Consider the following 57,671-nt stretch of genomic DNA (forward strand, 5'->3'; position numbering starts at 1 on the left):
CATGGTTAAGAGCACCGACTGCATATTGGGGTTGTTCACTCGGAGCAGGAGGGTGGCTTATGCAACACTACTGGGAGCAGTTTGCATTTACAAATGATACATTATTTTTAAAAACAAGGGCACTACCAGCTATCGAACAAGTGGCTAAGTTTTATAGTGATTGGTTAATAGAGGATCCTAGAGATGGATATCTTGTGTCTGCTCCTTCTACTTCTCCAGAAAACCGTTTTTATAATAAAGATGGCAAGCCTGTTGCTAGTTGTATGGGATCTGCAATGGATCAACAAGTGATAGAAGAAGTGTTTGATCACTATTTGAAAGGATGTGAGATTCTGAAAATAAATTCTCCTTTGGTATCAAAAATTAAAGAACAGAGGGCAAGAATAAGATCTGGATTTGTTCTTGGTAGTGATGGACGTATTTTAGAATGGGATAGAGAGTATAAAGAGGTTGAACCAGGACATCGACATATGTCACAACTTTATGGCTTTCATCCTGGTACTGCTGTAAGTTATAGTAAGACCCCTAATTTGATGAAAGCTGTAGAGAAGACATTAAATTACCGAATCGATCATGGAGGTGCTGGGACAGGATGGAGTAGGGCATGGCTCATAAATTGCAGTGCCCGTCTATTAAATGGTGATATGGCCCAAAAACATATTGAGTATCTCTTTAAAAAGTCGATATATAAGAATCTTTTTGATGCACATCCTCCTTTTCAAATTGATGGAAATTTTGGTTATACTGCAGGGGTTGCTGAGATGCTCGTACAATCTTATGAAGAGGGAATAGTTCGTATTTTACCTGCACTGCCATCTTCGTGGGAAAATGGAGCTGTTAAAGGATTAAAAGCAAGAGGAGACATTGCTGTTGACATTCATTGGAAAGATGGAAAGGCTACACAAGTGGATCTTTTAAGTCCTTTTGATCAAAAAATACGTTTAATTGTGAATGGAAGAGAACTAGATGTAAAGCTGTTCAAAGATAAAATTTATCAATATCGATCAGATAAGTACTAAATTGCGATTGTCCCTATGGTAGTATAGGGACAAAATCTGCTGCTGTTTGATTTCTATGAATGTAGTGAGCTTGTATAAATAGATGAAAGTTGGATGTGTTAAATGTGGATATATACCCCATTTTTTTTCGTTGTCGCTACCGTCCTAGATTTAAGTTTTCATAATTGTTTTTGCTTCATTCGAATTTAATAATTTGGACAATACTGTTTATGTAAAAAAAAGCTCTTATTCCATTGATCTTTTTTATTGGTAGAGTTGTTTATAAAAAAAAGATTATAGACAACATTTAAAATAGATAAGCTATGAAGAAATGGAGCGTGAATTATATCTTTTCATTATTGCTCATTTTTATTCCTTTTATTGGATATTCACAATCTACACAGGTTGTTGTGAAACAGAGGGGTGATAAGAAGATAAATAGTACTGTATCCATCACTACAGAGACTGGTGAAGGAGTCCCTAAAGAGTCTGAATTTCAGAAGACAAAAGATCTATATATTAAGGTCGTTCCAGAAAAGGGAAATTTATTGTTTAAGTTTACAAAGAAGGATGTAGACTCACTAAAACAGTATCTTACAATTGTTCAAAACAAAAAATATTTTTGGCCTGTAAGGGCTAATGCTATTATTACGAGCTTTCCTACAAAAGAGCTAAAAGGAGCTTTAGTGATATATGATAAGTCAGACCTAGATATAACTAAGCCTTTTGTCTTTACCTATTTGAAGAATACCAGTAAAGCCGTGCAGATAAAAGAGAATTTATGGAGAGGCTATGATACGTTTTCTCAGCTTTATACAAAAGGGAAAGAGGAACTAAAAACGGATAAGTATAATGCATTGAAAAAACTTGCAGCATTTACCCCAAAGTCTCCTGAGTCAATGAAGTTCTCTTTCTCTCAAGATGCTGTAGGACTATATAATAAAACATTAGAAGGTGTTGTTAAATCGTTTGATGATCAGACTGCTGCGATTATGTCTTTAGATCCTACTGATAGATTTAATACTGAAAATAAGAAAAAAATAGCGAAACTCTCTACCGCGTGGAAATTGGAGGTGCCCAAATTTGTTCCTTTATTAGATAAGGACAATAAAGAGCAGGCTGAAATGCTTAATCAGGTAGTTGAAATCAATAAACGTTTTTCAACCTTTGCTAATGGATATGTTCTACAGGTTCTTTATGATTATGATTACAATGAATATAAATTTGAATTGTTTGTAAATACTATTTCGAAGATGTTGATTCATAGTACACCTGTTGACTATGTTAAAGGTTTAGAACCTATTGATTTGAAGGTGCTTGATAAGTTGAAAGCGGAAAAGAGTGATTTGGCAAAATTTGGATTTAGTGACGAATTTACAAAGCTGGTTGAGCTTATAAATACTAATATTAGATCGGGGAAATATGTTCTAGATTCAAATGTAGTAAGTAGGCTTCGCCTTCTAAAAGGTGAAGAGAAATATCCAAACTATGAGATTATTGATGCATTTAACTCTTTGGTACAAAAAGATATCAAGTCATTTAGTGTGAAATTGCATAAGGTAGCTGATGTGGCGACAACACACCATCTTGTTTATGAGTTGTCTGGCTGGATGGCTGCTCTTTATTACACTGATAAGAAAGTCGATGTTCAGGTAATTGGTTTAATTAACCAAGGGAAGGCATTGTTAGAACAAAATAATATTGTTAAAGCAGGTGATACTTTTGAGATGGCATTCAAGTTGAATCGTATTATGCCTATCACTCAATACTATATAGGACTAGCTTATTATTTGCAAGGGCAAGAATATACAGGGATAAAGTTTTTTAACAATTCATTAAAGATAGAGCCTTCTTTAACTATTCCATATGTGAAAGAACTAGAGTTTTACTCTCAGGAAGAGCAGTGGGAGGAGGGATTGGAAATGGCAAATAAAGCTTTAAAACAACACCCTAATAATTGGTATTTCTTGCATACAAAAGCTAAGATGTTATTTGAATTAAATAAGTACGAAGAGTCTAAAGCTTTGATAATAGGTGAAATGATTGAAATTAGACCTCAGCAGATTGGTCAGTATTTCTTAGCAGGAGATATCTATTTAAAACAAGATTCATTGGGTCAAGCTCGAACATGGTATGGCAAAGCTGGGGATATCGATCCTACGAATCTAAAATATGAAGAGAAGATGAGAGATTGGGAGGCTGCAAATAAAAAATCTAAAATGAAGTCTAAAACAGTCAAGAAAAAAAGTGTAAAGCCTAAAAATAAAAGTAAGTAGATATAATAAAAAACACTCCTTCAATCATTCAAGAAGGAGTGTTTTTTGTATTATATGAACTATTTGTTGATAAAAAGCGATAATTACGTGCTGCTTTTTATTTTTTATGACAAGGATTGATGGTGCTCCAACCTATTTTGGTTATTTTTACAATCTAAATTATAAGTCTTTGTTAAGGCTTGCTTTGTTAGATATATAATTATACTTCAATAATAGTTCCATTAATTTATTACATATGAAGAGTAGTGTTTTAGAACGTTTTCTGAGATATGTCGCAATGGATACCGAATCGGATCCAAATACAGGACTAACTCCAAGTACACCTGGTCAATATGAGTTTGCTTTGAAACTAAAAGAGGAACTTATTCAATTAGGTCTACAAGATGTTTCTTTAGATGACAATGGTTACCTAATGGCATGTCTACCAGCAAATACAGAAGAGGAAATCCCAACAATTGGGTTTATTGCGCATATGGACACCAGCCCTGATTTCAGTGGTAAAAATGTAAATCCTCGTATTGTTGCAGAGTATGATGGGAAAGATATCGTTCTAAATGCTGAAAAGAACATTATTCTTTCAACAGATCATTCTCCTGAATTAAAAGATTATGTTGGCCAAGATTTAATCGTAACAGATGGTACCACTCTTTTAGGTGCTGATGATAAGGCCGGATTATCAGAAATTCTGACAGCAATGGAGTACTTAATCCAGCATCCTGAAGTAAAACATGGAAGGGTAATGATTGGTTTCACACCAGATGAAGAGATTGGTGCTGGAGCTGATTACTTTGATGTAGAAAAGTTTGGTGCTGAGTTTGCTTATACTATTGATGGAGGACAAATAGGGGAGCTTGAATACGAGAATTTTAATGCTGCATCAGCTACTATTCAGTTTCATGGTATTTCTGTTCATCCTGGTTATGCTTACCATAAGATGATCAACTCTATGCGTATTTCCAATCAATTTATCTCTATGATTGCACGCTGTGAAACTCCTGAGCATACTACAGGTTATGAGGGATTTTACCATCTTATTGGCATGCAAGGATCTGTTGAGTTGACTACATTGAACTATATTATTCGTGATCATGATCGCCATAAGTTCGAGATCAAAAAGAAAGAGTTAGTACATTTGGTTCGTAAAATAAACTCTGAGTTTGGTGAGGGGTGTGCAACAATTGATATTAGCGATTCTTACTACAATATGCGTGAAAAGGTTGAGCCTGTGAAGTATATTGTGGATATGGCAGAGGAAGCAATGATTGAAGTAGGAGTGAAACCAATAAAGAAACCTATTAGAGGTGGAACTGATGGTGCACGATTGTCATTTATGGGACTTCCTTGTCCTAATATCTTTGGTGGTGGGCATAATTTTCATGGAAAATTTGAGTATATTCCAATTCAATCGATGGAGAAAGCTTGCGAAGTGATCTTAAAGATTATTGAGAAAACTCAAACACTTAAAAAGAAATAGAACATCATTATGGCAAATCAAATGAACAGAACTACACCAAATTTAAGTCCTGCAAAAAACACTGAACCAAAAGCTAATAAGGATCATAAACATCAAGTGAATTGTCCTTGTGGTGTTGATTTTCGTGCTTTAAGAATTTTCGAAGAGAAGGGGATTTTTCGTACTGAAATTGTACATAGAAAGGTGCATGAACTTCCAGAAGGAGATGTATTGATTCGTATACAGTACTCTTCTTTGAATTATAAAGATGTCCTTTCTATGAAAGGAAATAGAGGTGTTACACGACATTTTCCTCATACTCCTGGTATTGATGGAGCAGGAGTCGTTGAAGATTCGAGTGACGATCGTTTTAAAGTAGGTGATAAAGTTATTATTACTTCCTTTGATTTAGGAATGAACCATGATGGTGCACTTGCAGAGTATGTTTGTGTTCCTGCAGATTGGGTTGTGGCACTTCCTTCGCAGATGGACTTTAAAGCGGCTATGGCACTCGGTACAGCTGGTTTTACCGCTGGACTCTCAGTTTTACGCCTTTTAGAGGGGGGGCAAACACCAGAGATGGGTCCTGTTTTAGTTACAGGTGCTGCTGGAGGAGTTGGATCTGTTGCTTGTTTGATTCTTAATAAACTAGGATTTGATATTATTGCTGGAACATCCAATATTACGGATAGTAAAGATTTTATTACGAAACTCGATGTCGTTCGTCATATCGATAATAGCGTGATTGATGATCGATCAAAACGTGCACTATTACGACCAATGTGGGGTGGTGCTATTGATACTGTAGGCGGCAATGTTTTGGCAACCGCATTGAAATCATGTGTCTATGGTGGAAATGTAACTTGTTGTGGAAATGTATTCTCTGGAGATCTAGAAACATCTGTTTATCCTTTTATCTTGAACGGAATCTCTTTATTGGGAGTAGATTCTCAAAATACTCCAATGGAGAAACGTGTTCAGGTATGGAACTTGTTAGCTAATGAGTGGAAGTTAGATAACTTGTTTGATATTTGCAGTGAGATCTCACTTGAGGATGTCGTAGCTCATTCTCAAGCAATGATGCGTAAAAAAGGAAGAGGTCGCATTCTTGTGAAAATTTGATATCATTTATTATTAATATGATCATAGACATCTTCCTGCTTTCAAATGGAGGATGTCTATTTTATTTTTATAGCTTATGTTGTTTTCAGCCTTTAAGCATTTCCTAGAAACAAGAGAGATAGAGAGCAATTCTAAAGTCTTGTTGGCGGTTAGTGGAGGAGTCGATTCTATGGTAATGGCAGATCTTTTTCAAAGATCCAAACTTCCTTTCTCGATTGCTCACTGTAATTTTAAACTTCGAGCGGAAGAGTCTGAGAAGGATACAACCTTAGTTCATAACTATGCTCTAAGTCTTGATATTCCTTTCTACTGTGAGTATTTTGATACAACAGCATATGCCGAAGAAAATAACCTTTCTATAGAGATGGCTGCACGTAACCTTCGTTATGATTGGTTCTATCGTATTGCTGAAGAAGATGGGTTTGATTACATTGCCATTGCTCACCATCGAGATGATTCTCTAGAGACTTTTATTCTAAATTGGACAAGAGGAGCTGGAATAAAAGGTCTGACTGGAATAGACGAAATGAATCATAAAATACTTAGGCCTCTTATTGAGGTGAGTAGGGATGATATTATTGAGTATGCTGACATCTATAATATTCCTTTCCGCCATGATGCTTCTAACGATTCGGAAGTGTATCTTAGAAATATAGTTCGTCACTCCATTCTACCTCAGATAGATCGTTTAAATGATAAGGCTAGAGCGAAGATGAATCAATCTATAAGCTACTTAAAACAGGTGGAGAATATCTATCGTGATTCTATTGCGCAAGCAAAAGAACGCGTAGTTTATCGTAATGATGACGAAAGTATATGTATCGATAAAGAGGCTCTACTTGATTTTATTGAACCAGAACAGTTGCTTTATGAAATTATATACCCTTTAGGTTTTAATTCTAAGCAAGTAGGTCAAGTGATGCATTCCGTGCAATATTCAATATCAGGAAAAACATTCTTATCCCAATGTTACAAGCTTGTAAATGATAGAGATAAACTTCTTATCTATTCTAACCAAGATTTAAATCAAGATATTGAGTTTCAATTTTCTATAGATTGCTTGTCATCAACCCTACCGATCCCGATGGAGATAGAAGTAAAAGAATGGACTCGAACATGTGACATTGTGCGAAATCCTAAAATTGCTTACATCGATTTAGATAAGATCTCAGAACCATTGGTGTTAAGGCATTGGAAGAGAGGAGATAAGTTCCGTCCTTTAGGTATGAGAGGATTTAAGAAGGTTTCTGACTATTTTATTGATCGAAAATGGAATATTCAACAGAAAGAGTCTGCATGGATATTATGCTCAGGGGATGAAATTATATGGATTGTAGGAGAGAGGTTAGATGATCGATTTAAAGTACATAAAGCAACAATAAAAGCACTGATTATTAGATTATAATAGGTAGGAGTGTGTTTGTTATCCAAAGCATACACCTACCTCTTTTTCAATCTTCTCAAGAGCACTGTAGTTGTATTTAGACTTCATTAACTCATTAAATAGATCTTGAGCCTTCTCTTTTAGTTGTGGATCTTTGTATTGATTTGGAGTGCATTTTTTAATCAGTTTCTGATACAGAGGTAGGCATTTTGAAAGATCATGATTAAAAGACTCTAGAGAATCATTTGGTCTACTCTTTTTTTTTAGCTCCTCTTTCATTTTGCTGTTCTTGTCCATTATGTGAACACATATTATTGAAATGAGAATAGCATAAGCAAGAAGGCAGTAGTGTGAAGCGAAGTACATAATTGTTTTGTTTTATTGTTTAACTTGATACAAATATATTGTACTGCTATGCGATGGATCTGCACAGTAAAAATAAATTAAAATATTTTCCTTCTATAAGCTAAAAATTAGATGACTTTGTTCTGATCGTATCGGGTTAAGAAGCTTCAATATTAAGTATTTTGATAAACTAAGATGGTTCACTCCCTTTTTATTAAAGCCAGTGAACCATTTTAGTATATGTTGCCTGAAGTATCAGGCTAAACAATGCAAAAAGTAATTAGATATGGGCAATAAACTCAATCTCGACCAATGCTCCTAGAGCTAGATCCGTCCCTCCAACAGTACTTCTTGCAGGAAAATCTTCTGTAAAGAAAGTGCCATATACTTTATTCATTGTAGCAAAATCACTAAGATCTTTAAGAAATACAGACGTTTTGATTACCTTAGAAAGGTCAGATCCTGCAGCCTTTAGAATCGCTTCAGCATTTTTAAATACTTGTTTTGTTTGTTTTTCTACATCAGGAGAGATCTTTCCTGTTGCAGGATCGATAGGAAGTTGTCCAGATGTATAAATCATGTCTCCTATTTTTGTTGCCTGTGAATATGGTCCAATAGCACCTGGTGCTTCTGTTGTTGAAATGACCTCTTTTTTCATAATGTCTATATATTTTAGTTATATTTTTCGCTCCTCAAAATAGTTAAAATAGTGCACTAATGGAATGACATTGTTTTTATTTAAGAAAAACAAGGTCTAATTTATAGATTCTAATCTGTTCTATTTTGGGTGCCTGAAAGTTATACCCTGAGATTTAGTTTTTTTTGTAAATAAAACAGTCTTTGTGTTTAAAAAGTTTAATACTTTCTTGTTAAGATAGAAACGATTAAATTCTAGTTATATTTCAAATATCTAATTTCCATAATTTGTTTTACATCAAAAAGTTGACTAATGAATATTCTTAGAAAGAAAAATAGTATGCTAATCTTGTTCTCTATATTTTTAGGGAGCTGTACTTCACCAAAGAACAATGAAAAACTGTGGGTTGGAACTTATACTAATGGTACAAGCGATGGTGTTTATGTGGTTGATGTCAATAGCCCGAAGTTAAAGAGCACTCTTGAGTACACTATTGACAATCCTTCCTATATGGACTTTAATAAGGATTTAGTAGCGATGGTATCAGAGAATAAAGAGGGAGGAGTTGCTTTGTCTAACAAGAGTGGTGAGATCGCTCTTCGTTTCTCGAGTCATGGGAGTTATCCTTGTTATATTGCAATATCTCCACAAGCTTTAAAGATTGCTTATGCCAATTACGTAGGAGGAAATGTCGTTGTCTACGATAGAAAAAGTAAACAGTCAAAAGTATATCATCAGGAAGGAACAGGACCCGTTTTAGATCGTCAGGAAGCATCTCATATGCATTGTGTTACTTGGGGGAAAGATGATAATACAATATTTACTATAGATTTAGGATCGGATCAGTTAATGATGCATAGTTTCATAGAGAAAAATGTTCCTGATCGATTGGTATTTCGATTTCATCCAGGTAAGGGTCCTAGGCACATGTTATGGAGTAGAGACCATCAATTCGCATTGGTTGTAACAGAACTTTCAAACGAAATATATATATTAGCTTGGGATGAAGAGAGAAAGATTTTTATCCAGACTGATGTTGTGAAGGCGAATCAAGGTGTCATTTCGCCAACGTATGTAGCTGCTGTAAAGATGTCGAAAGATGAAAAATATGTATATGTAAGTAATAGAGGAGAGAATAGCATTGTTCGATTTTCATTAGATAGAGAGACACTGAAGCTTAATGATCCTGTGTGGACTAATACTGAAGGAAATTTCCCTCGTGATTTTGCAATTAGTAAGGATGGCAAAAAGATGGCTGTAGCAAATCAAAAGGATGGGGGGGTGACATTATTTGATATAGATAATAAAGGGATTCCTCATTTTACTGGTAAACGTATTCAGTTGGATCAACCAGTATATGTTCGATTTAGATAGATTTATTGATATAGGGTAGTTATGATGATGAGGCTTCTTCAATTCTATCCTATTTCATTTTGTAATCTTTTCTAAGATTGTTTGAATCTAGATTACTAGGTCTTGTTCGAAAAATCAAATAGAGTAGTTATCTAAAACATGAAGGGGGCATTCTTTTCAGAATGCCCCCTTTTTTTAGTATGTCGGGCATGGTAATAGTCTAGCAGAGTGCAAGTCTCTGTATGTGCCGAGTTGATAGGAAACATTAGCAATTGGCAAGGGTGTTGGAGGTGACTCCAAATCTGAAGGAAGCCATTAGCAAACTTGACGTATTGACGCACAGAAATCTGATATAAGGCTGATTTGGAGCGGGCAACCGAGCTATAGATTGGGAACGCCCGAAATTCAACCGTAACTCCATACAGTAAATCAGGTGATACGCAAGGAAAGTCTATTACCTTATCCCGAGAGATCTCACCACCTGTTGCACCCGTAACAAACCGAGAGGAGACAATCGGCCATAGGTACTTATAAGAGTGAGAAGTCAGCAGAAGACATAGTAGTTTTCTTTTTTTTAGGAAAACGAAGGTCTGAATCAATTAACGTAAGGAGCAGTCAGTCGAACGTTTATTTTATGGAGCATCAGCAAGACATAGCGTACCAATTAGATCTGTTCATGGAACGGAGGCTGGACACTATACACCAATATGGAGATCGTATACACGTAGAGGGCGCGAATCTATCATTGGGGAAGCAAGTAAAACGAGTCAATAAACAAGGACGAGCCTTAGCTACCGACTTGATCGGTATTGTATGTTCGCACGATAATTTACATCGTGCCTTTAAGCAGGTGAAACGAAACAAAGGAGCCGCAGGTATAGATCGAGTACCGGTTGGAAAATTTTCAACATGGTACGCCGAATATGGCGAATCAATGGTTGACAATATTTTGCTAGGTACTTACTATCCTCAATCCGTTCGGAGTGTTATGATTCCGAAAGCCAATGGAGGGGATCGCGAATTAGGTATCCCTACAGTTCAGGATAGAGTTATTCAACAAGCTATTTCTCAGGTATTAACTCCTATTTACGAGAATGAGTTTTCAAATTACAGTTATGGATTTCGTCCTAAACGTAGTGCTCATCAGGCATTAAAACAAGCGAGTGAATATGTTTCAGATGACATGTACTACGTTGTCGATATGGATATGAAGAGCTTCTTTGATGAAGTGAACCATGACCGATTGATATGGAAATTAAGCCATAAAGTAGAGGATCAACGCCTACTTTTACTAATCCGTCGTTACTTACAATGTGGAATTATGAAAGGGGGAGTGACATCTGTACGAATTAAAGGAACCCCACAAGGTTGTCCTTTATCACCACTTTTGTCAAACGTTGTACTAGATGAACTTGATAAAGAATTAGAATCTAGAGGTCATTGTTTTGTAAGATATGCTGACGATTTTAGCATTTTTGTTCGCAGCCATAGAGCCAGCGAGAGAGTAAAGAAATCGATAAGCAACTTTCTCACCTCTCAACTTAAATTAAAAGTCAATGAAGAAAAGAGTATCAGTTGTGAGAGTAGTAAAACCGAACTACTAGGCTACACTATCTAAAACAACGGAACACTTATCATTGGAAGATCTCGAACGGCACGTCTTAAATCTAAGGTAAGAATGGTAACCAAACGTAACCGAGGACGAAGTCTGAAACAAGTTGTAGAAGAACTTAATCCTATCTTACGAGGATGGTTTAATTATTTTAAATGGGCAAGTTGCAAACGTATATTGAATGATATCGACGCATGGATTCGAAGAAAGTTAAGATGTTATCGATTGAAGCAATGCAAGAAAACGATCGCAGCAAAACGATTTCTGAATAATCTAGGAGTTCGGACATGGCAGAGTTGGATTCTAGCACTGTCAGGTAAGGGTTGGTGGCGTAAGTCAAGCAGTCCACAATCACATCAAGCAATGAGTTTGCAATGGTTCGATAAATTAGGGCTATACAATATGTCGATAAACTACGAAAAGTTCAGAGTTAATTGAAACCGCCGTATACGAGAGTATGTACGGTGGTGTTAGAGGACGGGGGAGTAATCCCCCTACCTACTCGATTTCAGTGAACAAGGAGGGATTCGAACCCCCAACCTCCTGATCCGTAGTCAGGTGCACTATCCAGTTATGCTACTCGTCCAATAAAAAAGTTCAGTATGTTTCCGTTGAAACATGAATGTGAACAAGGAGGGATTCGAACCCCCAACCTCCTGATCCGTAGTCAGGTGCACTATCCAGTTATGCTACTCGTCCAATAAAAAAGTTCAGTATGTTTCCGTTGAAACATGAATGTGAACAAGGAGGGATTCGAACCCCCAACCTCCTGATCCGTAGTCAGGTGCACTATCCAGTTATGCTACTCGTCCAATAAAAAAGTTCAGTATGTTTCCGTTGAAACATGAATGTGAACAAGGAGGGATTCGAACCCCCAACCTCCTGATCCGTAGTCAGGTGCACTATCCAGTTATGCTACTCGTCCAATAAAAAAGTTCAGTATGTTTCCGTTGAAACATATATGTGAACAAGGAGGGATTCGAACCCCCAACCTCCTGATCCGTAGTCAGGTGCACTATCCAGTTATGCTACTCGTCCAATAAAAAAGTTCAGTATGTTTCCGTTGAAACATATATGTGAACAAGGAGGGATTCGAACCCCCAACCTCCTGATCCGTAGTCAGGTGCACTATCCAGTTATGCTACTCGTCCAATAAAAAAGTTCAGTATGTTTCCGTTGAAACATGTGTGTGAACAAGGAGGGATTCGAACCCCCAACCTCCTGATCCGTAGTCAGGTGCACTATCCAGTTATGCTACTCGTCCAATAAAAAGTTCAATATGTTTCCGTTGAAACATATATGTGAACAAGGAGGGATTCGAACCCCCAACCTCCTGATCCGTAGTCAGGTGCACTATCCAGTTATGCTACTCGTCCAATAAAAAAGTTCAGTATGTTTCCGTTGAAACATATATGTGAACAAGGAGGGATTCGAACCCCCAACCTCCTGATCCGTAGTCAGGTGCACTATCCAGTTATGCTACTCGTCCAATAAAAGTTCAATATGTTTCCGTTGAAACATGTATGTGAACAAGGAGGGATTCGAACCCCCAACCTCCTGATCCGTAGTCAGGTGCACTATCCAGTTATGCTACTCGTCCATTTGCTCAATTGCGGTGCAAACATAATATCTTTTCATCAAAGAAAACAATTTTAGGGGCATTTTTTTTCTGTTTTTTTTGATGAAAAGAGCCAACTGTCGCTAACTCAAAAGATTAAAATTAATCATATTTATTCATCTTGTCAGAAATACGGACTGGGGCTTTGCTATTGGACTGGATTTTGATGTAGGTCATTGCTGATTCAGCACCTGCATTGTAACATGCTAATTGTACCTTTTTAACAATATCCATTATTGAATCATACTCTCCCTCTATTACTGTTTCAAAAGGTGTGACACGATATTTCAATCCTGATTGATCGATGATTCGTATTGCTTCGTCCACGAGCTCATAAGTATCTTTGCTTTTACTTCTTGGTAGCACCTGAACAGCCACGTTTACGATGGGATTCATTGGATTACTCATATTTTCATAATTTTATTATTAAACTAAATGTAGTTTCCTCTTGTTCAACAAAAGTAGTGTTAAAAAAGGAAAGGATTTCTACATAAGACCAAAATTGTTTCACGAGCCACTATTTAGAAAGGAAGATGAGAATTTATGTACTATATTTGCAGCGTGATCGCAATTTTTATTTAATTCAATTAAGACTAATTGCTCTCAAATAATAATAATCTACAACCATTAATTATATGCTATTATCAGAAGCAAAAACAAACCAAGAGGTTGTTATTAGAAAGATAAATGGGGAGGATTCTTTTAGAAGAAGAATTCTGGAGATGGGATTTATTCGTGGACAAAAAGTTCAAGTAATAAAGAATGCGCCTTTAAAGGACCCTATCGAGTATAGAATTCTTGGCTATAATATCTCCTTACGAAAGAAGGAGGCTGCATGTATTGAAGTGGTTGATATAAATGATATCAAAGAGGATGAGACTAGAAAAACGAATGTCTCAAGAATAATCTCTTCTCCTATATTAAATGACAGAGTAGGACACTCTCCTAAAGAGATCCATATTGCCTTAATTGGAAACCCAAATTGTGGAAAAACATCTCTTTTTAACAACCTTTCAGGTTCAAAAGAACATGTTGGTAACTATAGTGGAGTGACTGTAGATTCCAAGAAAGCAACGGTAAAATGGAAAGGTTATAAGCTTCATTTTATTGATCTTCCGGGAATCTATTCATTTACCACTTTTACTCCTGAAGAAGTTTATGCAAGAGACTATATATTAGATAATAATCCTGATATTTTATTGAATATTATTGATTCAACAAACTTAGAGCGTAATTTGCTGCTTACTACCCAATTGATGGAGATGGGAAAGGAGTTGATTGTTGCTTTTAATATGTTTGATGAGCTCAAAAAATCAGGAGACTTACTGGATATAGAGAAGTTTGATGCCATGACCAAGGTCAATAGTATTCCAACCACGGCAATCAAAGGGGAAGGAAATAGAGATATACTAAATAAAATTGTTGAGGTCTTTCAGTCTTTGCAAACTGATACTGTTTCTCACAGTATTCAGCACAGCGATGAAATCGAGTATTCGATATCTAAGATAGGGGAATTATTTGACAAGTACCCATACAAGCTTAATCAAGCGATTAATACTCGTTTTTATATCCTTAAACTGCTTGAGAGAGATCCTGAGGCACTCAAGAAGTTGGATATGTATCCTAGTGCCGTAGCAAAAGAATTAGAAGCTCAAGTTGAACGTATCGAGTCCCATTATCATGATGTGTGTGATTCTGTAATCACTCAAACACGTTATCACTTTATTCAAGATCTTTTGAACCAGTGCTATGTCTCTTCTTCAGATCATGCATCTAAAGGACGTGAGAAATCTGTTCAAATTGACCGTGTTTTAACGCACAGAATATGGGGATTTCCGATCTTTATTTTGTTTATGTTCATCACATTTTATGCTACCTTTACCTTAGGTGCCTATCCCGCAGATTGGATTGATCAAGGAATGTCATGGTTGGCTGTTGTGATTGGAGAACATATGACTGATGGCGTTTTGAAGGATCTTCTTGTCAATGGTATTATCAGTGGTGTCGGAAGTGTGATTGTCTTTTTGCCGAATATCTTGATTCTATTTTTCTTTACCTCTTTAATGGAAGACACAGGTTATATGGCTCGTGCTGCTTTTATAATGGATAAGATTATGAAAAAAGTCGGGTTGCATGGACAGTCTTTTATCCCAATGTTGATGGGATTTGGTTGTAATGTTCCTGCTATAATGGCAACACGAACGATAAAGAATAGAGCGGACAGATTGCTTACGATGATGATTATCCCATTCATGTCTTGTAGTGCTCGTCTTCCTGTTTATATTGTTTTTATTACAGCATTTTTCCCTAAATATCCAGCACTTATTTTATTAGGATTATATCTTACTGGAATATTTACAGCTGGTTTTATGGCGAAATTTATGAATCGTGTAATGTTTGAGAAGGAGAACTCTCCTTTTATTCTCGAATTACCTCCTTACAGGGTGCCTCTATTGAAGAATACTATTCTTCATATGTGGGATAGAGGAAGTAGTTACATGAAAAAGATTGGTGGTCCGATACTTATTGGAGTGGTGCTTATTTGGTTGATGGAATATTTCCCTAGAGAGACCGAATCTACAAGAGCTATCGATCATCAAATTGAACAGCTTCAAGCATCTCGCACTTCGGGTCAATCAACTGAAGCATTGGAGAATAAAATACAGGATTTAGAACTTCATAAGGGCAACATACGACTTGAAGAGTCCTATTTAGGCCAGATAGGTAAAACCGTTCAACCTGCATTAGATCCTTTAGGTTTCGATTGGAAGATGAGTGTCAGTCTACTTGCTGGTATTACTGCAAAAGAGATTGTAGTGAGTACCATGGGTGTTTTGTATCAAACAAATGTAGACCAACAGGATGGTGGGGTTATACTACAAGAGAAGTTGAAAAAAGAGAGGTATAGTTATGGCCCTCATAAAGGAGAGAAGGTGCTTTCTCTTCCAACTGCTTTAGCATTTTTAGTGTTCGTATTAATATATTTCCCATGTATTGCTGTTATTGCAACAATCAAGAGAGAAGCTGGTGGGTGGAAATGGGCTTTCTTTGTGATGTTTTACACTACAGGGTTAGCTTGGATAATGTCATTTGTTGTTAAGAATCTATTTACTTGGTTATTATGATACAGACTGTTGTTACAGCTATTATTATTGCAATTGCACTCTATTTCTTCTTTATAAAGACAAGAAAGAACTTCTTGAAGTTTAAAAAGAAGAATGATGAGCGCATTAAAAGTGCATGCGATTCATGTGATGGATGTGCTTTAAAGGAGAATAATCTCTGTAGTGAAGAGATCCCTCCAAAACCTAAAGAGGATAATAATTGAATGAGATTGGTTTTATGGTTTCTATTAGTTATATTGATGCATATCAATGAACTAAAAGTTATTTCCATTTAACCTATCTTTATATGAAGTCAAGGAAAATTGTATTTGTGTCAGTTGTATGTTATCTAATTATAGGGACTATTCTCACTTTGTGTTCACAGGATGGCGCAAGTAAAGAGAATTTTATATTTGGCTTTCTTTGTGGTACGATTGTATTTCTTTCCGTAGGCATATTTTTCCGTCTTCGACAAAGAACAAAAAGAAGCAACCGTTAATGGGCCGCCATCTTAGTAATAATTAGAATAGTTATTGACCCTCTAATGAACTGTTCTGCTTTTCGTCTTTAATGACATGAATTCTTTCCTCTTTTACCACTGCTATAATAAATGAGTCCATCTTGTTCTTGTTACAGCTACTAAGCTCTATATAACAGGTTTCTTTGTTTGGGAAAGAGTGTAGGGCTAGATGACTCTCTCCTAACAGCCAAATAGCGCTATATCCTTCTACCGGAAATGCATATTCAGAGAAAGATAATATGGTGAAGGTACTTTCATCAAGTAGGGTTGTAAAGATCTCTTTCAACTCTATGGGGTGGATATCTTTGATCCACCCAGAGTATTTGTAAATATTTGCTTCGATTGTTTTGTGCTGAATCATCCGTTGTGATTTTTTAATATAGATCCCAATTCCCTTTTAGATATAGTTGGTATAGATTTGGGTCATCAATCTTATTTATTTTTATACTACTTGTATCTTTGGTAAAAAATATTTTACCAAAACTAGAGATATGCTTCATTGCCTCTTTATCCATCCATTGGGTCTCTATATCATTAAAGGATATAGATTCTGCACGTTCTTTAATAGTGGAAGTCGCTTCTTTTCTCATTCCCAATATCCATCCCCATTCCCCGAGAGTTATTAAGTGATTGTGTAGCGGTAATGTTTCAAGACCTACAGCTTTAAATGTCTTATTGATACACCAAAAAGCCTGTGTTGTATAATAGGGGCTTCCTGCCTGTGTGATGATAGTTCCATGTTTTCTTAGGTGTCGTAGGCACATCTTGTAGAATTCATATGTGTATAGTCGTCCTAGTTCTACTGTTTTGGGATCAGGAAGATCAATAAGTATCACATCATAATATGATTTGTTATTTTCTGAAAGAAAGGTATATCCATCTTCATTATGGATAGATAGTCTAGGATCTTTCATCGAACCTTCATTCATCTTTACCATGATAGGATGCTCTTTCCCTAGGTTGGTCATTGCAGGATCGAGGTCTACCATATCTACATGTTGCACCGAGTGATATTTCCATACCTCTCTCAAAGCGCATCCGTCTCCTCCACCCATAATCAAAATATCTTGAGGGTTTTGTGCCAATTTCATTGCAGGATGCACCAATACTTCATGATACATAGCCTCGTCAAGAGTGCTCAATTGTTCATTCCCATTGATAAATAACCAAAAGTCTTTTTTCCATTGGGTGATCACAATCTTTTGATATTTGCTTTGCTGTTCAAAAACAATCTTGTCTTTATAACGTCTTTGTTCTCCAAAGAGCATAATAGGCTTGGCAAATAGTATTCCTGCGATTAAGATCATTGCTATGGCGACTCCGCTGTATCCAATCCTTGTCCTTTCTATATGGCTACACTCTTTGCGTATCATAAAAAAAACTAGAATGGCAACGAAGAAGTTTACCATGCCTAAGACAAAAGGGGTATAGGTTAAACCTAAGATAGGAAGTCCAATAAAAGCGAAAAAGACTCCTCCTGCTAAACTACCATAATAATCTTTTTCCATGACAGAAGAGACATTGGTCTTCAGCGATTCATAGGTGTCGTTTATGCGAATAACCAATGGTATTTCCATCCCAATAAGGAACCCAACCAATATGCACATAAAGTATATTAGGACGCCTACGGACTCCGAAAAAGAAGCAACGGTATAGACCAACATAGAGGAGAAGGAGACCGCCAAAGAGAGAGCAAACTCAATAAATAAGAAATTTTGTAGAAGGCTCTTGCGTATCATTTTGCTCATTCGGCTACCAATACCCATAGAAAACATCATGATCGATACAATCATGGTCCATTGAAAGACTGAGTTCCCTAAGAAATAGGTGGCCAAAGTCGAGAGTATATATTCTGCAACAATACCTGAAAGACCAGTCGCAAAGACTGCTACTTTTAGGCCTGTTGATTTATTCCATTGCTTCATTTTATATAGTATTCTTTTTTGTCATTATAAAAGCCAAACAATCACCAGCGCAGAAGCGATATAGGCAAAAGCTTCGATGGCACCTGCTCCAATATTGGCTGTTTTTTGTTCCACCATTTCATGGGTGAGGTTTTCTCCTGGTAGAAGAAGTTTATCACACACCAAACGGCTCAATGGAAGTAGGATAACTCCGATGACTACTTCAGATAGGATATTAAAGGCGGTATCCGACCAACTTACAAATTCTCCTGATATCCCATTCGAGATAAGTATCGCGATAGCAACAAATGCACCTGCTGTTCCTATGCCTACAGCGACATTATCTTGCTCGATCTGATGGTGGATGTCATATGGCGTGATTAGGTCGTAAACTTTGACCATGAAAAGGAGAATGATTTGACCTATGATCCAAAATAAGAGTGTATTTCCTAGAGCCCACCAAGCGCTATTGCCTTCAGTCGACATATCCATAAAACCAGATAAAAAAGGCAGAGAGTCGTCTCCCGAAATAGCTCCCATCAAGATCAAACCAGTACTAACATAACTAGCACCTTGAAGTACACCAGCTCCAGTATTACGATCTCTTAGGATCTCATCTTTAATAGAGAATTTATGAAAAATCCACCTATCTTGAATCCAACCCGCTAGATTGATCAGAAGGATTGAGACCACACCGTAGATAAGGAGGTCTACACTATCAGATATCACTCCATAAGTATCCCCTTTTAGCGTCCCACTGACAGCCAAAAGAATCCCTAAGAGATATCCTATGTGGCTATATGCAAAAGCAACATTGTCCTCTTTGACCAATGTATGGTCCAGTTTTGTGGTTGGGTGAAACAGTCGATATAATGCTTTTCCTATATAGAGAATCAGAAAAACAAGGATAATCGTTCCTGCGGTATAAAGTATGTTTTCCATTTGAATCATATTTTAGATAACTGTAACGAATAGTTTTTAGAAATAGTGGGATTATTTTCCAAACCCTCCTCCTCTCGATCGAAATGAACTAGACCTATATCTACTAGATGAGCGACTAGTTCTTGAACTACGTGTGCTTCGGCTATTACTGCGACTCACTCTACTGTTTACTCTACTTTTAAAGCTAGAGGATTTATTGCTGTTCCAATTCTTTTGAGAATTGGTATTTCTATTTCCATAAGTTCCATAAGTGTGGGTTCCACTACCATAGTAATTACGGCCACTACGTCGGTAATGGGTGTTGTAGTCATTCCAATAACCATAAGGTGTTGGCGATATCATATGAAATACGGACCTTAGCATCGCATATCTACCGTAAAATTCCCAAAAGCTAGAGCCGTTGCTTCTTTGAGTCCAATGCCCATATTTTTCGTTTCCTACATAACCATTGTATCCAGCGGGAGCAACCTCTTTGGAAATGACCCCATCTTTTTTAGATAGAATCTCCATACCAAGATTTTTTTCGTTCTCTATAAAATAGTTCTCACTCACCTCTTTCCAATCGGTGATCTCTGTAGTGATGCTATCTTTTATATCTCTTATGATCTGGTATTTGTGATAGTAGTGGTCGTTAAATCCTTCATCTGCCTTCATATCATAGAGAAGAATAGAGAAATTGGGAATATCACGCATTGAAACAATCAAATTGTCCATTGCACTCTTTTTATAAGTACGTGATCTACTTGATTCTTCAGAGTTTGAAGAACATCTATTGGCTAGACCAATAAGAAGTACAAACGCCAAAATAGTTAAGAGTAGATCTTTTGAAGATTTGCTCATGATAGGTTTTGTCTTATCTTGGTAATATATTACTAATTTCGTAAGGTTTTATGGATTTTCCTACGCTTGCTTCAAATTCCATATCATCCCATTGGTCAATATCAACAAAATGATCTGATTCATTCGATTCATATCTCCAACTGATCACTTCATCCCATGATGCATCTTCATTCTTTTGATAATATCCTGATGATTCTGACATGAGCTTATAGTTTACTCCATTATATTTTATGTTGTATGGAGCTTTTTTATACGTATGGATATATTGGGGAATAGATCCTTCATCCACCGTGCTAATGGGTATCGATTGAGAGATCTCAATAGATATTTCATCGTCCTCTTCGATACTTAGATACTTGGTCTCTTTACCATTGAAAATTTGTAATTCATCAGTAAAGCAATCATCCCCCCAATCATATGTAGCTTTTCTCTTTACACTCCATGACTCTAAATCATAATCAAAAATAAAACCCTCTTTTATGTCTGTTATCTGCAAATTTGTAGCATCATAACCTGGTGTTTTATCTTTTTTACGGAAGAGATCGAAAATACCCATGGTGTTGTATCTATTTGAAATGAAAAAACGCCACTACTCCAAACAATAGTTTCGTGTAGTGACGTGATTATATTATTTTTTAATTCTCTGTTTAAGTGCTTCTAATTCACTCATTGTTTCAGATGAAGCACCTCCTGAAAGTGCTGCATCTATCTCATTGTCTACACTTTTTGGCTGTTCGTTTATCTCGCCATAAGCTTGAGCTAATGCCTCTTGTTGAGACACTTTTTCCTTCATCTTTTCAAGCATTGAGATTGTATCTCCACTGTCCACGTTTGCCATCGACTTGTTGATCTTCTCTGTTGCTTTAGATACTCTGGCTCTCGCTTTCAATGTACGAAGTTCATTCTCATATTTAGTGATCGTGGATTGCAGATTCTTAACCTGTACCTGAAATTTGTCTAGTTGTACATCAAAAGTCTGCACCTCTTTTTCTAATCTTTCTGCTTCTTGAAGTGCTTCGTTTTTACGTTTTAGAGCCTCTCCTGCCAATCTATCTACTTCGCTTGGTTCAAGACTTCCGTTCTCCGATTTTTGTAATAACTGTATCGCCTTCGACTCATAGTTTTGGGCTTTGTTTTTCTGCTGCTCTTGTTCTGAAGCAGAACGGATACGTAGTGCTTTAATCTCTGCAAGTGATTCCATACAAGAACCAAGATCATTTTTTAGATCTTTAATTCCTTGTTCGGTCATTTTAACTGGATCTTCCAATTTGTCAATTACTGAATTGGCATTGGCTTCCCCTATTTTAAATAGTCTTTGAAATATTCCCATTGTAAATTATAGTTTAGATAATTCTATTAATTCTTCACCGAACTCACCTAAAAGAAGTTCTAATGAATTCAATGTACCAACAAATTCATTTTGATCGAGATGTTCTAACTGTAATGTGTCGCAAAAGATCACCTTCTTTCCTGTCTCATTGAGAGCAAAAGCACCATGAACAATTTCTCTATTTTTCATCAGTAGTTTTTGAAAGGCCTCTGTGGTTAGGGTCTTAAACTCAAAAAGAGGCATCTCCATAACCAAAATAGGCTCTTCACAATCAACCATCAAATTCTTAATTCCTGCAGATGGTTTTTCTGCAATATACAATGAATCCTCTTTGTTTTCTTCTACAATAGTATAACCCTCTTCTAGAAGATATAGACGTATTAACTCAAATTTATTTGTTGACATATGCGAAGTTTTTGGATGAAACCTATTCCTATTTATTGTATTCCAAGGAGTACTGATTTCTTGTAATTTACAAAATTAATCTCACAATACACTAGATCAAAAACCATTCCATATTAGGTAAAAGCCTTGCTAATGGATAAAAATGAATATTTAGAACTCCTTGGGTGTGTCAATTTGTCGGTTAGTTTGCATAGTTAATGACAAAACAACCTTTATATTTTCGTTTAAGACTATTTTTGAGTCTTTCTGCATCTTTTCTTTCTGCAAACTTCCCTAAACAGATCCTATAAATGGTGGTATCCCCTCTTTTTGTTGTGTCAACATATACCTCCGAACTAAACTGTTTTGCCTTCTCTACAAAAGGTAACATATTTGAAATATGTTCAAAACCACAAATTTGAACGCCATAGTAAGGTCTTGTAATATGTTCGGTGTTGCATGCTATTTTAAAAATATCTTTATTAACAGGTTTCGGTGTTACTGGTGTAATTTTATTTCCTGATCCATTCGATTTATATGGTACAGGTCCCAATTTAGTATTTGGAGGAACTATCGTGATTGTCACTTTGTGATGTCCTCCTGCCAACATGTCAATTTTAGTCGCTGCAACTTTTGAAAGATCGATAATCCTACCTCTAGCAAATGGTCCTCTGTCGTTTATTCGAACCACCACACTTAAATGAGAGATGTGGCTATCGACCCGAACCACTGTGTTAAAAGGGAGTGTTCTATGGGCTGCGGTATATTTCCAAATTGAGAAACGTTCGCCATTTGCTGTTGGTTTCCCATGAAATTTCTCTGCATAATAGGAGCCTTCACCTGTTTGTGTCCATCCTATCTTTTGAGCTAATAGATTGTATTGTAATAGAAAACCAATTAAAATGAGTAAAATCTTTCTTATCATTGTTGTTGTAAATAGTGAATACTTTCAAATATAGCAGGTTTGTTTTAACTTGTAGTAATTTTTTTATTAGTATTTAACTTTTGTCTGATAGTGTTTTTTTAGAATTTACTTATTTTTCAAACTACTAATGAAAGATCACTTATGGAACTTTTAATCACCGTACTCATCTTTATTTTTATAGTCGCTGGATTGATTGGTTGTATTATCCCAATGATTCCTGGACCTCCGCTATCTTTAATCGGTTATTATTTAACCTTCTTGCTTCCGGATGTTGTCACACCAGAATGGTATTATATTCTATTCTGGACTGTTTTAATGGTTGGTATTACCATTTTAGATAACCTACTACCTGCTTTGGGAGCAAAAAAATTAGGGGGTACCAAATATGGTATGTGGGGCGGTGTTATTGGACTTTTTGTTGGATTAACTTTTTTCCCTATCGGTTTGTTCGTTGGCCCATTTATTGGGGCTTTTATTGGTGAGAAGATAGCTGGACAAAAGAATCACGTTGCGATCAAAGCAGGTTTGGGGTCTTCTTTAGGTTTGATTGCTGGAACATTTATAAAGCTAGTAGCATGTATATATCTTACGATCGTAACTGTTCAACTGACGATCTAACCAAACTTCCCGTAGCCAATTGGCAAAATCCCATTTCTAAACTCGTTTATTCTGTCGTATATTTCACGTAATTATTAACAAGAATTAATCTATTGCTATTCATAAACAACTTGAACTAATTTAAACACATTAAATCATGATTAATCGCTTATTGATTGTATTGAATCTCTTTCTTATCACTGCCTGTGTCAGTCTCGATAATAAAGACTTTCTAGAAAACAACCAATTTAAACTTTCTTTAGACGATAAAGGGAAAGTGTATGAGTTACTAAATAAGAAGACTGGAAATAACTTACTGTCTCCTAACTACAAAGTATCGCTGTTTACTGTTCAAATGAACGATACAGATTATCCCATCTCTAGCTGGCAACAGAAGGGAGATCTATTAAAGTTAAACTTTGATGAAGCCGATGTGAAGGTGGATGTAAAAGTAATGAGTCAAGATACACACCTATCTTTTGAGATTATTAAAGTACAAAGTCCTGGTGTTGTTGACAAAATTGTATTAGGCCCTTTTAAGGTGGTTCCTTCCCAAAAAATAGGTCAAACTATTGGAATCGCTTATAATGATACGACTGCTGTAGGACTCATGGGACTAAACCTAAAAAGCCGTGGTGGTTTTGAGGTGGTTCGCCGTCAACGATTTGGTAATACAGCCCAAAAGGTTGAAGGAGGAACAAGTCTAACTGGTTATGTTCGAAATAGGTCTGTGTATAGAGTGGTGGATGATTTTATCCAGCGCATGGGACAAGCGGTTCCTGTCAATGATGGGGATGCCAAGATTGAAGGGGCTAAGTTTGCTCTATATTGTGTCCCTACAAGTACACTGAAAGAAGTAGTTGAAGAGATTGAAATTCAGGAAAATTTACCACATATCAAAACCAATGGTGTTTGGAATAAGGTTTCGAACTACTCCACTTCATCCAAATTTATCATGTCCTTCAATGTAAACAATATCGATTCTTGTCTCAACATCGCAAAGGAGGCAGGAATTACATGTGTATATCACGGGGGAATTTTTACCTCTTGGGGAAATTTTAATGTAAATAAGAAGTATTTTCCTAAAGGATACCAATCCGTTAGAGAGTGCTCGGATAAAGCTGCAAAAGAAGGGATTAGTTTGGGTGCACATACTCTAACAAACTTTATTACTACAAATGATGCTTTTGTAACGCCAAAACCGAATCCAGGTTTGGTTTTAGCAGGGATCACGAAACTCCAAAAGAGCATATCAGCAGGTAGTAATGAAATAGTTTTAACAGATGAGGCGGTTCGCCCAGCTTACTATGAGCCTAACTTACATAAAGTAAATCCAAGATGGAGAAAACATACTGCAGTGAGAATTGGAGATGAGATTATAGAATACACCTCTGCTACTAGCAATGGTAAATTGATTTTAATAGGTTGCAAACGTGGTGCTTTTGGAACCACTGCTGTGGAACACAAAGAGGGAGCGCAGGTTGCTCGTCTTGTTTCTCATGGATACAAAGTGTTTTTCCCGAATATTAACTTGCAGGATCAAATGGCAAAAAATCTTGCTAAATTCTTTAATGAAGCAAACCTGAAGCGAATCAGTTTTGACGGATGTGAAGGGGGACAAGCTACTGGTCATGGAAGCTATGCAACAGACAGATTCTATAAAGTATTTTTTGACCACCTAAAGGATAAAAATATTGTGGTGAACTCTTCGGATGTGACCCATTATGGATGGCACTACCTTTCTAACGAAAGTTGGGGTGAACCTTGGGAGTCGAAAAATTTTAGAGAACCCCATTTAGATCATAGAATGAGAGTGCAACAAAAATTGAAAGAGGATTTGTTGCCACGCAAAATGGGTCAATTCATGGTAGATAAAAGAACCACGAAAAGAGATATTGTATGGCTTATGGGCTTGTGTGCAGGTTATGATGCAGGAGTCGATTTTTATATTAGTCCTAATTTTGATAAAATAAATAAGGAGTCTAGTGCGATCTTATCCGAAATCAAGATTTGGGAAGAAGCAAGACTTAAAGGTGTTTTCACCGAAGAACAAAAAGAGATACTTCGTGATCCTTACTCTGTGTATGATTTAGAGAAGGATGGAGAAGGAGTGCGTCTAGTATTTATCGAATCATGGAAACCAAAAGCCAAAAAGACTAACGTCAACCAGAATAATACACTTTCTCCTGCCATACTAAAAGGGACGAAAGATGCACCTGTATCTAATGATTACAAACACGTAAATATGCTAACTGAGCCAGGGCAACCTACGGCTTCTATATGGAAGTACGTTAGCAATAATTCAAATCCTAAACTGCAATTTGTAATCCGTCTTCCAAAAGCGTCTAAGCAGGCTGTTAAAGGGATTTACTTGAAAGTGGCAACACAAAAAGTAACAATACCTTTTACATTAAAGCCTGGCGATTATATTGTGAACGATGGGAGTAAAACCTATATACATTACTCAGAGGATCATAAAATAAAAAATAAGGTTCTATTAAACAGTGGTCGGTTTTCTGTTCATAAGGGGGAGAATACAATAGAGTTTGATTATAAAGGAAACGGAAGGGTTGAAGGGCCAGAGATGATTGTAAATTTTTGCACTAAAAAATAAATACATTGAATGGACAACAAACAGATATACTATTCGAATGAAAGCAAATGCCGAGTAGAAGATCATGGATGAAATGGATCATACACTTGACCTGATGAGGTTTGTAACTATTTGGAATAGAGTAGTTGTATGACCATCTATTGATGTCTATTATTTGATGAAACGAACCTGTTTCATAGAAATATTTATGAAAAAAGAACGCGTTTAAAATCATCAATTCTTGTTGTCTAATCAGTCTCTTTAAACGTGTGAAAAATAAAATAGGAGATCCAGAAATAAATATTATTTCGAGATCTACTATTTCGTTTTAATAATCTTCAATTTTTATTTATAGTGCAATACAGAGGATAGAAAAAGATAGAGTCTATCCTTGGTATTACACTAAAATACTAATCAATTGGTAGCATTACAAAAGGATCTATTGTTGAATCTTAACAAGTTTAAGATGTTGTGATAGTCCATGTTGTAGTTTCACTGTCACCTCAGTGTTTCCATTCACAATAAGTTGTGTCACGACTTGGTCGTTTCCATCTACATGGAAAGTTCCTTTGAAAGAGAGGGTCATATGAACAGGAAGACTAACCGATTTAGACCATAATCTTGAGTAAATACTCACCTCATGTCTTGTTCCATCCTCATTGTATTGATCAAAATCCTTTCCTTGATATAGATTCAGATCTGGGTTACAAACCTCTACTTCCATCATGTTTTCTCCCTCTTTTACCATTGCAAGAGTTGGAATATTGGTATGTTGAAGTGGTCCTTCAAAGTTTTTGTTTAGCCTATTATTAAAAATAGCATACCCCCAAGTATTCGAATGCTGGTCTTTCACGATATGAGCATTGCGATCTTTTTGTGCTACATAGTAGTTCTTCTGGCCTTTTTGTTGCTTTGCAAACTGCTCAAGCTCTTTTTCTGTCGTGTTTATCAAAAGAGCGTATTCGTACGACTCATTTTTAGGTGCCACGCCATGATTAATCCAAGCACTGTAGAATGTTCCGTGATTTGGATCTTTCGAACGAGGATCTTTCGAGTCTTGCTTGTTATATTTCACCATCAATTTATTGCCATCATGAGGAACATACCAACCACTAGACATGTTATCTAGGATTAGAGTCTCGTCTTTTTTGACTTGTACTGTTCCTTTTTTAACGACATCTTGGTTGTTTACTTTCACTGTTGTTTTTCCAGAGGCAGTACTATTTTGGAATAGAGTCGTTTCGGTGTTATATCCTTTTACGTTGTTCTCAATATCTGAACCCAACATCAGAACATAATCATCAAACATGAAATAACTCTTTGTTGCACGGTGCGATCCATGATATTTATCGTGTTCATGAAGCTTCATCGCATAAATTCCTTGGCTACCCATGGAGATTGAAGCTCCAAATTTCTCATCAGAGATAAGCAACTCTTCGTAACCACTTAAATGGTCTACCTGTATAACATTGCCTGCAAGTTTATCTAGTGGTAGATGAATGGCAGTAGTTCCTGGATAACGATTCCAATCGTATCCTTCCATTTGGAACCCAGTTTTCTCTTTGCCATCAATCTCTCTTTGTAGTTGATAGTGACCATAACTCACATATCTACCATATGCATTTGCTTTCGCATAAATTTCTGATCCCCATAGATAAGCATTAAATCCTTTTACAGAGAATAACCAATCTGCTTTCCTATGCATATTCAGACTCGCATAGTTCATACTCCAGTTTCCTTGTGGATTGGTCTCTGCAACAACTCCTTTGTCTGTAAACTCTTTGATCTGTTCCGATCTGTTTTTACCCTCTTTTTCTGCCAATGCTACATAGATAGAACCTAACTCGGGATCGATATCTTTGTTCGGGTTCGAAGAGATTGTTTTTGCCATGTAGTAGAATGGAATGGATGAAATGGTACGATCTCCATATGGATGACGTCCACTCATGGAGATTGGAAGAACCAAATTGTGAGAGTAAAGGTGCATTTTTAGTAGTGCTTGCTTTACAATCTCTGCATTGTATTCAGGAAGCGCAAAAGGTGTTTTTGATATGGCAAAGAATACGGGGGTTGATCCATCTAGTGCATCTTTCGCATATAATGGATAGTGATTGTAGTGGTGGAAGAAGGAGCCATCGGGTTTGAATGGAGCTAAAAGTCCAGGTACGTAATCTACGCCATAAATTAACCAATCTTGTAGCGCATTTAGGTAGGAAACTTTCACCCCATCTTGTTTCGACATCAGACATGTGGAAAGATTTCCCATCAAAGTGGTATTAAGCATATCCACATTAATTCCTACGTAACGATCTTTAGGCTCGATAATTTTACCAAGACCTGAGAACCATGCCATATCTTTGCACACAGAATCAAGAAGTCCCTCCACTTCAAGAGACTCACGCATCAAGAACATGGCAGGGTAGTAGTCTCTAAAGCTATAGCCTAAATGATGTAGCGTCCCTTGTCCACTACCAGCAGCCCAACCATATTTACGCATGTTTTTTACCATCTCGGTAAACAGTTTTGCCAAATGTTTCTTTTCGACTCTATTGTTGGTTAAATGATACTGTTGTGCAATTTTATATAATGAAATAGTGTATGTTTTAAGATCTATTCCATATGAAAGATGTTTTGTCGGCTTCTTTTCTGAGCTATAAAGAGCAGGGTAAGATGCAAAATAGACGAATTGCCCCTTGATATTAGAGGAGCTGTAGATTTCATATTTATCGCGAATCTTAGTGATCCATTTATCTATATTTTTTGTTTTATCTGCCCCTTCCATAAACATCGACTGCAGTCTTTGTTCTATAGTATGGATTCCCTCTTTTTGCGTCTCTGTAACATTGTCTGTTGCAGTGATAGGATTTTTTGTAATAAAGCTAGAGAAATACTCTAAAGCGATCCAGTGCTTGTTTGCAGAAAGTACTGCATTGGAATTTACAAATGGCACTTGATGGTCTGCAATATGATGTCTTGGATCGATAGGAGTCGCAGTAATGATTTCGTCGAGATAGAATGTTCCATTTTGTACCGATTTCGGTGCAACGAATTGTAGTTCATCCATCTTTGTCGACGGCGTTCCATTCATGTCTCTATCGAAAGAGACCCAAGCAGTTCTCCATCCTGTAAAGTTCAAATGATAGTAGAAGTATGACTTTTCTACCCCATTATCTAAAAAGGATACTTTAAGAGAGTCTTTATTTGCTTTCTCATTGAAGATCCAAAAAGAAAAAGTATCTAGGTGTTTGTTTGTCGCATCTTGACCTTTAGGAGCATAACCGATAGGTTGATGAAATGATAAGGTAGCTCCTCCTTTCCATCTCCATTCAAGACTTTTGTCACCACGTAATGATTCAGATTTGGTGATGCGTGTGGAACTGTTGGTAGTTTCCATTTGAATTTTTGAGCGATTGTTCTCAAATCCAATAGGTATCATTTTTTGACCAACCAAGGTAATGGATGAAGTCAAAAAAACTAGAAGTGTGATTATTCTTTTAAAATCCATAATTAATTTTTTTTCGATATAGCCTTTTCTCTTGCGGGATTTCGTTCGGTTATTGTAATGTTTGAACATCTAACAGAGTTCCCGATTGTGTAGGCTCTATTGCGATGTAATGCAAGTATATGTGAATTATTTTATTGTGCCATCTGGATGAATAAATGAGTACCTTTTTTGGATAAAATCCGTCTGTATCGAATACGTTTTTATATAAGTATAATATGGGACTGTGTAAGAATAATTTGTTTCAAATGGTTTTGAGTAATAGATGGCTATATTTGTATCAAAATAAATATAATATGAAGATCCATTCTGATTTGAAACAACTTTGTACTAATGTTTTGTTGATACGCGTTGAAGAGCAAATTTCCGTCCTCAAGAGACAAGTTGAAGATATGAAGGAGTCCCTTGTTGATGACACCAAAAGCAGTGCCGGAGATAAATATGAAACAAGTAGAGAACGTATTAGTAGAGACCTGAATCGTTTAGAATTGCAGCTATCGCAACATAACAAGAACTTATTGTTCTTGAATAAACTCAATGGAGAGTTGAAAGAGAGTGTGGACTTGGGTGCGATGGTTCAAACCAATCAGGGAATCTATTTCTTCTCTCTTGCTTTGGGGAAGGTCGAGATGGAATCAGTCATCTTTTATGCGCTATCTATTCAGTCGCCTATTGGTCGTGCCCTTCGTGGTGCAAAACGAGGAGACTCGATCCTTTTTCAAGGACGTAAGATTGAGATTAAGGATGTATGTTAAGACAGGAACGAAAAACAATTTAAATATATAGATGAAAGATATTTCAAAGTATATTCTGAGCCAAATGGGCTTCGAACAGTATAATAAAGTACAAGATAAATTATTTGATGCTTCGAAGAAGAGCGACACCTTGCATTTGGTGTCTCCTACTGGTTCTGGAAAGACCATTGCATTCCTTCGTGTAATGCTCGAAAAAGTGAAGGTGACAGAGGGAACGACACAAATGTTGGTTTTGGTACCTACTCGCGAGTTGGCTGTTCAAATTGAGACGATTGTAGGAAAACTGCAATTACCTTTTCGTTCTTATTGTGTTTATGGAGGACATAGTGTCAAATCTGAAGAGCGTTCGTTAGAGAGAGCTCCTTCACTCTTGATAGCAACTCCAGGACGTCTTACCGATCATTTACGCAGAGGAAATATCTCTTTAGATAATCTATCTCATGTAGTACTCGACGAATATGATAAGATTCTTCAATTTGGTTATAAGAGAGATATTGACTTTATCTTCGGTCATGTGAAATGTCTTCAAGGGGCTATTCTGACTTCTGCAACCCAAATGGATGAGGTCACTTACCCTAAAGGTATTGATTCTAATGGTACTTTAATTGATCTTTCTGAAACTGTTGCGGAGAATGTTTTTAACGCTTACCGTATAGATGTGGAAGGAACAGATAAACTAGCTGCATTGGTTACGCTTTTGGAGAGGATTGGGAATGCACCTACGATGGTGTTTTGTAACCATCGTGATGCAGTGGAACGTATTAGTGATGCCCTTTACGATGAAGGCGTAGTTCACGAATCTATTCATGGTCAGAAAACTCAAGATGAACGAGAACGTGCCATGATTAAGTTTGAGAATGGCAGTGCGATGGTTATCCTTGGTACTGACCTTTTGGCGAGAGGTATTGATCATCTCTCTGTAGAGCACGTGGTTCATTATCAAATGCCACGTGATGAGGATGTGGTGGTTCACCGTAATGGACGAACATCGAGAGGAGAAAAAGAAGGAAATGTATATGTGGTAATGAAAGAGGGAGAAACCTTGACAGATGCACTTGCTTCGATTGATTGGAAACCTTATGAACATTCTGATGAAAAAGTGAATATTCAACCTTCTTATTGGGACACTCTTTATATGGGGGCGGGTAAGAAAAATAAGATTAATAAGGTGGATATCGTTGGTTTCTTATGTCAAAAAGGAGGATTAGAGAAGTCCGAAATAGGCATGATCCATGTGAAAGATTTTAGAGCTTATGTAGCGGTTCCTAGAACGAAGATTAAGGAGGTGATTCAAAAAGTGAAAAAAATGAAAATAAAAGGCAAGAGTATTCTTATTGATAAAGCATTTTAAATGAATCTGTGTCTATAGAGTTGTAGAAAAGATTCCATTGCTTTATGAGAATGGATATATAAAGAAGATCTTACTTGGAGACATATCCTTGTAAGATCTTTCTGTTTTATCTCATTTCGTACATCCTGCGCCATGGAGCTAGTCTTCTTTTAACCCCTGCTTCTACCCAATCTCCCTTACGTTACATCTATAGATCCGATACCCTTTGGTTACTCCTAGAGTAACCAAAGGGTAACGGAAGGGTATCTGAAGGGTAAAGGAACTACGAAGGAAACATAAAGGAGGTATGTCCATAATTGTAGGAAGTGTGACCAAAGATTCTTGTTTTATGAAGAAGATATTGGGGGTAGGAAGGGGCATCTAAAAGGGGATGATAAGCCGACTTTGGTTCGCTTAACTTCGTAAAATGTTGCGAAGTGCTATATATCTTCGATGTAGGTTCATCAAGAGGGAATAAAATAAAAGAGAGGTGGAACCTGTTGAGTAGTTCGAAAACGGGATTCTAGGGGGATAAAAAAGGGTTTAACGAAAATCATGTTAAACCCTTTTTTAATTAGATAGATTCATGTTTGGTGAAACATGGACACTCTTTGTTTTTGAATGTGACTACTTTAGTTTGCTCATGGCCTCTTTGATGCGTCTCACAGCCTCTTTTAGTTCAGGTTCTGCTGCAGCATAAGATAGACGAACACAGTTTGGATCTCCAAATGCTTCTCCTGTTACGATGGCTACATTAGCCTCTTGTAGAAGGTAAATACAAAGATCTGAAGCGGTCTCAATCTTGTAATCTCCTGTCGAAGTACCGAAATATGCAGTCACGTCAGGGAATACATAAAAAGCGCCGTCAGGTCTTGAGATCTTAAGGTTTGGAATTTCAGACATCATCTCTACCATCATATCACGACGCTTTGCAAATGCCTTAACCATCTCAAATACCTCTTTGTTATCTGAAGCAATGGCTGCAGTCGAAGCCACTTGAGCGACTGAGTTTGGACCTGACGTAAATTGCCCTTGAAGTTTACTACAAGCTTTCACAATCCATGTTGGACCCGCTATATATCCGATACGATATCCAGTCATGGCATATGCCTTAGAAACACCATTGACGATTACCGTTTGGTCTTTGATAGCATCAAATTGAGCAATCGATTCGTGTTTTCCTTCGTAGTTAATATATTCGTAGATCTCATCAGAAATCACTACGATGTTTGGATGCTTGGCAAAGATTGCAGCAAAAGCACTTAACTCCTCTTTGGTGTACAGTTTTCCTGTAGGATTACTAGGGCTACTGAAAAGGAAAGCACGAGTTTTTGGTGTGATGGCCGCTTCAAGTTGTTCTGGAGTGATTTTGAAATCATTCTCTACGGTTGTAGGTATTACTACATTGGTTCCACCAGCAAGTTTAACCAGCTCTACATATGTCACCCAGTAAGGTGCAGGGATAATCACCTCATCTCCTTCTTGAACTGTAGACATTACTACATTAGCCAAAGAGTGTTTGGCTCCATTGGAAACAAGAATCTGATCGGGACTATATTCGACTTGATTGTCTCGTTTCAGTTTGTTTACTACTGCTTCTCTTAACTCTAAGTACCCATTAACAGGAGAGTAATGCGAATAGTTGTCGTCGATGGCCTTCTTCGCGGCTTCTTTAATAAAATCTGGCGTATCAAAATCTGGCTCTCCAACACTTAAGCTAATAATGTCTAGCCCTTGTGCTTTTAACTCTCTACTCTTCTGAGCCATTGCTAATGTCTGAGATATAGCAAGACGATTAATTCTCTCGGCAATCATACTCATAATTCAAGACCTCTTAAGTAATTTAATATATTGTTTGTTTTATTGAGACAGGATGTTAGAATTTTAATATTTTTATTATCATTGCAACACCCAACTTCTCCTATTGATATCATTTCTGTTTCTATCGGCCTTATATCATGTTGCACAAGATTGTAAGGGTTGTGATAGAGGGGCGAAAGATAGTAAAAAAAGAGTGGGTGATAGTGAGAAAAATTCATAAGATCTTTTTTAATGCGAGTTCTTAACAAAAGATTCCGCTTTATAGAAAAAAAACAATTAACGAATATTGAATATGGATTCGAGTATTTCGATTTATTGGATGGGGGGCCTATCCATTATCCCATGTATTGTGGTTGCTGTGGTTGCTGTTTATAGTATGAAAAGTACGATAAAAAAGGAGCGAGAGTCTAGAGAATTTGAGTTGAAATTGAAAAATAGAGAGGGGATGGTTTCCTATCGTCTTCAGGCGTATGAGAGATTGGCTCTGTTTCTTGAACGAATTACTCCCGATGCATTGATATTACGTGTGTCACCAACAGGAAAGAATGTTTTTCATTACCAACGTGAGCTGCTTCTGTCTCTTCGTAGTGAGTTGGATCATAATTTGTCTCAACAGGTCTATATTACTTCAGAAGTGTGGGGATATGTTCGTCTTGCAAAAGAACGTATGTCGATGCTTGTAAACGAAGCTGCTTCGGGACTTAGTCCTGAAATGCCTGCAGAAAGGTTGAGAGATGAAATATTTGAACTCTATTCGGAGCAAGAGGATCAGCCGATTCAAACAGCTTTGGATGCTTTGAAGAGAGAAGTAGGAATTAATTTTTAATCTTAATATTGATAAGAGATATGGATGCTACTTATACATGGAAACAGTTAGATGCATTGGAGACGGAAGAGTGGTTTACTATGTTTCAGTTAAGACAAGAAATTTTTGTCGTAGAACAGAACTGTCCTTATCTAGATTTGGATGAGGAGGATAGAACATCTTTTCATCTTTTGGTTCAATCTTCGGATACTGGAGCTGCTGTTTTGGCAACGCTACGTGTCTTTGTTGGAGATCATGGAGTATGGCATATTGGACGTGTTGCAACCTCAGAAAAGTGTCGAGGCAAAGGGGTTGCCCGTCATATGATGGAAGAGTCTTTGGCATTTATTCAATCGAAAGGGGGCAGAGAGATAGAAATTTCTGCACAGTCTTATTTGGAGAAGTTTTATTGCTCTTTGGACTTTGTTAAATCTTCAGATGAATATCTATTAGATGGTCTTCCTCATATCGATATGCATTGGACTATCTCCTAAAATAATATATCCCAATTTGTCTGAACAAATTGGGATATCTTTCTTTTCTATTCAGAAAAGAAGTACGATTATAGAATATTGTGGTGATTTATTGCCTCTTCAATCTTTTCATAAAGTGCTTCACTTGCAGGGATAAGAGGAAGTCTTAAACAGTTTTGTAGGATTCCAATCGAATGAAGCGCTGCTTTAATACCCGTTGGATTTCCCTCTTCAAATATCCACTCCATAAAAGAGAGTAGTCGATACTGAATTTCAAGAGCTTCATTATATTTTCCTTCCATTGCATAGTGCACTAAACCAGACATGGATTTGGGGGTTGCATTCATTGCGACAGATATTACTCCTTGTGCACCAACAGAGAGAAGTGGCAACGTATTTTTGTCGTCTCCTGATAGATAGATAAAGTGAGCTGGAGCCTTCTTTGTGACATGCATACACTTATCTAAAGAGCCTGCTCCATCTTTTACTGCAATAATTTTGGTAGAGTAGTTCGCCAAAGTAAGAATCGACTCTGTTGATAGATCGACTCCTGTTCTGCTAGGAACGTTGTAGAGAATGATTGGTACTGGGGATACCTTCTCTATCTCCTTAAAATGTGCTACTAGTCCTTGTTGGGAGGGTTTGTTATAGTATGGAGTGACAGATAGAATGGCATCGATACCAGTGAAATCCGTATTCTGAATTGTTAGACACACTGCAGTCGTGTTATTTCCTCCCAATCCTAAAACAATAGGAAGCCTTCCTCCATTCTGCTTGATAACAAATTGAAGTACTTTTTTCTGCTCTTCAGAATCCAATGTTGCAGCTTCTGCTGTTGTACCTAAAACAACCAGATAATCTGCACCATTTTCAATTTGGTACTCAACTAGTTTGGATAAGGAAGTATAGCATACTTGATTCTCCTCGTCAAATGGAGTTACTAATGCAACTCCTGCTCCTTTTACTAAGTGGCTCATGGTGTCGATGAATTTATTTATCCGTTTATCAATTACTAAGTTCTAATATTTGTATGATTCTATCAAATATAGGACAAAAGTAATAAATTGATTTTTTTACCCCATAAAAAAAATGATTTTATTTTTATTTAGGCTTTAAAATAAAAATATGTAATTAGAATTGTGATTAATTAACCGCAGAGCTGTTAAAATTTACTAACATATTCTTTCATTAAATCATAAATATCAAGGATCGATTTATTGGGTGCTTGAATAAAAAGATCGGCAAACTCGTAATGTTCACTGTTACAAGTCAATTTGAATCTAGAGTTGTTCATTGCTAATGCATATATCAATGAAAACTCGTGTTTGATTGAAAGATCAATTAAGATATCGAAAGAGGTATTGATAAACTCTTCGGCTTCTTGTTCTTTGGGTTTCCCTGTCCAAGAAGTGTTCTTGGGAGTGAGTATGATATTGTGAATAGACTGTTTCTCTGTCACATTTGCTTTTCTTGAAAAAGCCAAAGTATGTATAAAGCAGCCTGGTCTTTTCAGTTCATTGATAATTTTTTGGATGCTTTTGGGTGCATCTGGATCATCCATGTTCCAGATGATCCCTATATGTTTTGCCTCTTCCAATTTGTATGGATTTGCTGAACGTCTCTTCTCTTTTACTCTTTTAAAGAGACGATTGAAAGCGAGGTTTTGTATTCTGTTTTTCAAAGTATATGAATTGTTAAGTTTTTACTGTTCTAACATCGCAAGAAAACCCTCTTCATTAATAATAGGGATCTCTAAAGCTTGTGCTTTTTCAAGCTTTGAAGGTCCAATATTATCTCCTGCAATTAAGTAATTGGTTTTTTTCGATATAGAAGAGGTTAGTTTACCACCATGATCTTCCACGATCTCTCCAAGTTCTTTACGTCTTTGGGATGTTCCGAAGTTACCAGATATAACAAATATCAGGCCATCAAGTGTCGAAGGGAGTTCTGAAATAGAAGCTTCTTGTTCGCCATCAATAGATGTTCCAACAGGAGCACCTAGGGTTGTGAGACTATCTATCAGATCTATATTCTCTTGTTTCTCAAAGTATCTACGGATGGAGTTTGCCATCTTCTCACCAATATCATTTATATCGAGAAGCTCTTGATAGCTTGCTGCTCTCAGGGATTCAATGGAGTGAAATTTCTTTGCAAGTGTTTTGGCAGCTGTTGCTCCTATAAATCGTATCCCCAAACCAAAAAGGAGTTGATGAAAAGTATTGCTTTTCGATTTCTCGATGGCTTGAAAAAGATTGTCAACAGATTTTTGTTTTAAGGAGATCTTTGATAGTTGATTCAATCTAGAGATGAGCTTATCTACTCTAGGGTTGCGTATATAGTTGAATGCGACAACGGCTTTTTGTTCGGGTAAAAATGACTTCCATGTATCCAATGTAATGTTTGGCAGAAGTACTGCAAAAGGAGCATGATCCATAATCTCTGCAATCTCTTGGTCTGTGATATTTGGGATTTTAAGCGCCTTAATCACTGCACTGAGAGATATATTTCCATTACTCATGTCTCCCTGACACAAGGTGTCGAAAATTTGTTTTTGTATTGGTATTCGGAAAAATGTTAGGATTTGACGAAGTATATGATTGGAGCTCTCTCCTTTTTTTAAGGTTAGAGATAGGGAATCAATATGTTCGACTGTAATGTCCTCAAGCTCTTTCAACGAAGAGATATTATTGGCTATTTTTTTTGCATTGGCTAGTGAGATACCTTGGATACCGAATTGGAACGCATAGATGATACGTTCGTAAGATACCATCAGTGGAGGATGTTTTTCATCATCTCGTTTGATTGTTTCTAACCCTTCAATTTTATCTCGTCTATTCGGTAGGCGATAGATGTCTGCAACCGAATTTAAAAGTCCTTGGTTATATAGTAGTTGAATGGTCTCCTTTCCTAGCCACTCAATATTCATCGCATTACGAGAGACAAAATGCTCAATCTTACCTCTTATTTGTGGCGCACAGCCTAGATAGTTTGGACAGTAATAGGCTGCCTCTCCTTCATTTCTCTCCAAAGGAGTATGACACTCTGGACAACTTTTAGGGAATAGTACTGGCGCTGCCCCTTCTTTTCTTAGAGCATATTCAACCCCAACAATTTTGGGTATAATTTCTCCCCCTTTTTCAATATATACTTGATCTTGAAGATGAAGATCAAGATTTTCAATAATGTCTGCATTGTGAAGGGAAGCACGTTGTACAGTGGTTCCTGCTAATGAGACAGGTGTAAGGTTTGCAACCGGGGTAACTGCACCTGTTCGACCAACCTGATATGATACAGATTGAAGGGTAGTGATCTCTCTTTCTGCTTTAAATTTATAAGCTACTGCCCAACGTGGAGACTTGGCTGTAAAGCCTAATCTATTTTGAAGTGTTTTCGAGTTCACTTTGATAACGACTCCATCTGTGGCAACTTCTAAGTTTTCTCTCTTTTTATCCCACTTCTCAAGATATTCTATTACCTCCTCTATGGTGTTGCACTTTTTATTTTCTTTGGAAATTTTAAACCCCCATGATTTTGCCTGATCCAATGTTTCGTAATGCCCATCTTTAAGAGGAGCTTCAGTCAGAAGATCATAAAAATATGCATCTAACGACCTTTTGGCTACAATGGAGGAGTTTTGTAACTTCAATGTTCCTGAAGCTGCATTCCTCGGGTTCGCGAAACGAGTCTCTCCTTCAGCTGCACGTTGTGTATTTAAGCGGTCGAAAGTTTTGAATGGTAATAATATCTCTCCTCTGATGACAAAACGATCTGGATAGTTGTCGCCTTGTAACTCAAGAGGAATGGATTTGATCGTTCTAACATTTTGGGTGACATCATCTCCAACCTCCCCATTGCCTCGTGTTAATGCTTGGGTAAGCTTTCCATTTTCGTATTGTAAGCTGATAGAGGAGCCATCAAATTTTAGTTCACACTCATAGGAGAACTGTTCTGGAATATTCTTCTTAATTCTTTGGTCAAATTCATAGAGCTCCGTATAGTTGTATGTGTTAGAAAGAGAGAGCATTGGATAGTCGTGTGACTTCTGTATAAACTCTTTGTTAAGATCACTTCCAACTCTCTTTGTTGGGGAGTTCGGATCCTTCAATTCAGGATATTGAGATTCTAATTTTTCAAGCTCTTTTAGGAGCATGTCGAAATCATAATCGTCAATAGTGGGTTGATTTAATACATAATAATTGTGATTGTGTTTATGTATTTCACTTCTTAACTTCTCTACTTTATTCTTTGCTTCTATTGATGCCATATATTGATATGAGTAATAAACATGTGCAATGTAAAAATAGTAAATCTTTTTTGGGTCTCCTAGTCTGTTTATATGTGAAATACCCCTATGAAATATGTCTTAGCAATAAATGTTTTTTGTTGAGCCATTTAACGACCTTTGCTAATTGTGTTTATTTTGCATTTATTTATGTTTTTATGTATATAATAACCTTAGTGGGAGGATGATTGAAGAGTTTCATGGCTTTTTAAAGAGATAATGGAAGCAATTTATCAGTTGACGTTCTTTTTCATTTACCAAAACAGAGAAATATGTTACGAATAAAAATATACTTCTATTTCGTTAAAAAGATACCTTTAGGTATGTTTTTATTCGTACTTTTGTTGAATAAATGACGGGTTTGTTCGAATAGGTTTTTTTGTGATATTTTGTTTTGATACTTTTAGCTGGATAATACAATATTTTCATATGTATGAGAAAACAAGAAAATAAAGAGCAGTTAAGCTATACAACATATACACATCCTGATCATAAAAGGTGGATTGTTTTTGTTCATGGTGCTGGTGGAAGTTCGAAAACCTTTTCGAGACAGATTGCCGCCTTTAAAAAACATTTTAATCTTCTTTTGCCTGATATGCGCCATCATGGTGGCTCCCAGGATTTAGAGTTGCTCTCTAAAGAGGAGATGTCTTTTGATGTGGTAGGACAAGATATTCTCTCTCTGATGGATGATTTGGGGATTGAAACGGCACATTTTATAGGTATTTCCATGGGGGCGATTGTGATTCGAATGGTAGAACAGTTGGCTCCAGAGCGTATTGATTCCATTATTATTGGAGGAGGGGTGATGAAGTTGAATAGAAGAACTCATATTCTGTTTCGTGCAGGGTTATTCTTCTCTAAATTGATCCCTTATCATCAATTATATAAAATGGTTGCCCATATTTTGATGCCTAGAGAGAACCATGCTGTGGCTCGTCGTCTATTTGTTAGAGAAGCTGGAAAAGTAAAGAAAGAGGCTTTTAAATCTTGGTTGTCACTCATCTCTGGTTTAAAAAACAAATTAGATGATCTCTTCATTAAACCTCTTGCTGTCCCTACGCTAATGATTACTGGGGCCCAAGATTTTGCCTTTTTGGATGATGTTAGGGAATATGCTTCTCTTTTTCCGTTTGTGAGAATGGCCGAGATTCCTAAATGTGGTCATGTTTGTAATATTGAGAAGGCCGATCTTTTCAATAAACATAGTTTAGATTTTCTCCTTAGCTTCAAATCTTAATATTGTTTTTTTAGGATTTGGTATAACATTTAGATTCATTGCTATTTTGCTTCAAAATATTTATGTTATTATAATCTTTTATATTATTTTCGTATTTTAAGTAATAATATGGTGGTAGATCTATTCATTATCATAACTAAAATCGTGCTATGGATTCATTAAATAACGATCTTGAACAAAAAAGAAGGGAAGCGACACTGAAGGAAATCAAAAGGTTACAAGGCGTAAATAGTCGTTTACAAAATACTATCATTATTTTGATTGTGGCTTTTGTTGTAGTGATGGGAGCATCTGTTTTTATGGCAAGAAAGGGTAATATTCCATTTATCCCTACTGCTTCTTCAGATACTGTGACAGTCGTTCAACATGATACTATTTTTATGGCCGATGAAGGAGAGCAGAAGAATGACATTATAGGTACTGATTTTTATGCAATTCAGATTGGTTACTATAAACACCTGAAGCAGATTATTCCTATTAAAGCACAAAGCGATTTGGAGGTGATTGAATCTCAGGGAGCAAAGATTTTCACTTTGGCAAAATTTAATACATATCAAGAGGCTAATGCAAATAAAAGATTGGTTAAAAAAGTTGGTTTTAAAGACGCTTTCATTGTTCACTATGTAAATGGGCAGAGAGTTCCTATTTCTAAATAAAACATAACTATTATATTTCAAAAAGAGGTTTTCTTTCAAAGGAGACCTCTTTTTTGTATTATAGCATAGTGAAACTGACAAGTAACCATGTAATTAACTATATTATGATGCTTAGCATCTCTTCTGCTTTTGCTCAATTTTCTACCTATTATTATCAAAAAAAGACCTTATATGATGCATTACCCAATGACAAAAATGAGATCATCTTCCTTGGAAATAGTATTACTGATGGCGGAGAATGGGCTGAACTCTTTCGAAATAAGAAGATAAAGAATAGGGGTATCAGTGGAGATGTGACTGATGGTGTCCTTTTTCGTTTGGAAGAGGTGTATGAATCGTCGCCTAAGAAAGTTTTTCTCTTGATTGGAATCAATGATCTGTCTAGGGGGAAAAGTAAGGCTTATGTTCATAAGAATATCCTAAAGATTGTGGACACGATTCACGAAAAGTCTCCAAAAACTAAAGTATATGTTCAAAGCTTATTGCCTGTGAATGACTGTTATGGAAAATTTAGAGGCCACACCAATAAAGGGGCTTCCGTTTTATGGGTGAATAAGAAGCTTAAATCGGATGCTTCCGCTCATGGTTATACCTATATTAATATTCACGACTCTTTTGCAAATGAGGAGGGAAAGATGAAAAAAGAGTATTCAAATGATGGCTTACATCTATTAGGGAAAGGATATTTGAATTGGGTTGATATTATCAAAGCCTATGTGAAGTAGTGTCGCATTGAAAAGTTATCAATATCTAAGTGGTGTACAGATGATGCATCACTTTTTTTTGTATTTTTCGCTCCTTAAATGAAGTGTAAATATTATGAAAAGATATAATGTGGATTATCCATCTTTTGTGTTGGAAGAGGGCTTACTTAAAAGCAATATTCAACGTATCGATGAGATCCAAAAGAGAGCGGATATTAAGATCTTATTGGCTTTAAAGGCATTTTCGACATGGCCTGTTTTCGACCTTTTTAGAGGTGCTTTCGACTCCTGTACTGCAAGTGGACCTTGGGAAGCCAAGTTGGGACATACAGAGATGGGAGCATTAAGTCATACTTATTCTCCTGCCTATTGTGATAGAGATTTTCAGGAGGTAATGGATCACTCTTCACATATTATATTCAATTCGATATCGCAATTTGATCAATTCTATGATCGCATCAAGTTGCATTCACATCCTATCTCTATTGGGTTAAGAGTAAATCCAGGTTATTCTCCTGTTAAAACAGATCTTTATAATCCATGCGCAGCAGAGTCTCGACTGGGTATGGTCGCTTCATCACTTCCCGATGAACTTCCCAACGGGGTTGAGGGACTACATTTTCATGCACTTTGTGAATCAAATAGTTTTGATTTAGAGAAGATTTTGTTCTCTTTTGAAAAGCTTTACGCTAAATATTTGCCTAATATCAAGTGGGTGAATATGGGGGGTGGACATCTAATTACTCACAATGACTACGATGGGGATCATCTCATTTCAGTATTAAAAGCATTTAAAGAGAGGTGGGGGGTAAAAGTGTATCTTGAGCCTGGTAGTGCTTTTGCTTGGCAGACAGGGGTGTTGGTGGCCAATGTCGTTGATGTTATTAACCATCCAGATAAAAAGACTGCTATTTTAGATGTTTCGTTTACTGCTCATATGCCTGACTGTCTAGAGATGCCTTATCAGCCTGAAATACGAGGTGCAAAAACAGAGCAAATGGTAGATGGTTATTGTTATAAGATGGGAGGAAATAGCTGTCTTGCCGGGGATGTTCTCGGAGATTGGTGGTTTGATCATCTCCTTAAGATTGGAGAACAGATTATTTTTGAGGATATGATCCATTATACAACAGTAAAGACCACTTTCTTTAATGGGGTGAAGCATCCCGATCTTGTAATAGAAGGTATGGATGGACATTTAAAAGTGCTTCGTCATTTCACTTATGAAGACTTTAAATCGAAATTAGGGTAAGAAGATGAAAAAGGTCTCTCATATATAGATATGGAGACCTTTCACGTCTATTGTTTCAACATTAACTCTTTGCAGTTAGTTCGTTAAAGAGTTCTTTTACAGAGATTAACTTCTTGGCCTTATAGGCATTACTGCCAGCAAAAGCATATCCATTCTTGAAATTTCCTTTGTAGGCATTGTACAATGCAGAGATGATACAGTATGGACTCTTCTCAACTTTACATGTTTTGATACAATGGAATGGACAACTCTTCGGAGATTTTAATCCCTCTTTTACCTGATCGATAAATTCATTCTTTATAGCTCTTCCTGGCATTCCAACAGGGCTTTGAATAATCTCAATATTATCTTCTGTCGCTTTGATATACTCTTGTTTAAATTTCTCGTCTGCATCACACTCATGGGTGGTGACAAAACGACTTCCTAGTTGAACTCCATCAGCTCCCAACTCCATTATCCGGAGCATGTCTTCTTGAGTGTGAATGCCACCAGCAGCAATCACAGGGATACTTTTGTTGTATTTAGTTCTAAGTGGAGCAATCTCTTTAACCACATTGGGGATAATCTCTTCTAGAGAAAAATTATTATCTTCAATCTGGTTGGCTTTAAATCCAAGATGACCTCCTGCTTTTGGTCCTTCTACAACAATTGCATCGGGTGCATAATCATAATTGTTTATCCATTTCTGGGCAATAATCCTAGCTGCTTTAGCAGACGAAACAATAGGCACTAGTTTGGTAATGCTGTCTGGTTTCAAATATTTTGGAAGATCTAATGGAAGTCCAGCTCCAGCAAAAATGATATCTGCTTTCTCTGAGATGGTTGTCTTTACCATGTCTTCAAAATTGGTCAAAGCAGCCATAATGTTTACTCCAATGACACCAATGGTCTTCTCTTTAGCTGTTCGAATTTCTTTCTTCAAACCTTCAATACTCGCTTTGACGTAGTCTAAAGATTTCTCTTTGTGAATTAAACCAAGACCCGCTGCCGAGATGACACCAATTCCTCCTTCGTTTGCAACAGCTGAGGCCAATCCCGAAAGTGAAATACCTACTCCCATACCCCCTTGTATTATTGGTACAGGAATCTCAAGATTCCCTATTTTCAATGATTTCATTTTGTATATTATTTATTAATAAATGTCTAGCCACGAAACTATGAAAAATGTCATAGTTTAATAGGGTTCTACTATTAAGTATTTGACAAATATCTCGTTAAAATGAAAAAAGAATGTTTTTATTTCGAAAATAGACCAAATGAGTAGTTGGGTCGTATAGTTGCACAAGTGTTAAAAAGTGTTCGTTTATAGTGTTTTGTGGCTATTTTATAAAGGAGTTATTGCTTTTTTTTATGAGAAATGATTTCCTAGCCTAGGCCTTTTTTCTATATGAGTTTTTGTCTATTTTCATCCTATAAAGATTTTATACAATAAATTTCTATCGATTGAATTTTTTTTATCAATCGATGGAATTGATCTGCTTAAGTTTACATTTTCGATTCAAATTTATTTCAGTTTCCTATAGTTACTATTATTTTTAGTGCTATTTTTGGTCAAACATCTAAACGTAACAATTAAAATGCATCAATTTAAACACACATTAAGCTATTTGATCTTTCCTGTGTTAGCCATGTTTTTGGCAACTTCTTGCGGAGAGAATCAACCACAAAGATCTTCGGATTACAGAAATAGCACGATCACGGTAAACAAGAATGCTTCAAAAAGCGAAATAATTAAAAGTGCTGTTGGAGTAGTACCAGATATGCGCCAATATGAGTGGCAAAAGATGGAGTTTATTGCTTTCGCTCACTTTGGAATGAATACCTTTACAGGAAGAGAATGGGGTACTGGTAAAGAGGATCCAAAACTTTTTAACCCGACTAATTTTGATGCGAATCAGTGGGCAATTACAGCAAAGAAAGCAAGCATGAAGATGATTATGCTTACAGCTAAGCACCACGATGGTTTCTGTTTATGGCCTACTGCAACCACTCCTCATTCAGTTAAAAATTCTCCATGGAAAGATGGTAAAGGAGATGTTTTTAAGGAGGTTGCTGATGCTTCAAGGAAAGCTGGATTGAAGGTAGGAGTGTATGTCTCTCCTGCAGATTTATCTGAAATTGAAAGAGAAGGGGGCACCTATGGTAATGGTTCTAAGCCGAAAACGGTGACTATTCCAGCTTATGGAGATGCTGTAAATGAAGTCGGTTCTTTTACGTATGATAACTGTACTGATTATGATGCACTATTTTTAACTCAAATTTATGAGGTTTGTTCTAAATATGGAGAAATTTCAGAGATATGGTTTGATGGAGCAAACCCTAAACCAGGAACAGGTCAGGTTTATAATGAAAAGGCATGGTTTGATTTAATTAGAAAACTTCAACCGAACTGTGTGATTGCAATTCATGGTCCTGATGTGAGATGGTGTGGTAACGAAGGTGGCCGAACAAGAACAAGCGAGTTTAGTGTGGTTCCTACGAATAAAGAGAATATTTTAGATAATGCAACGAAAAATGACTTGGGTAGTCGTGAAAAATTGTATAAAGCCAATTTTCTTCATTGGTATCCAGCGGAGACAAACACTTCGATCCGTCATGGATGGTTCTATCGTGATGATAACCAATATGTAAAATCTACATCAGAATTGTTAGATAATTGGTATCGTGCTGTTGGTGGTAATTCAGTTTTTCTACTTAATGTTACCCCTAATCGTGAAGGGTTGATTCCTGCAAAAGATTCGACCAACTTAGTCAATCTAGGTAAGATTATCTACGATTCATTCACTAAGAATTTGATTGATGATGAGGCAATTTGTACTGCTGATAATACGAAAGAACTGTATAATGCTAAATATGCTGTCGATGGAGATATCAAAACAGCATGGCAAACACAAGAAGGAGTGGAAACAGGGGTTTTGACTATAGATCTAAATAAAGAAGCAACCTTTAACAGGGTGGTACTTCAAGAAGATATCTATAATTTAAGTCAACGTGTGGAAGCATTCCATATTGATTATTTTAAAGATGGAAAGTGGAATTTGTTAGTTAAAAATAAGACTATAGGATTTAAGCATATTAGTAGATTTCCAACAATCACTACCAATAAAATACGTATTGTAATTGATAAATCACGTGTTACTGCAACACTTTCTGAGGTAGGTCTTTATCTTGCTCCAGAAAGATTAGAGAATCCTATTATCACAAGGACAAAAGATGGAATGGTTTCTATTTTTACGAAGAATGGCGATTCTAAAATCTTTTACACTATAGATGGGTCTGCACCTACTGTTGATTCTAAAAGTTTTACAGAGTCATTTACTCTTCCTAATGGAGGAGTGATAAAGGCTATCTCAGCAGTGAATAATAATACTGATTTGAGTGATGTGGTTGATAAAACGTTCGATCTATGTTCTTCGAAGTGGACTCTTGTTGAGGTGGACGATTTTAATTCATCAAACCCAGGAGAGAAAGCCTTTGATGGAAACAACCGTACGATGTGGCATACGCATTGGCATAAAGATTCAAAGAAACATCCACACCATATTACTATTAATCTAGGAGAAGAGGTGAAACTAAAAGGTTTTACTTATACTCCACGTCAAGATGGGTCAAAAAGTGGGATATGTAATTCTTACCTATTTGAGGTAAGTAAGGATGGAAAACGTTGGAAAAAAATGAAACAGGATCGTTTTGATAATATTCAAAATAACCCTGTTCAACAAAGAGTTTTCTTTAAATCAACCCCTGCGAAATATATTCGTTTTACGAGTAAGTCTGCTTTAGGAAATGTGAATTGGTTGTCTACCGCAGAAGTAGGAGTGATTGTAGATCATTATTAGTCGATCAGGTTCTTATAGGATATAAATAATTTATAAAGGGGGTGGCTAATTTTAGCAAGCCCCCTTTTTGAGTTTGCAATAGTTACATATTCGGTATACAGTCCTATTCATATTTTATTGATGCGTTGCAATATTATTCCTCGTAAAAGGTGCTATTTCTAAATGATCGTCATCTGTTGGGGATCATTTAAGTTAATTGTTTTCTTTGTTATCGTTTGTTTCATGCTTTATGACTACTTTTATTTTGTAATATTTGTAACTACTCAGCTTCATTTATAGTTTAGCCTCCATTCGCTAAAGAATGGAGGTTCAGAAAATATATAATGTGTAAATTATTTTATTGCTAACTGACCTTAAGATGGTTTTGAGATAACCAATGAGCAATCATTCTCACGACACTCTTTCCTTGTTTTTTAAGTGTATCAACAATAGAGCGTAACATGGCATACCTTTGGGCTCCTTCTTCTGTTCGATAACCTGCAGATACTTTTTGTTTTATTTTAATATTACGTATTGACCTTTCGGATGCATTGTTGTCAAAAGGAACTTCGTAATACTCTAAGAAAGTAAACACACTATCAATCCTTTTAATTAATCGACTCCGTAATGTCTTGATCTCATCTAGCTGATCGTCATACTCGTCATTTTTCAACAGTAATAAAAGCTGTTCTTTAAATATTGATTTTTCTTTTAAAGGATATTGGTTCTTGGCTGATTCTCTCTTTAATTTCATGGCTTTATAGAATATATTCAAAATATCCTCTGCCCAACTGTTATTCGTTTGTTGTTTAATGTAGATTAATTCTCGTTGTAAATGTGCTAAACATAGTTGATAATGTTTGGCTGGAGTTTTTAATTGCGAAGCATAACAGTCACTGACTAAGGTCGCATTAATAAATCCTTTTTTAAAATTTTCTACAACTACTTTATACCCTCTAGACTTATTGGCTGTAATGAATGTTACCTCATGATTTTGCCATACCCACATCCATCCTTTGCCTCCATTGATCTTGCAACCTGTTTCGTCTGAGCCAACTACACTGGATTTGGATATCGATTCACGAAGTGATTCATATAAAGGAGTCATCACCTCTTGGGCTTTATTTAAAATATTAGTAATAATCCCATCTCCAATTTTAAATGATGTTATCTCTTCCACTAGTGAACCAATACGGTTTAAAGGGATATAATGTTCAACATACAAGCTTACAATTAGTGAACGTAAATGAGAACCGTATTGGACAGGTGCTTTTATATTTGAGGGCATAGAACCTTTGTGTAGTTGACCACAACTGCATCTATTTTCATAAAGACGATGCTCAGTACAGATTTGTTCAAGAACAGGTGGTATGTCAAAAACCTGACGTTTGCATAACAAGCTAGCGTCTTCTTGATTTTATGTATTACCACACTGACATGTCGATGGAGGATAATATGACTCTATGCTTGTTGGAAAATCACTCTGTTGTAATGTCGATCCTTTATGGTTGGGTTGACCTCCGGGTTTCCTAGTGGATTTATTTCGAAGTGATTGATTTTTCTTTACTGTATGTAAATCTCTTGAAGGTGGAAAACTACTATTACTACTGTTTTTATGATTACGCGATAGTTTATCTTCTAGATCCTTTACTTTTTCATGAAGCATAGTATTCTCTTGTGACAAAGCTTGAACTCGTGACATCACTCTGTCTAGCTCTTCCTTTAAGGACTCAACCTGCTTCTTTAAAGCTCTATTTTCTTGTTCTAAACAATCAATTGTTCTCATGACTACAAAGATTCATTGATCTTGACAAATTAGAAAATATTATAACAGAAAGTAATCAACAATACGGCCTATTATTATTAACAATCATCACTAAAACAACGTGTTTGGAACTTTTGTGTGATTATTAGACTCAAAAAGAACCTGAGTAGTTACAGTGCAAAGAACATTTGACTTACAAAATAGTTATGAGTTAAAAAGTTTTTATGTATATGATGCAGGAATCAAGGAGACGGCTGACTATAATCTTCAATCTTTAGTTATTGAAGTTAGTGATGATAATCTTACATGGAAAGAGGTCTCTAAAAAAACAGATATCAATAACGATAATATTCACAGTATTATATTGAAAGATCCTGTTGAGGCTAAGTATATTTGCTTTAGAATGGTTGGATCAATAGCAGATGATAATGTGCGAATATATGAAATAGAGATCTATGGGAAAGAGGTATCAACGAATGTACCTATTGATATATCTTCAGAATTAAGATTGTATCCAAACCCAGCAACGGACTTTATTTCTGTGGATGTTGTGGGACTAGAACCTGCTCAAATTACTATTTATAATGTGATGGGGGCTATTGTCTATCAAAGCAATTCCTATAATGAAGGTGATAAAATAGCGGTGTATCATCTTACGGCCGGTCTTTATATGCTCCAAATGAATGTGGATTCAAAGAAGGTTATTAAGAAGTTCATAAAATACTGATAAATAGTGTTTAGTGTTGTTTAGAGTGCCTCTATACGACCTATAGATACAAAGCAGTAACACGAAGATATATACTTCGAGTTACTGCTTTTTTTAATTCTTCCCTTTTTTATAATAAAAAAGGCTTATAATTATTTTTGTCGTATTTTTATGCCTTCAGAACAATCTCCACGCTGAGATGGCCTTATATCAGATACTATTTAATTTGAAAAGACTGCTCGACATGAAGGTGCTTCTTATAAATTTAAGAGAAATAGTATTTACATGGAAATATTAAGTGCAGAAGAGTTTTTAGAAAAATCAGAAAGATATCCTATTGTCGATGTTCGTTCTCCTGCAGAATTTGAGGAGGGACACATCTCACAAGCTTGTAATATGGCACTTTTTGATAACGATCAAAGAGCGGTGGTTGGAACTTTGTATAAAAAACAGGGAAAAGACACTGCTGTAATTAAGGGCCTTGAGTATGTCGGTCCCAAAATGGCTAAATGGGCTAAGCAAGCTAAGAAGATGGCTGTGGACAATATCATCTTAATTCACTGTTGGAGAGGAGGAATGAGATCTCAATCGATGGCTTGGCTTTTTGAAAAAGTTGGTCTTAAATGTTATGTGCTAGAAGGGGGATACAAAGCTTATCGTAACCATCTTTTAGAGTGTGTAGCTAAAATTCCTAAGATGATTGTGTTAGAAGGTTTTTCAGGTAGTGGAAAAACCGATATCCTTCACTCTTTAGATCATAAAGGGTGTCAGGTGATCGATTTAGAAGGATTGGCTTCTCATAGAGGATCTGCATTTGGAGGCATTGGTCTTATTCCACAGCCTACCACCCAACAGTTTCAGAATGATCTATTCCATCAAGTTCGGCAGTTAGATCCTAGTCGTCCTGTTTGGGTCGAAGGAGAAAGTAAATTTATCGGTAAAGTGTTTCTTCCCGATCCTTTTTGGGATCGTATGAACCATTGTGCACTTTTAGTCGTTGAAATGACTCGTGATTATCGTATCAAACAACTGGTTAAAGACTATGCGAAACTTGAATCAGAAAAGATGAAGTCGGCGATAAATATATTGGTTAAACGTTTAGGAAATAAACGAAGAGACGAAATATTAGAGCATTATGACACAGGGCGCTTTGACTGTGTTGCGGATCTGCTATTAGAGTATTACGATAAAACGTATGAGTATAGTAGAGAGCATATGAAAGATAAAAAGCATGTAATCACTTGTGCTTTGCCAGATACTTCTGCAGAAGATCATGCAGATATTTTAATTCAAGAGATAGAAACAAAATACGATCAAATTTATGGAGTGTGTTAAGTTAACCCAATATTCTCATGGGGCAGGCTGTGGGTGTAAAATTGCACCAAAAGTATTAAAAGAGATCCTAGATCAAGTAGAACCTTCTCATATCGATCCACGTTTACTTGTTGGAAATGGAACTCTTGATGATGCTGCTGTATATGAGATAGATGATGAAAATGTGATTATCTCCACAACAGACTTCTTTATGCCTATTGTAGATGATCCAGAGGACTTCGGAGCCATTGCATCTGTCAATGCGATCAGCGATATTTATGCAATGGGAGGAAAACCATTAATGGCATTAGCGATACTTTGTTGGCCAACCAATAAGTTAGATACTTCTGTTGCTGCGGAAGTAATGAACGGTGCTCGTAAAGCATGTAAGGAAGCTGGTATTACCATCGCAGGTGGACATAGTATTGATGGCCCTGAGCCAATATTTGGTTTAGCGGTGACGGGGATTGCTAAGAAGTCTCGAATAAAAAAGAATGCTTCTGGAGAAGTTGGATGTAATTTATATCTTTCAAAACCGTTAGGGGTTGGGATACTATCTACGGCTCAAAAGAGAGGTGTTTTAGAGGAAGAAGATCGTATGAAATCTAGAAACTCTATGATTACTCTTAATAAGATAGGAGCGGTACTAGGAGAATTAGAAGGTGTTACAGCCATGACTGACGTAACTGGATTTGGATTGTTAGGACACTTAAAAGAGGTGTGTGAAGGTTCTAATATGAGTGCTGAAATCTCAGTTTCTAAAGTGCCTCTTATTGATGGCCTGCAGAAATATATTGATTTGAAGACTTTCCCTGGTGGTACACAACGAAATTTCGATAGTTATGGAGATAGAATATCTCCGATTACCGAAGAGCAGAAGTCTATCTTGTGTGATCCACAAACAAGTGGAGGGCTTCTTGTAGCTGTTCGCCCAGATATGGAAGATGAATTTTTAAAAGTAGCAAGAACCTATGGTTGGGAGCCTATTTGTTTCGGAAAAACAGTTGAAAAACAGGATTATGTAGTACAGGTCAATCCTTAAAAATAGAATCCTTTTTAAAGAGATTTATAAAGAATAGCTGTTCGTAATGAACAGCTATTCTTGTTTTAAGGATATCGGGTTGTTATACGATTCATATTACCTGATATTTTCACTCTGAATAAATAAAATACGTATTAAGTCCGTACTCTATTCTTTTTCACTATTAGAATTATCTTTTTGTAAGATAGTGTTTCTTTAAGTTTACTCTTTTTAAGTGTATGTCTAACCTATATATTGATGGTATATTAACTAATTGTTACCATATGATTGAATCTGTCTTCTTAAAACATGATGTTTTATTGTGTCTTTTTACACCTTCTTTGTATTCTATTATTGTGTGTGTAAGTGTTTGATATTGTGGTGGATGCCTATGTGTGGTCAATATGTCGTATAGAACATGTTTCTCACCCCTTGTACTGTGGTTATTGTGTCTATAGAGCAGAATAATAGCTTTTTTTGTTGTAATCTTTGGTTTATATTTGTGGTGAATCTATTTGATGGGGTTGTTACTAAAAAGGTTATGTTGTATACAACATGATTTCCTCTTACATCAAATAAATACTTCAAAACAATCATAATTTATGCCAGAATCTAATATTAAGATACAAGTAAAAGACCTTAATCTAATATTTGGAAAAAATAAAAAAGATGCCTTAAAGTTATTAGAGAAAGGGCATTCTAAAACAGACATTTTAAAAAAAACAGGCTGTACCGTAGGAGTAAATAATGCTTCCCTTGACATACATGAGGGAGAGATATTTGTTATCATGGGATTGTCTGGAAGTGGAAAATCTTCACTTATTCGCTGTCTCAATCTTCTTAATATACCAACCTCAGGTGAGATTATTTATCGAGGATCTTCTGTTACTAAGATGAAAAACCATGAATTGCGCGAACTGCGTAGAACGGGGATGAGTATGGTGTTTCAGAAATTTGGACTACTTCCACATAGAACTATTATAGAAAATGTTGCTTTTGGTCTTGAGTTACAAGGTACTCCAAAACAAGAAAGAGAGTTAAAAGCACAAAATGCAATCGAAAATGTTGGCCTTTTGGGGTTCGAAAATCAATTGCCATCGGAGTTATCTGGTGGAATGCAACAACGTGTAGGACTTGCAAGAGCCTTAACCAATGATCCCGATATATTATTAATGGACGAAGCTTTCTCTGCACTCGATCCATTGATTAAAGCTGAGATGCAGAATGAACTGCTTGAGCTTCAGTCAAAATTACATAAGACTATCGTTTTTATTACACACGACTTAGATGAGGCCATTAAACTAGGTGATCGTATTGCGATTATGAAAGATGGTGTCGTTGAGCAAACTGGAACTGCCGAAGAGATCTTGACAGAACCAGCTTCCCCTTATGTCGAAGCATTCGTTGAGAAAGTAGACCGTAAATGTGTGATCACTGCTGAGGTTCTGATGTTTAAAAATTCTGATGTTGCTAATATTAAGAAGGATGGTCCAAAGAGTCTGATCCATAAGATGCGACAAAAAGGACTAAATGCACTACCTGTTGTGGACGAAAAGAACTTCTTTAAGGGTTTTATTCGCCTACGAAATGTTTTAAGAGTATCCAAGGATGATAGTTTGTCTCTTTCTGATTTTATAGAAGAGGAGGTTGCTTCTGTATATCCCCATTTTACTGTAGAACAGATGTTAGCATTGATTGCTGGTACACACTTTCCTCTTCCTGTAGTGGATGAGAATAGTGGACGTTTCCTTGGAATGGTGACACAGACCTCTTTGGTGATCGAAGCAACACGTTACAATTTAAAAGAGGTAAAAACTTTACAGGAAGAGGCACAAGAAATTTAATCGATTTATGGAACAAGGATTTTTAAAGATAGGAGCTAGTGTCGAGAAAGCAGTTATGTGGTTGACTGAAAACTTTAGCTCTGTGTTTGATGTAATTAAGGATAATGGAAATAACCTTATTGAAGGATTTGAAAATATATTACTTTTCTTCCCTTTCTATGTAATCATTATTATAATGTCTGCCATTGCTTTGTATAAAGGAGGAAAGGGAGTAGCACTACTTACTACTCTGGGACTTCTTTTTATCTATTCATTAGGTTTTTGGACAGAAACGATGCAGACCCTCGCTATGGTATTGATATCTACTATTACAGCTTTAGTTATTGCAGTGCCTGTTGGAATTATATCAGCTAAAAAACCAATGGTTGAGAAAGCAGTAAGGCCAATATTAGACTTAATGCAGACTATGCCTGCCTTCGTTTACCTTATCCCTGCAGTACTATTTTTTAGTATAGGAAAACTCCCTGGTGCTTTTGCAACCATAATATTTGCAATGCCACCAGCTGTTCGTTTAACCTCTCTTGGTATTAAAGAGGTCTCTCCTGAAGTGGTTGAGGCTGCGAAGTCTTTCGGTGCATCTCCTATGCAGGTGCTTATAAAAGTAGAGCTTCCTTTAGCCAAAAACTCTCTACTTGCTGGAGTGAATCAAACAATTATGATGTCTTTATCTATGGTGGTAATTGCAGGAATGATTGCTGCTGGAGGATTAGGGGAGAAGGTTCTTGAAGGAATTAATAACCTTGATATTGCTTTAGGATTCGAGAGTGGATTAGCTGTAGTAATTCTTGCAATCATCTTAGATCGAATAACCCAATCTTTTGCGGGAAGCAAGAAATAGAAAAATAAAACCAAAACATATATTTACAATGAAAAATTTAAAACAATTATCTACCTTTTTCATGGCAATAGTGATGCTATTACTAGTAGCCTGTACTGGAGGAAAGAAGAATAGTGGGGATACTCTGAAGAAAGAAGTGACTATTGGCTATGTTGATGGTTGGGCTGAAGGAGTCGCCATGACATATGTAACAAAAGTAATTTTAGAAGAGCAAGGATATAATGTAAAGGTTAAGAATGCTGCAGTTGATTTAGTATTTGCTTCCATGTCTCAAGGTGATGTGGATGTATTTATGGATGTTTGGTTGCCGGTTACCCACAAAGAGAAAGTGGCTAAGTTCAAGAACAAACTAGAATATATTGGAACGAACTACCCTTCAGCAAAACTTGGTTTGGTAGTCCCTTCTTATGTAACAATCAATTCTATTGAAGAGCTTGAAGCTGCCAAAGATAAATTTAAGGGAAAGATCATTGGTATCGAAAAAGGTGCTGGAATGACTGGTATGACAGAAGTTGCAATTAAGGATTATAATCTAAGTCTAAAACAGATTAACTCTTCTACAGTTGCAATGCTTACCGAGGTGAAGAAAGCCATTGATAAAAAGGAGTGGATTGTTTTTTGTGGTTGGGCACCTCATTGGATGTTTGGACGTTTTGACCTTAAATTCCTTAGTGATTCTAAAAAGATCTATGGGGATGAGGAGAAGATCATGACCTATAGCCGTAAAGGTTTCAAGAAAGATTTTCCTGAATTGGCTTCCTATTTTACTAATTTTTCTATGACTGATGCTCAGATATCTGCGTTGATGAATGACATGGAAAATGGAAGTAGCAAAGACAAAACAGCAAAAGAGTGGGTGAGGAAAAATCAAGAACTTGTAAAGTCTTGGTTGAAGAAGTAATTGCTATCTTTTTACCTTTTTTGTAAGATATTTAAGAGAGGAAGAATCATTTGATTCTTCCTCTCTTTTGGTTTTTCCTTGAAACGAACATATAAGTACCTTTGGTCATATTTCATAGAGTATAGTCGATTACTTATTACGAATTAGAATAATCTATTCTCTTACCCAAAACAAACATATAAATACCTTTGTATCATATTTCATAAAGTATGAGTCGATTCCTTATTACGATATAGAAGGATCAATATTTATGTAAAAATCAAGATATAGGCATCAATAGACCAACGTATTTTATTACAAATTATATACTTTGGTCTATTGATGAACCTCTTTAAATATAAAAAGGAGTTCATATTTGAACCCCTTTTTATTCATAGATGAAATATGTGATACTACTTTAAAAATGCAAGAAGGATACCTGCAGCAACTGCAGATCCAATAACACCAGCTACATTAGGTGCCATGGCATGCATTAATAGATGGTTATTAGGATCACTTTTTAAACCTTCGTTCTGAACTACTCTTGCACTATCAGGTACAGCAGAAACTCCTGCTGCTCCAATAAGTGGATTGATCTTATCATCCTTCTTCAAGAAAAGATTCATAAATCGTGCAAAAAGAAGTCCTCCTGATGTCGCAATAACAAATGATACAGCACCTAAAACAAAGATCTTAAGAGAGTTTGTTGTTAAGAAATACTGTGCTTGTGTCGAAGCTCCAACCGTTACGCCTAGCAAAATAGTCACAATATTGATCAATGAGTTTCTTGCTGTATCTGCCAAACGTTCTGTTACACCTGACTCTTTTAGTAAATTTCCGAAGAACAACATACCTAGAAGTGGTATCGCTGAAGGTGCAATAAACGTTGTAAATATTAATCCAATGATTGGGAACAACACTTTTTCTGTCTTAGAGATTGCTCTAGGAGCTTTCATCTTAATTGTACGCTCATGTTTTGGTATCAAGAGACGCATAAGAGGTGGTTGTATTACTGGTACCAATGCCATATAAGAGTATGCTGCGATTGCAATAGCCCCCATCATATGTGGTGCTAACATCGCAGAAAGAAAGATTGCTGTTGGTCCATCTGCTCCACCAATAATTGCGATTGCTCCGCTTTCTTGAGGAGTGAACCCAAGAGCTGCGGCTCCCAAGAATGTTCCAAAGACACCAATCTGTGCTGCTGCCCCTAATAACATTAACTTTGGGTTTGATATCAAGGATGAGAAATCTGTCATTGCTCCGATACCCAAGAAGATAAGAGGAGGGTATATTCCATTCTTAACTCCGAAGTAGAGGTAATTCAATACAGATCCATCTTCGTATATTCCAATCTTGTTTCCTTCAAGAAAAGGGATATTACCAATAATCATCCCCGTTCCAATAGGAACCAATAGAAGAGGTTCGAAATCATATTTTATTCCTAGAAAAAGGAAGAAAAGTCCAACAAAGATCATTACTAAGTTTAGAGGATCGAAATTTGCAAACCCCGTAAAGTTATAGAAGGTTTTTAATCCCTCTATTGCTCCGCTTGTACTTTCTTGGAAAGCACTCCCATCTGCACCAAAGCAGAGTTGAACAGTAAGTATGATAGATATTGCACCAATGAGTGTGAGAAATTTTTTCATTATTGTAGTTTTAATCGTAAACTAAGAGAATTAATTACTTCTACGTTTGTCTATTGGATTTCCAAAATAACATCATTTTGAAGAACTGCATCTCCTTCTCCCACATGAATTTTACTCACAACTCCATCTTTTTCCGATAGAATCTTGTTTTCCATCTTCATTGCCTCAAGGATAAGTAAGACATCGCCTTTTTTAACGTTATCCCCCTCTTTTACTTGCAATTTAAAGATATTACCAGGAAGAGGTGCTTCCACTTTATATCCATCAACAGTGGTGTTCTTTTTTAAGATAGCACTATCATTGATAGTATTCACCACACTTTTACGGACAAGTTTAGGTGTTTTAGAAACTTTCACTTCTTGATCGATCTCCACTTCGTATGGGGTTCCATTCACCTCGATATTGGCGGTGTTCCCTTCAAGATCTTTAATTGATACGTTATATTTACTACCGTTGATGGTAAATTTAAATTTTCTCATGATTAACTGTTTTGAGTCTCGACAACTTATCTTCTATCTAACCTATTATTCATACTGTGTATTTTCGAATTCCAAGGAGAATATCTTCTTTTGATATTCTTAATGGTAATTACATTACTCTCCTCATCATGTTGGTTGTTGAGGAAAAGATGAAGTGCCATAGCAATTGCGGCCGATTCACCTGCTGTAATATCCGAATCCGAAGTAGTATCTTGTATGTTTGCCTCGGTTTTAGAGCCTATGCTCTTTTGTTTCTTTGACTTTTTCTTCATCTTATTCAAAATAAGAGGCATGGCCCAGCCAAAAGCGATAATAAGTGTTACGAGAACAAGGAAAACTACAAAGTAACCAACCAATGTAATAATCCATGTTTGTGAGGTAATTGAAAGTATGTTCATGGTTGTTTTTTTTTACCAGAAAATAAAACTCATCAATGAGTCTCTTCGTATTATTCAATCCTCTTCTCTTCTTTGATATGATAGAAGAGAAGAGAAGAGGAGAGTGGTATGCCACTACAATGGAATATTACTATGTTTCTTTAATGGATTGGTTACTTTCTTTGTTTGAAGACTCTGGAACGCTCTAATTAGACGGAATCGA

At 36.4% G+C, this 57,671-nt stretch carries 50 protein-coding genes and 10 tRNA genes (2 of these 60 only partly in view); 27 read left to right on the forward strand and 33 right to left on the reverse strand.

All coding sequences use genetic code 11. The features are described from left to right. The 5 genes from K4L44_03330 to tilS all read left to right on the forward strand — a co-directional run. Positions 1–1,019, forward strand: the final stretch of a protein-coding gene (locus K4L44_03330) for a glycoside hydrolase family 95 protein (GenBank protein ID QZE14892.1). 1,387 nt of this gene lie to the left of the window's left edge; only the last 1,019 of its 2,406 coding nucleotides appear in the window; the start codon falls outside the window, past its left edge; the stop codon is at positions 1,017–1,019. A gap of 302 nt (positions 1,020–1,321) precedes the next feature. Continuing rightward, positions 1,322–3,274 carry a hypothetical protein gene (locus tag K4L44_03335; protein ID QZE14893.1) on the forward strand — a complete coding sequence of 651 codons (1,953 nt, stop codon included), beginning with the start codon at positions 1,322–1,324 and terminating at the stop codon, positions 3,272–3,274. 235 nt (positions 3,275–3,509) lie between these two features. Beyond that, positions 3,510–4,748, forward strand: a complete 1,239-nt coding sequence (pepT, locus tag K4L44_03340) for a peptidase T (protein QZE14894.1) — start codon at positions 3,510–3,512, stop codon at positions 4,746–4,748. Between the two features lie 9 nt (positions 4,749–4,757). Continuing rightward, the gene (locus K4L44_03345) at positions 4,758–5,849 is read left to right on the forward strand and encodes a YhdH/YhfP family quinone oxidoreductase (protein QZE14895.1); all 1,092 of its coding nucleotides are present in this window, start codon (positions 4,758–4,760) and stop codon (positions 5,847–5,849) included. A 76-nt stretch (positions 5,850–5,925) separates the two neighbouring features. After that, complete coding sequence (tilS, locus tag K4L44_03350; protein QZE14896.1) at positions 5,926–7,254, forward strand: tRNA lysidine(34) synthetase TilS; 1,329 nt, start codon at positions 5,926–5,928, stop codon at positions 7,252–7,254. A gap of 18 nt (positions 7,255–7,272) precedes the next feature. Here tilS and K4L44_03355 read toward each other — a convergent pair whose 3' ends face one another. After that, positions 7,273–7,530, reverse strand: a complete 258-nt coding sequence (locus tag K4L44_03355; protein QZE14897.1) for a hypothetical protein — start codon at positions 7,528–7,530, stop codon at positions 7,273–7,275. 328 nt (positions 7,531–7,858) lie between these two features. Next, positions 7,859–8,236 (reverse strand): RidA family protein, encoded by a 378-nt coding sequence (locus K4L44_03360; GenBank protein QZE14898.1) that lies wholly within the window; start codon positions 8,234–8,236, stop codon positions 7,859–7,861. A 291-nt stretch (positions 8,237–8,527) separates the two neighbouring features. On the opposite strand from K4L44_03360, the gene K4L44_03365 reads away from it, so the two are divergent. From K4L44_03365 to K4L44_03375, 3 genes are all read left to right on the forward strand, one after another. Then, positions 8,528–9,589: a lactonase family protein gene (locus tag K4L44_03365; protein QZE14899.1), complete on the forward strand. Its 1,062-nt coding sequence runs from the start codon at positions 8,528–8,530 to the stop codon at positions 9,587–9,589. 613 nt (positions 9,590–10,202) lie between these two features. Then, positions 10,203–11,186, forward strand: coding sequence for a group II intron reverse transcriptase/maturase (ltrA, locus tag K4L44_03370; protein QZE14900.1), 984 nt, complete (start codon positions 10,203–10,205; stop codon positions 11,184–11,186). 60 nt (positions 11,187–11,246) lie between these two features. Then, positions 11,247–11,618: a hypothetical protein gene (locus K4L44_03375; protein ID QZE14901.1), complete on the forward strand. Its 372-nt coding sequence runs from the start codon at positions 11,247–11,249 to the stop codon at positions 11,616–11,618. A 74-nt stretch (positions 11,619–11,692) separates the two neighbouring features. Here the strand turns inward: K4L44_03375 and K4L44_03380 are convergent. The 11 genes from K4L44_03380 to K4L44_03430 all read right to left on the reverse strand — a co-directional run bounded on the left by K4L44_03380 (position 11,693) and on the right by K4L44_03430 (position 13,206). Then, a tRNA-Arg gene (locus K4L44_03380) sits at positions 11,693–11,766 on the reverse strand. A gap of 39 nt (positions 11,767–11,805) precedes the next feature. Beyond that, a tRNA-Arg gene (locus K4L44_03385) sits at positions 11,806–11,879 on the reverse strand. 39 nt (positions 11,880–11,918) lie between these two features. Beyond that, a tRNA-Arg gene (locus K4L44_03390) sits at positions 11,919–11,992 on the reverse strand. Between the two features lie 39 nt (positions 11,993–12,031). Further along, positions 12,032–12,105 (reverse strand) — tRNA-Arg (locus K4L44_03395). Between the two features lie 39 nt (positions 12,106–12,144). Further along, positions 12,145–12,218 (reverse strand) — tRNA-Arg (locus tag K4L44_03400). Positions 12,219–12,257: 39 nt separating this feature from the next. Next, positions 12,258–12,331 (reverse strand) — tRNA-Arg (locus K4L44_03405). Positions 12,332–12,370: 39 nt separating this feature from the next. Continuing rightward, positions 12,371–12,444: transfer RNA gene (locus K4L44_03410), tRNA-Arg, on the reverse strand. 38 nt (positions 12,445–12,482) lie between these two features. Next, positions 12,483–12,556, reverse strand: a tRNA-Arg gene (locus K4L44_03415). A gap of 39 nt (positions 12,557–12,595) precedes the next feature. Next, a tRNA-Arg gene (locus K4L44_03420) sits at positions 12,596–12,669 on the reverse strand. A gap of 37 nt (positions 12,670–12,706) precedes the next feature. Next, positions 12,707–12,780 (reverse strand) — tRNA-Arg (locus K4L44_03425). A 120-nt stretch (positions 12,781–12,900) separates the two neighbouring features. Next, positions 12,901–13,206 carry a thiamine-binding protein gene (locus K4L44_03430; protein ID QZE14902.1) on the reverse strand — a complete coding sequence of 102 codons (306 nt, stop codon included), beginning with the start codon at positions 13,204–13,206 and terminating at the stop codon, positions 12,901–12,903. Positions 13,207–13,433: 227 nt separating this feature from the next. Here K4L44_03430 and feoB point away from each other — a divergent pair, with 227 nt between their 5' ends. Both feoB and K4L44_03440 read left to right on the forward strand, forming a co-directional pair. Then, complete coding sequence (feoB, locus tag K4L44_03435; GenBank protein QZE14903.1) at positions 13,434–15,923, forward strand: ferrous iron transport protein B; 2,490 nt, start codon at positions 13,434–13,436, stop codon at positions 15,921–15,923. Further along, positions 15,920–16,126: a FeoB-associated Cys-rich membrane protein gene (locus K4L44_03440; GenBank protein ID QZE14904.1), complete on the forward strand. Its 207-nt coding sequence runs from the start codon at positions 15,920–15,922 to the stop codon at positions 16,124–16,126. The genes feoB and K4L44_03440 overlap by 4 nt, the downstream gene beginning before the upstream one ends. A gap of 306 nt (positions 16,127–16,432) precedes the next feature. On the opposite strand, the gene K4L44_03445 is transcribed toward K4L44_03440, so the two are convergent. The 8 genes from K4L44_03445 to K4L44_03480 all read right to left on the reverse strand — a co-directional run bounded on the left by K4L44_03445 (position 16,433) and on the right by K4L44_03480 (position 22,747). Beyond that, entirely contained in the window at positions 16,433–16,783 is a 351-nt protein-coding gene (locus K4L44_03445; GenBank protein ID QZE14905.1) for an S-adenosylmethionine decarboxylase, read from the reverse strand. A 13-nt stretch (positions 16,784–16,796) separates the two neighbouring features. After that, a complete protein-coding gene (locus tag K4L44_03450) occupies positions 16,797–18,347 on the reverse strand; it encodes a polyamine aminopropyltransferase (GenBank protein ID QZE14906.1) in 1,551 nt (516 codons plus the stop codon). A 24-nt stretch (positions 18,348–18,371) separates the two neighbouring features. Then, positions 18,372–19,268, reverse strand: a complete 897-nt coding sequence (locus tag K4L44_03455) for a DUF350 domain-containing protein (GenBank protein QZE14907.1) — start codon at positions 19,266–19,268, stop codon at positions 18,372–18,374. Between the two features lie 51 nt (positions 19,269–19,319). Beyond that, positions 19,320–20,108 carry a hypothetical protein gene (locus K4L44_03460; protein QZE14908.1) on the reverse strand — a complete coding sequence of 263 codons (789 nt, stop codon included), beginning with the start codon at positions 20,106–20,108 and terminating at the stop codon, positions 19,320–19,322. Positions 20,109–20,121: 13 nt separating this feature from the next. After that, on the reverse strand, positions 20,122–20,664 hold the full coding sequence (locus K4L44_03465; protein ID QZE14909.1) for a DUF4178 domain-containing protein: 543 nt from the start codon (positions 20,662–20,664) through the stop codon (positions 20,122–20,124). Positions 20,665–20,736: 72 nt separating this feature from the next. Further along, a complete protein-coding gene (locus tag K4L44_03470) occupies positions 20,737–21,438 on the reverse strand; it encodes a PspA/IM30 family protein (protein ID QZE14910.1) in 702 nt (233 codons plus the stop codon). Positions 21,439–21,444: 6 nt separating this feature from the next. Beyond that, positions 21,445–21,843 (reverse strand): YbjN domain-containing protein, encoded by a 399-nt coding sequence (locus tag K4L44_03475; protein ID QZE14911.1) that lies wholly within the window; start codon positions 21,841–21,843, stop codon positions 21,445–21,447. A gap of 181 nt (positions 21,844–22,024) precedes the next feature. After that, entirely contained in the window at positions 22,025–22,747 is a 723-nt protein-coding gene (locus K4L44_03480) for a septal ring lytic transglycosylase RlpA family protein (GenBank protein QZE14912.1), read from the reverse strand. Positions 22,748–22,888: 141 nt separating this feature from the next. Here K4L44_03480 and K4L44_03485 point away from each other — a divergent pair, with 141 nt between their 5' ends. Then, a complete protein-coding gene (locus K4L44_03485; GenBank protein ID QZE14913.1) occupies positions 22,889–23,365 on the forward strand; it encodes a DUF456 domain-containing protein in 477 nt (158 codons plus the stop codon). A 136-nt stretch (positions 23,366–23,501) separates the two neighbouring features. Next, on the forward strand, positions 23,502–25,958 hold the full coding sequence (locus K4L44_03490) for a hypothetical protein (GenBank protein ID QZE14914.1): 2,457 nt from the start codon (positions 23,502–23,504) through the stop codon (positions 25,956–25,958). A gap of 418 nt (positions 25,959–26,376) precedes the next feature. On the opposite strand, the gene K4L44_03495 is transcribed toward K4L44_03490, so the two are convergent. Continuing rightward, positions 26,377–29,442, reverse strand: coding sequence for a hypothetical protein (locus K4L44_03495; GenBank protein ID QZE14915.1), 3,066 nt, complete (start codon positions 29,440–29,442; stop codon positions 26,377–26,379). Between the two features lie 293 nt (positions 29,443–29,735). Between K4L44_03495 and K4L44_03500 the strand changes: the two genes are divergently transcribed. Both K4L44_03500 and K4L44_03505 read left to right on the forward strand, forming a co-directional pair. Further along, positions 29,736–30,194, forward strand: coding sequence for a GreA/GreB family elongation factor (locus tag K4L44_03500; protein ID QZE14916.1), 459 nt, complete (start codon positions 29,736–29,738; stop codon positions 30,192–30,194). 31 nt (positions 30,195–30,225) lie between these two features. After that, positions 30,226–31,545: a DEAD/DEAH box helicase gene (locus tag K4L44_03505; protein ID QZE14917.1), complete on the forward strand. Its 1,320-nt coding sequence runs from the start codon at positions 30,226–30,228 to the stop codon at positions 31,543–31,545. A gap of 606 nt (positions 31,546–32,151) precedes the next feature. Here K4L44_03505 and K4L44_03510 read toward each other — a convergent pair. Next, complete coding sequence (locus K4L44_03510) at positions 32,152–33,291, reverse strand: pyridoxal phosphate-dependent aminotransferase (GenBank protein ID QZE15947.1); 1,140 nt, start codon at positions 33,289–33,291, stop codon at positions 32,152–32,154. A gap of 346 nt (positions 33,292–33,637) precedes the next feature. Here K4L44_03510 and K4L44_03515 point away from each other — a divergent pair, with 346 nt between their 5' ends. Next, positions 33,638–34,171, forward strand: a complete 534-nt coding sequence (locus K4L44_03515) for a hypothetical protein (GenBank protein QZE14918.1) — start codon at positions 33,638–33,640, stop codon at positions 34,169–34,171. Positions 34,172–34,191: 20 nt separating this feature from the next. Next, complete coding sequence (locus K4L44_03520; GenBank protein ID QZE14919.1) at positions 34,192–34,644, forward strand: GNAT family N-acetyltransferase; 453 nt, start codon at positions 34,192–34,194, stop codon at positions 34,642–34,644. Between the two features lie 68 nt (positions 34,645–34,712). Here the strand turns inward: K4L44_03520 and dapA are convergent, their stop codons facing one another. The 3 genes from dapA to ligA form a co-directional block, all read right to left on the reverse strand. After that, positions 34,713–35,600, reverse strand: coding sequence for a 4-hydroxy-tetrahydrodipicolinate synthase (gene dapA, locus K4L44_03525; protein ID QZE14920.1), 888 nt, complete (start codon positions 35,598–35,600; stop codon positions 34,713–34,715). Between the two features lie 185 nt (positions 35,601–35,785). Beyond that, positions 35,786–36,304 carry a hypothetical protein gene (locus tag K4L44_03530; GenBank protein ID QZE14921.1) on the reverse strand — a complete coding sequence of 173 codons (519 nt, stop codon included), beginning with the start codon at positions 36,302–36,304 and terminating at the stop codon, positions 35,786–35,788. Positions 36,305–36,325: 21 nt separating this feature from the next. After that, positions 36,326–38,887, reverse strand: a complete 2,562-nt coding sequence (gene ligA, locus K4L44_03535) for an NAD-dependent DNA ligase LigA (GenBank protein QZE14922.1) — start codon at positions 38,885–38,887, stop codon at positions 36,326–36,328. A gap of 451 nt (positions 38,888–39,338) precedes the next feature. Between ligA and K4L44_03540 the strand changes: the two genes are divergently transcribed. The 4 genes from K4L44_03540 to nspC all read left to right on the forward strand — a co-directional run bounded on the left by K4L44_03540 (position 39,339) and on the right by nspC (position 42,757). After that, positions 39,339–40,145, forward strand: coding sequence for an alpha/beta hydrolase (locus tag K4L44_03540; protein ID QZE14923.1), 807 nt, complete (start codon positions 39,339–39,341; stop codon positions 40,143–40,145). A gap of 149 nt (positions 40,146–40,294) precedes the next feature. Continuing rightward, positions 40,295–40,801 (forward strand): hypothetical protein, encoded by a 507-nt coding sequence (locus tag K4L44_03545; GenBank protein ID QZE14924.1) that lies wholly within the window; start codon positions 40,295–40,297, stop codon positions 40,799–40,801. Positions 40,802–40,905: 104 nt separating this feature from the next. Then, on the forward strand, positions 40,906–41,526 hold the full coding sequence (locus tag K4L44_03550; GenBank protein QZE14925.1) for a sialate O-acetylesterase: 621 nt from the start codon (positions 40,906–40,908) through the stop codon (positions 41,524–41,526). Positions 41,527–41,620: 94 nt separating this feature from the next. Further along, positions 41,621–42,757, forward strand: a complete 1,137-nt coding sequence (gene nspC / locus K4L44_03555) for a carboxynorspermidine decarboxylase (GenBank protein QZE14926.1) — start codon at positions 41,621–41,623, stop codon at positions 42,755–42,757. A gap of 61 nt (positions 42,758–42,818) precedes the next feature. On the opposite strand, the gene K4L44_03560 is transcribed toward nspC, so the two are convergent. Further along, positions 42,819–43,874, reverse strand: a complete 1,056-nt coding sequence (locus K4L44_03560; GenBank protein QZE14927.1) for a nitronate monooxygenase — start codon at positions 43,872–43,874, stop codon at positions 42,819–42,821. A 460-nt stretch (positions 43,875–44,334) separates the two neighbouring features. Here K4L44_03560 and K4L44_03565 point away from each other — a divergent pair, with 460 nt between their 5' ends. Continuing rightward, positions 44,335–46,596, forward strand: coding sequence for an alpha-L-fucosidase (locus tag K4L44_03565; GenBank protein QZE14928.1), 2,262 nt, complete (start codon positions 44,335–44,337; stop codon positions 46,594–46,596). Positions 46,597–46,939: 343 nt separating this feature from the next. On the opposite strand, the gene K4L44_03570 is transcribed toward K4L44_03565, so the two are convergent. Both K4L44_03570 and K4L44_03575 read right to left on the reverse strand, forming a co-directional pair. Further along, positions 46,940–47,974 (reverse strand): IS66 family transposase, encoded by a 1,035-nt coding sequence (locus K4L44_03570; protein ID QZE14929.1) that lies wholly within the window; start codon positions 47,972–47,974, stop codon positions 46,940–46,942. Between the two features lie 18 nt (positions 47,975–47,992). Continuing rightward, positions 47,993–48,361, reverse strand: coding sequence for a hypothetical protein (locus K4L44_03575; GenBank protein QZE14930.1), 369 nt, complete (start codon positions 48,359–48,361; stop codon positions 47,993–47,995). A gap of 154 nt (positions 48,362–48,515) precedes the next feature. Here K4L44_03575 and K4L44_03580 point away from each other — a divergent pair, with 154 nt between their 5' ends. The 6 genes from K4L44_03580 to K4L44_03605 all read left to right on the forward strand — a co-directional run bounded on the left by K4L44_03580 (position 48,516) and on the right by K4L44_03605 (position 54,964). Further along, entirely contained in the window at positions 48,516–49,067 is a 552-nt protein-coding gene (locus tag K4L44_03580) for a T9SS type A sorting domain-containing protein (protein ID QZE14931.1), read from the forward strand. Positions 49,068–49,331: 264 nt separating this feature from the next. Then, complete coding sequence (gene mnmH, locus K4L44_03585) at positions 49,332–50,381, forward strand: tRNA 2-selenouridine(34) synthase MnmH (GenBank protein ID QZE14932.1); 1,050 nt, start codon at positions 49,332–49,334, stop codon at positions 50,379–50,381. Next, positions 50,368–51,402 carry a selenide, water dikinase SelD gene (gene selD / locus K4L44_03590; GenBank protein QZE14933.1) on the forward strand — a complete coding sequence of 345 codons (1,035 nt, stop codon included), beginning with the start codon at positions 50,368–50,370 and terminating at the stop codon, positions 51,400–51,402. Before mnmH ends, selD begins: the two co-directional genes overlap by 14 nt. Positions 51,403–51,983: 581 nt before the next feature. Continuing rightward, positions 51,984–53,225, forward strand: a complete 1,242-nt coding sequence (locus K4L44_03595) for a glycine betaine/L-proline ABC transporter ATP-binding protein (protein ID QZE14934.1) — start codon at positions 51,984–51,986, stop codon at positions 53,223–53,225. 7 nt (positions 53,226–53,232) lie between these two features. Further along, positions 53,233–54,063, forward strand: a complete 831-nt coding sequence (locus K4L44_03600; protein QZE14935.1) for a proline/glycine betaine ABC transporter permease — start codon at positions 53,233–53,235, stop codon at positions 54,061–54,063. A 28-nt stretch (positions 54,064–54,091) separates the two neighbouring features. Further along, positions 54,092–54,964, forward strand: coding sequence for a glycine betaine ABC transporter substrate-binding protein (locus K4L44_03605; GenBank protein ID QZE14936.1), 873 nt, complete (start codon positions 54,092–54,094; stop codon positions 54,962–54,964). A gap of 392 nt (positions 54,965–55,356) precedes the next feature. On the opposite strand, the gene K4L44_03610 is transcribed toward K4L44_03605, so the two are convergent. From K4L44_03610 to K4L44_03625, 4 genes are all read right to left on the reverse strand, one after another. Next, on the reverse strand, positions 55,357–56,592 hold the full coding sequence (locus K4L44_03610; GenBank protein ID QZE14937.1) for a sodium ion-translocating decarboxylase subunit beta: 1,236 nt from the start codon (positions 56,590–56,592) through the stop codon (positions 55,357–55,359). A gap of 50 nt (positions 56,593–56,642) precedes the next feature. Continuing rightward, a complete protein-coding gene (locus K4L44_03615; protein QZE14938.1) occupies positions 56,643–57,071 on the reverse strand; it encodes a biotin/lipoyl-binding protein in 429 nt (142 codons plus the stop codon). A gap of 26 nt (positions 57,072–57,097) precedes the next feature. Next, positions 57,098–57,469, reverse strand: a complete 372-nt coding sequence (locus tag K4L44_03620) for an OadG family protein (protein ID QZE14939.1) — start codon at positions 57,467–57,469, stop codon at positions 57,098–57,100. 114 nt (positions 57,470–57,583) lie between these two features. Beyond that, a protein-coding gene (locus K4L44_03625) for an acyl-CoA carboxylase subunit beta (GenBank protein QZE14940.1) crosses the window boundary here: on the reverse strand, positions 57,584–57,671 show its end. It continues 1,472 nt past the right edge of the window; the window shows 88 of its 1,560 coding nt (coding positions 1,473–1,560); its start codon lies beyond the right edge, outside the window — the gene reads right to left on this strand; the stop codon is at positions 57,584–57,586.

The organism is Prolixibacteraceae bacterium (genome assembly GCA_019720755.1).
GTDB lineage: Bacteria > Bacteroidota > Bacteroidia > Bacteroidales > Prolixibacteraceae > Halosquirtibacter > Halosquirtibacter laminarini.

Bases quoted from the DNA above. Each gene is read 5' to 3' on its own strand.
- K4L44_03450 (QZE14906.1), bottom strand. From the start codon at position 18,347: ATGAAGCAATGGAATAAATCAACAGGCCTAAAAGTAGCAGTCTTTGCG.
- K4L44_03335 (QZE14893.1), top strand. From the start codon at position 1,322: ATGAAGAAATGGAGCGTGAATTATATCTTTTCATTATTGCTCATTTTT.
- K4L44_03615 (QZE14938.1), bottom strand. From the start codon at position 57,071: ATGAGAAAATTTAAATTTACCATCAACGGTAGTAAATATAACGTATCA.
- K4L44_03550 (QZE14925.1), top strand. From the start codon at position 40,906: ATGATGCTTAGCATCTCTTCTGCTTTTGCTCAATTTTCTACCTATTAT.
- K4L44_03365 (QZE14899.1), top strand. From the start codon at position 8,528: ATGAATATTCTTAGAAAGAAAAATAGTATGCTAATCTTGTTCTCTATA.
- tilS (QZE14896.1), top strand. From the start codon at position 5,926: ATGTTGTTTTCAGCCTTTAAGCATTTCCTAGAAACAAGAGAGATAGAG.
- K4L44_03440 (QZE14904.1), top strand. From the start codon at position 15,920: ATGATACAGACTGTTGTTACAGCTATTATTATTGCAATTGCACTCTAT.
- dapA (QZE14920.1), bottom strand. From the start codon at position 35,600: ATGAGCCACTTAGTAAAAGGAGCAGGAGTTGCATTAGTAACTCCATTT.
- K4L44_03600 (QZE14935.1), top strand. From the start codon at position 53,233: ATGGAACAAGGATTTTTAAAGATAGGAGCTAGTGTCGAGAAAGCAGTT.
- K4L44_03460 (QZE14908.1), bottom strand. From the start codon at position 20,108: ATGAGCAAATCTTCAAAAGATCTACTCTTAACTATTTTGGCGTTTGTA.
- K4L44_03360 (QZE14898.1), bottom strand. From the start codon at position 8,236: ATGAAAAAAGAGGTCATTTCAACAACAGAAGCACCAGGTGCTATTGGA.
- K4L44_03480 (QZE14912.1), bottom strand. From the start codon at position 22,747: ATGATAAGAAAGATTTTACTCATTTTAATTGGTTTTCTATTACAATAC.
- K4L44_03575 (QZE14930.1), bottom strand. From the start codon at position 48,361: ATGAGAACAATTGATTGTTTAGAACAAGAAAATAGAGCTTTAAAGAAG.
- selD (QZE14933.1), top strand. From the start codon at position 50,368: ATGGAGTGTGTTAAGTTAACCCAATATTCTCATGGGGCAGGCTGTGGG.
- pepT (QZE14894.1), top strand. From the start codon at position 3,510: ATGAAGAGTAGTGTTTTAGAACGTTTTCTGAGATATGTCGCAATGGAT.
- K4L44_03510 (QZE15947.1), bottom strand. From the start codon at position 33,291: ATGGCTCAGAAGAGTAGAGAGTTAAAAGCACAAGGGCTAGACATTATT.
- K4L44_03520 (QZE14919.1), top strand. From the start codon at position 34,192: ATGGATGCTACTTATACATGGAAACAGTTAGATGCATTGGAGACGGAA.
- K4L44_03485 (QZE14913.1), top strand. From the start codon at position 22,889: ATGGAACTTTTAATCACCGTACTCATCTTTATTTTTATAGTCGCTGGA.
- K4L44_03515 (QZE14918.1), top strand. From the start codon at position 33,638: ATGGATTCGAGTATTTCGATTTATTGGATGGGGGGCCTATCCATTATC.
- K4L44_03620 (QZE14939.1), bottom strand. From the start codon at position 57,469: ATGAACATACTTTCAATTACCTCACAAACATGGATTATTACATTGGTT.
- K4L44_03470 (QZE14910.1), bottom strand. From the start codon at position 21,438: ATGGGAATATTTCAAAGACTATTTAAAATAGGGGAAGCCAATGCCAAT.
- ltrA (QZE14900.1), top strand. From the start codon at position 10,203: ATGGAGCATCAGCAAGACATAGCGTACCAATTAGATCTGTTCATGGAA.
- K4L44_03445 (QZE14905.1), bottom strand. From the start codon at position 16,783: ATGATTCAGCACAAAACAATCGAAGCAAATATTTACAAATACTCTGGG.
- K4L44_03605 (QZE14936.1), top strand. From the start codon at position 54,092: ATGAAAAATTTAAAACAATTATCTACCTTTTTCATGGCAATAGTGATG.
- K4L44_03495 (QZE14915.1), bottom strand. From the start codon at position 29,442: ATGGATTTTAAAAGAATAATCACACTTCTAGTTTTTTTGACTTCATCC.
- K4L44_03610 (QZE14937.1), bottom strand. From the start codon at position 56,592: ATGAAAAAATTTCTCACACTCATTGGTGCAATATCTATCATACTTACT.
- K4L44_03565 (QZE14928.1), top strand. From the start codon at position 44,335: ATGCATCAATTTAAACACACATTAAGCTATTTGATCTTTCCTGTGTTA.
- K4L44_03545 (QZE14924.1), top strand. From the start codon at position 40,295: ATGGATTCATTAAATAACGATCTTGAACAAAAAAGAAGGGAAGCGACA.
- nspC (QZE14926.1), top strand. From the start codon at position 41,621: ATGAAAAGATATAATGTGGATTATCCATCTTTTGTGTTGGAAGAGGGC.
- K4L44_03465 (QZE14909.1), bottom strand. From the start codon at position 20,664: ATGGGTATTTTCGATCTCTTCCGTAAAAAAGATAAAACACCAGGTTAT.
- K4L44_03455 (QZE14907.1), bottom strand. From the start codon at position 19,268: ATGGAAAACATACTTTATACCGCAGGAACGATTATCCTTGTTTTTCTG.
- ligA (QZE14922.1), bottom strand. From the start codon at position 38,887: ATGGCATCAATAGAAGCAAAGAATAAAGTAGAGAAGTTAAGAAGTGAA.
- K4L44_03595 (QZE14934.1), top strand. From the start codon at position 51,984: ATGCCAGAATCTAATATTAAGATACAAGTAAAAGACCTTAATCTAATA.
- K4L44_03430 (QZE14902.1), bottom strand. From the start codon at position 13,206: ATGAGTAATCCAATGAATCCCATCGTAAACGTGGCTGTTCAGGTGCTA.
- K4L44_03475 (QZE14911.1), bottom strand. From the start codon at position 21,843: ATGTCAACAAATAAATTTGAGTTAATACGTCTATATCTTCTAGAAGAG.
- K4L44_03345 (QZE14895.1), top strand. From the start codon at position 4,758: ATGGCAAATCAAATGAACAGAACTACACCAAATTTAAGTCCTGCAAAA.
- K4L44_03505 (QZE14917.1), top strand. From the start codon at position 30,226: ATGAAAGATATTTCAAAGTATATTCTGAGCCAAATGGGCTTCGAACAG.
- K4L44_03375 (QZE14901.1), top strand. From the start codon at position 11,247: ATGGTAACCAAACGTAACCGAGGACGAAGTCTGAAACAAGTTGTAGAA.
- K4L44_03500 (QZE14916.1), top strand. From the start codon at position 29,736: ATGAAGATCCATTCTGATTTGAAACAACTTTGTACTAATGTTTTGTTG.
- feoB (QZE14903.1), top strand. From the start codon at position 13,434: ATGCTATTATCAGAAGCAAAAACAAACCAAGAGGTTGTTATTAGAAAG.
- K4L44_03355 (QZE14897.1), bottom strand. From the start codon at position 7,530: ATGGACAAGAACAGCAAAATGAAAGAGGAGCTAAAAAAAAAGAGTAGA.
- K4L44_03490 (QZE14914.1), top strand. From the start codon at position 23,502: ATGATTAATCGCTTATTGATTGTATTGAATCTCTTTCTTATCACTGCC.
- K4L44_03540 (QZE14923.1), top strand. From the start codon at position 39,339: ATGAGAAAACAAGAAAATAAAGAGCAGTTAAGCTATACAACATATACA.
- mnmH (QZE14932.1), top strand. From the start codon at position 49,332: ATGGAAATATTAAGTGCAGAAGAGTTTTTAGAAAAATCAGAAAGATAT.
- K4L44_03560 (QZE14927.1), bottom strand. From the start codon at position 43,874: ATGAAATCATTGAAAATAGGGAATCTTGAGATTCCTGTACCAATAATA.